This window comes from Streptomyces sp. NPDC051963, assembly GCF_044593495.1.
Classification (GTDB): domain Bacteria; phylum Actinomycetota; class Actinomycetes; order Streptomycetales; family Streptomycetaceae; genus Streptomyces.
On record NZ_JBIUCC010000001.1, the window covers coordinates 461,374 to 517,743 of the forward strand.

54 protein-coding genes (2 of these 54 cut by a window edge) are annotated in these 56,370 nt (G+C 70.1%); 30 read left to right on the top strand and 24 right to left on the bottom strand.

What is annotated here, in order from left to right:
- Together ACIHFB_RS01795 and ACIHFB_RS01800 are read right to left on the bottom strand one after the other, a co-directional pair.
- On the bottom strand, positions 1–1,525 hold the 5' portion of the coding sequence (locus ACIHFB_RS01795) for a glycosyl hydrolase family 28-related protein (RefSeq protein ID WP_400124907.1). 236 nt of this gene lie to the left of the window's left edge; 1,525 of the gene's 1,761 nt are visible here — the first part of the coding sequence; its start codon is at positions 1,523–1,525; the stop codon falls past the left edge of the window.
- Positions 1,526–1,751: 226 nt separating this feature from the next.
- Positions 1,752–2,750 carry a LacI family DNA-binding transcriptional regulator gene (locus ACIHFB_RS01800; protein WP_400124908.1) on the bottom strand — a complete coding sequence of 333 codons (999 nt, stop codon included), beginning with the start codon at positions 2,748–2,750 and terminating at the stop codon, positions 1,752–1,754.
- Between the two features lie 197 nt (positions 2,751–2,947).
- Here ACIHFB_RS01800 and ACIHFB_RS01805 point away from each other — a divergent pair, with 197 nt between their 5' ends.
- Positions 2,948–4,912, top strand: a complete 1,965-nt coding sequence (locus ACIHFB_RS01805) for a hypothetical protein (protein WP_400124909.1) — start codon at positions 2,948–2,950, stop codon at positions 4,910–4,912.
- Positions 4,913–4,971: 59 nt separating this feature from the next.
- Here the strand turns inward: ACIHFB_RS01805 and ACIHFB_RS01810 are convergent, their stop codons facing one another.
- Positions 4,972–5,730, bottom strand: a complete 759-nt coding sequence (locus ACIHFB_RS01810) for a TetR/AcrR family transcriptional regulator (protein ID WP_365268502.1) — start codon at positions 5,728–5,730, stop codon at positions 4,972–4,974.
- 178 nt (positions 5,731–5,908) lie between these two features.
- Here ACIHFB_RS01810 and ACIHFB_RS01815 point away from each other — a divergent pair, with 178 nt between their 5' ends.
- Positions 5,909–8,152 carry an MMPL family transporter gene (locus tag ACIHFB_RS01815; protein WP_400124910.1) on the top strand — a complete coding sequence of 748 codons (2,244 nt, stop codon included), beginning with the start codon at positions 5,909–5,911 and terminating at the stop codon, positions 8,150–8,152.
- Positions 8,153–8,259: 107 nt separating this feature from the next.
- Complete coding sequence (locus ACIHFB_RS01820; RefSeq protein WP_400124911.1) at positions 8,260–8,724, top strand: hypothetical protein; 465 nt, start codon at positions 8,260–8,262, stop codon at positions 8,722–8,724.
- Positions 8,725–8,807: 83 nt separating this feature from the next.
- Here ACIHFB_RS01820 and ACIHFB_RS01825 read toward each other — a convergent pair whose 3' ends face one another.
- Together ACIHFB_RS01825 and ACIHFB_RS01830 are read right to left on the bottom strand one after the other, a co-directional pair.
- Positions 8,808–9,281, bottom strand: coding sequence for an SRPBCC family protein (locus ACIHFB_RS01825; RefSeq protein WP_365268508.1), 474 nt, complete (start codon positions 9,279–9,281; stop codon positions 8,808–8,810).
- Positions 9,282–9,290: 9 nt separating this feature from the next.
- The gene (locus tag ACIHFB_RS01830; protein ID WP_365268510.1) at positions 9,291–10,589 is read right to left on the bottom strand and encodes an MFS transporter; all 1,299 of its coding nucleotides are present in this window, start codon (positions 10,587–10,589) and stop codon (positions 9,291–9,293) included.
- A gap of 149 nt (positions 10,590–10,738) precedes the next feature.
- Between ACIHFB_RS01830 and ACIHFB_RS01835 the strand changes: the two genes are divergently transcribed.
- Positions 10,739–11,287: a YciI family protein gene (locus tag ACIHFB_RS01835; RefSeq protein WP_400124912.1), complete on the top strand. Its 549-nt coding sequence runs from the start codon at positions 10,739–10,741 to the stop codon at positions 11,285–11,287.
- A gap of 82 nt (positions 11,288–11,369) precedes the next feature.
- On the opposite strand, the gene ACIHFB_RS01840 is transcribed toward ACIHFB_RS01835, so the two are convergent.
- The 5 genes from ACIHFB_RS01840 to ACIHFB_RS01860 form a co-directional block, all read right to left on the bottom strand.
- Positions 11,370–12,590, bottom strand: a complete 1,221-nt coding sequence (locus tag ACIHFB_RS01840; protein WP_400124913.1) for a cysteine desulfurase-like protein — start codon at positions 12,588–12,590, stop codon at positions 11,370–11,372.
- A gap of 293 nt (positions 12,591–12,883) precedes the next feature.
- Positions 12,884–13,138: a hypothetical protein gene (locus ACIHFB_RS01845; protein ID WP_365268516.1), complete on the bottom strand. Its 255-nt coding sequence runs from the start codon at positions 13,136–13,138 to the stop codon at positions 12,884–12,886.
- A gap of 324 nt (positions 13,139–13,462) precedes the next feature.
- Positions 13,463–13,726 carry a hypothetical protein gene (locus ACIHFB_RS01850; RefSeq protein WP_365268519.1) on the bottom strand — a complete coding sequence of 88 codons (264 nt, stop codon included), beginning with the start codon at positions 13,724–13,726 and terminating at the stop codon, positions 13,463–13,465.
- 53 nt (positions 13,727–13,779) lie between these two features.
- The gene (locus ACIHFB_RS01855) at positions 13,780–14,457 is read right to left on the bottom strand and encodes a response regulator transcription factor (protein ID WP_400124914.1); all 678 of its coding nucleotides are present in this window, start codon (positions 14,455–14,457) and stop codon (positions 13,780–13,782) included.
- Positions 14,454–15,617 (bottom strand): sensor histidine kinase, encoded by a 1,164-nt coding sequence (locus ACIHFB_RS01860; RefSeq protein ID WP_400124915.1) that lies wholly within the window; start codon positions 15,615–15,617, stop codon positions 14,454–14,456. Before ACIHFB_RS01860 ends, ACIHFB_RS01855 begins: the two co-directional genes overlap by 4 nt.
- 112 nt (positions 15,618–15,729) lie before the next feature.
- Here ACIHFB_RS01860 and ACIHFB_RS01865 point away from each other — a divergent pair, with 112 nt between their 5' ends.
- Positions 15,730–17,259, top strand: coding sequence for a hypothetical protein (locus ACIHFB_RS01865; RefSeq protein ID WP_400124916.1), 1,530 nt, complete (start codon positions 15,730–15,732; stop codon positions 17,257–17,259).
- 59 nt (positions 17,260–17,318) lie between these two features.
- Entirely contained in the window at positions 17,319–17,909 is a 591-nt protein-coding gene (locus ACIHFB_RS01870) for a hypothetical protein (RefSeq protein WP_400124917.1), read from the top strand.
- Positions 17,910–17,959: 50 nt separating this feature from the next.
- Here the strand turns inward: ACIHFB_RS01870 and ACIHFB_RS01875 are convergent, their stop codons facing one another.
- Complete coding sequence (locus tag ACIHFB_RS01875) at positions 17,960–19,216, bottom strand: PP2C family protein-serine/threonine phosphatase (RefSeq protein WP_400124918.1); 1,257 nt, start codon at positions 19,214–19,216, stop codon at positions 17,960–17,962.
- Positions 19,217–19,315: 99 nt separating this feature from the next.
- Positions 19,316–19,687: a MerR family transcriptional regulator gene (locus ACIHFB_RS01880; RefSeq protein WP_400124919.1), complete on the bottom strand. Its 372-nt coding sequence runs from the start codon at positions 19,685–19,687 to the stop codon at positions 19,316–19,318.
- A gap of 104 nt (positions 19,688–19,791) precedes the next feature.
- Here ACIHFB_RS01880 and ACIHFB_RS01885 point away from each other — a divergent pair, with 104 nt between their 5' ends.
- The 9 genes from ACIHFB_RS01885 to ACIHFB_RS01925 all read left to right on the top strand — a co-directional run bounded on the left by ACIHFB_RS01885 (position 19,792) and on the right by ACIHFB_RS01925 (position 27,925).
- The gene (locus tag ACIHFB_RS01885) at positions 19,792–20,736 is read left to right on the top strand and encodes an alpha/beta hydrolase family protein (RefSeq protein WP_400124920.1); all 945 of its coding nucleotides are present in this window, start codon (positions 19,792–19,794) and stop codon (positions 20,734–20,736) included.
- A gap of 387 nt (positions 20,737–21,123) precedes the next feature.
- Positions 21,124–21,804, top strand: a complete 681-nt coding sequence (locus ACIHFB_RS01890) for a hypothetical protein (protein ID WP_400124921.1) — start codon at positions 21,124–21,126, stop codon at positions 21,802–21,804.
- Positions 21,805–21,948: 144 nt separating this feature from the next.
- Positions 21,949–22,239 carry a hypothetical protein gene (locus ACIHFB_RS01895; RefSeq protein ID WP_400124922.1) on the top strand — a complete coding sequence of 97 codons (291 nt, stop codon included), beginning with the start codon at positions 21,949–21,951 and terminating at the stop codon, positions 22,237–22,239.
- A 94-nt stretch (positions 22,240–22,333) separates the two neighbouring features.
- Positions 22,334–22,915 carry a hypothetical protein gene (locus ACIHFB_RS01900; protein ID WP_400124923.1) on the top strand — a complete coding sequence of 194 codons (582 nt, stop codon included), beginning with the start codon at positions 22,334–22,336 and terminating at the stop codon, positions 22,913–22,915.
- A gap of 59 nt (positions 22,916–22,974) precedes the next feature.
- Complete coding sequence (locus ACIHFB_RS01905; RefSeq protein ID WP_400124924.1) at positions 22,975–23,547, top strand: GNAT family N-acetyltransferase; 573 nt, start codon at positions 22,975–22,977, stop codon at positions 23,545–23,547.
- A gap of 138 nt (positions 23,548–23,685) precedes the next feature.
- Positions 23,686–24,405 (top strand): GntR family transcriptional regulator, encoded by a 720-nt coding sequence (locus tag ACIHFB_RS01910; protein WP_400124925.1) that lies wholly within the window; start codon positions 23,686–23,688, stop codon positions 24,403–24,405.
- Positions 24,406–24,458: 53 nt separating this feature from the next.
- Positions 24,459–25,403, top strand: a complete 945-nt coding sequence (locus ACIHFB_RS01915) for an ADP-ribosylglycohydrolase family protein (RefSeq protein ID WP_400125579.1) — start codon at positions 24,459–24,461, stop codon at positions 25,401–25,403.
- 69 nt (positions 25,404–25,472) lie between these two features.
- Positions 25,473–26,960, top strand: a complete 1,488-nt coding sequence (locus ACIHFB_RS01920; protein WP_400124926.1) for a purine-cytosine permease family protein — start codon at positions 25,473–25,475, stop codon at positions 26,958–26,960.
- On the top strand, positions 26,957–27,925 hold the full coding sequence (locus ACIHFB_RS01925; protein WP_365268562.1) for a PfkB family carbohydrate kinase: 969 nt from the start codon (positions 26,957–26,959) through the stop codon (positions 27,923–27,925). Before ACIHFB_RS01920 ends, ACIHFB_RS01925 begins: the two co-directional genes overlap by 4 nt.
- Positions 27,926–27,966: 41 nt before the next feature.
- On the opposite strand, the gene lpdA is transcribed toward ACIHFB_RS01925, so the two are convergent.
- The gene (lpdA, locus tag ACIHFB_RS01930) at positions 27,967–29,367 is read right to left on the bottom strand and encodes a dihydrolipoyl dehydrogenase (RefSeq protein ID WP_365268565.1); all 1,401 of its coding nucleotides are present in this window, start codon (positions 29,365–29,367) and stop codon (positions 27,967–27,969) included.
- An 81-nt stretch (positions 29,368–29,448) separates the two neighbouring features.
- Positions 29,449–30,453, bottom strand: a complete 1,005-nt coding sequence (locus ACIHFB_RS01935; RefSeq protein ID WP_400124927.1) for a LacI family DNA-binding transcriptional regulator — start codon at positions 30,451–30,453, stop codon at positions 29,449–29,451.
- A gap of 156 nt (positions 30,454–30,609) precedes the next feature.
- Here ACIHFB_RS01935 and ACIHFB_RS01940 point away from each other — a divergent pair, with 156 nt between their 5' ends.
- Together ACIHFB_RS01940 and ACIHFB_RS01945 are read left to right on the top strand one after the other, a co-directional pair.
- Complete coding sequence (locus tag ACIHFB_RS01940; protein WP_400124928.1) at positions 30,610–31,539, top strand: amidohydrolase; 930 nt, start codon at positions 30,610–30,612, stop codon at positions 31,537–31,539.
- Positions 31,536–32,036: a cysteine dioxygenase family protein gene (locus tag ACIHFB_RS01945; protein WP_365268574.1), complete on the top strand. Its 501-nt coding sequence runs from the start codon at positions 31,536–31,538 to the stop codon at positions 32,034–32,036. Before ACIHFB_RS01940 ends, ACIHFB_RS01945 begins: the two co-directional genes overlap by 4 nt.
- A 7-nt stretch (positions 32,037–32,043) precedes the next feature.
- Here ACIHFB_RS01945 and ACIHFB_RS01950 read toward each other — a convergent pair whose 3' ends face one another.
- From ACIHFB_RS01950 to ACIHFB_RS01960, 3 genes are all read right to left on the bottom strand, one after another.
- Complete coding sequence (locus tag ACIHFB_RS01950; RefSeq protein ID WP_365268576.1) at positions 32,044–32,613, bottom strand: DinB family protein; 570 nt, start codon at positions 32,611–32,613, stop codon at positions 32,044–32,046.
- 64 nt (positions 32,614–32,677) lie between these two features.
- Entirely contained in the window at positions 32,678–33,682 is a 1,005-nt protein-coding gene (locus ACIHFB_RS01955) for an MASE1 domain-containing protein (RefSeq protein ID WP_400124929.1), read from the bottom strand.
- Positions 33,683–33,730: 48 nt separating this feature from the next.
- Complete coding sequence (locus ACIHFB_RS01960) at positions 33,731–34,561, bottom strand: PP2C family protein-serine/threonine phosphatase (protein ID WP_400124930.1); 831 nt, start codon at positions 34,559–34,561, stop codon at positions 33,731–33,733.
- A gap of 234 nt (positions 34,562–34,795) precedes the next feature.
- On the opposite strand from ACIHFB_RS01960, the gene ACIHFB_RS01965 reads away from it, so the two are divergent.
- Positions 34,796–35,692 carry a S1 family peptidase gene (locus tag ACIHFB_RS01965; protein WP_365268584.1) on the top strand — a complete coding sequence of 299 codons (897 nt, stop codon included), beginning with the start codon at positions 34,796–34,798 and terminating at the stop codon, positions 35,690–35,692.
- Positions 35,693–35,806: 114 nt separating this feature from the next.
- Positions 35,807–37,690 carry a LamG-like jellyroll fold domain-containing protein gene (locus ACIHFB_RS01970; protein ID WP_365268587.1) on the top strand — a complete coding sequence of 628 codons (1,884 nt, stop codon included), beginning with the start codon at positions 35,807–35,809 and terminating at the stop codon, positions 37,688–37,690.
- 24 nt (positions 37,691–37,714) lie between these two features.
- On the opposite strand, the gene ACIHFB_RS01975 is transcribed toward ACIHFB_RS01970, so the two are convergent.
- On the bottom strand, positions 37,715–40,177 hold the full coding sequence (locus ACIHFB_RS01975) for a SpoIIE family protein phosphatase (protein ID WP_365268590.1): 2,463 nt from the start codon (positions 40,175–40,177) through the stop codon (positions 37,715–37,717).
- A 181-nt stretch (positions 40,178–40,358) separates the two neighbouring features.
- On the opposite strand from ACIHFB_RS01975, the gene ACIHFB_RS01980 reads away from it, so the two are divergent.
- Entirely contained in the window at positions 40,359–42,425 is a 2,067-nt protein-coding gene (locus ACIHFB_RS01980; protein ID WP_365268593.1) for a SpoIIE family protein phosphatase, read from the top strand.
- A gap of 26 nt (positions 42,426–42,451) precedes the next feature.
- On the opposite strand, the gene ACIHFB_RS01985 is transcribed toward ACIHFB_RS01980, so the two are convergent.
- The 5 genes from ACIHFB_RS01985 to ACIHFB_RS02005 all read right to left on the bottom strand — a co-directional run bounded on the left by ACIHFB_RS01985 (position 42,452) and on the right by ACIHFB_RS02005 (position 46,292).
- Entirely contained in the window at positions 42,452–42,853 is a 402-nt protein-coding gene (locus ACIHFB_RS01985; protein WP_400125581.1) for a sensor histidine kinase, read from the bottom strand.
- A gap of 23 nt (positions 42,854–42,876) precedes the next feature.
- The gene (locus ACIHFB_RS01990; RefSeq protein ID WP_365268596.1) at positions 42,877–43,917 is read right to left on the bottom strand and encodes a histidine kinase dimerization/phospho-acceptor domain-containing protein; all 1,041 of its coding nucleotides are present in this window, start codon (positions 43,915–43,917) and stop codon (positions 42,877–42,879) included.
- 53 nt (positions 43,918–43,970) lie between these two features.
- Positions 43,971–44,708 (bottom strand): response regulator transcription factor, encoded by a 738-nt coding sequence (locus ACIHFB_RS01995; protein ID WP_365268599.1) that lies wholly within the window; start codon positions 44,706–44,708, stop codon positions 43,971–43,973.
- Positions 44,709–44,760: 52 nt separating this feature from the next.
- Positions 44,761–45,132: a hypothetical protein gene (locus tag ACIHFB_RS02000; RefSeq protein WP_365268602.1), complete on the bottom strand. Its 372-nt coding sequence runs from the start codon at positions 45,130–45,132 to the stop codon at positions 44,761–44,763.
- Between the two features lie 74 nt (positions 45,133–45,206).
- Positions 45,207–46,292, bottom strand: a complete 1,086-nt coding sequence (locus tag ACIHFB_RS02005) for a DMT family transporter (RefSeq protein WP_365268604.1) — start codon at positions 46,290–46,292, stop codon at positions 45,207–45,209.
- 70 nt (positions 46,293–46,362) lie between these two features.
- On the opposite strand from ACIHFB_RS02005, the gene ACIHFB_RS02010 reads away from it, so the two are divergent.
- The 8 genes from ACIHFB_RS02010 to ACIHFB_RS02045 all read left to right on the top strand — a co-directional run bounded on the left by ACIHFB_RS02010 (position 46,363) and on the right by ACIHFB_RS02045 (position 53,651).
- Entirely contained in the window at positions 46,363–47,277 is a 915-nt protein-coding gene (locus ACIHFB_RS02010) for a LysR family transcriptional regulator (protein ID WP_365268607.1), read from the top strand.
- 48 nt (positions 47,278–47,325) lie between these two features.
- Complete coding sequence (locus ACIHFB_RS02015; RefSeq protein WP_365270981.1) at positions 47,326–48,234, top strand: SMP-30/gluconolactonase/LRE family protein; 909 nt, start codon at positions 47,326–47,328, stop codon at positions 48,232–48,234.
- Positions 48,235–48,431: 197 nt separating this feature from the next.
- Complete coding sequence (locus ACIHFB_RS02020) at positions 48,432–49,811, top strand: ATP-binding protein (RefSeq protein ID WP_365270984.1); 1,380 nt, start codon at positions 48,432–48,434, stop codon at positions 49,809–49,811.
- Entirely contained in the window at positions 49,808–50,230 is a 423-nt protein-coding gene (locus tag ACIHFB_RS02025; protein ID WP_365268610.1) for a roadblock/LC7 domain-containing protein, read from the top strand. Before ACIHFB_RS02020 ends, ACIHFB_RS02025 begins: the two co-directional genes overlap by 4 nt.
- Positions 50,227–50,589 (top strand): DUF742 domain-containing protein, encoded by a 363-nt coding sequence (locus ACIHFB_RS02030; protein WP_365268613.1) that lies wholly within the window; start codon positions 50,227–50,229, stop codon positions 50,587–50,589. Before ACIHFB_RS02025 ends, ACIHFB_RS02030 begins: the two co-directional genes overlap by 4 nt.
- Entirely contained in the window at positions 50,561–51,187 is a 627-nt protein-coding gene (locus ACIHFB_RS02035; RefSeq protein ID WP_365268616.1) for an ATP/GTP-binding protein, read from the top strand. The genes ACIHFB_RS02030 and ACIHFB_RS02035 overlap by 29 nt, the downstream gene beginning before the upstream one ends.
- Entirely contained in the window at positions 51,184–52,422 is a 1,239-nt protein-coding gene (locus ACIHFB_RS02040) for a cytochrome P450 (protein WP_365268619.1), read from the top strand. Before ACIHFB_RS02035 ends, ACIHFB_RS02040 begins: the two co-directional genes overlap by 4 nt.
- Positions 52,419–53,651, top strand: a complete 1,233-nt coding sequence (locus tag ACIHFB_RS02045; protein WP_365268622.1) for a cytochrome P450 — start codon at positions 52,419–52,421, stop codon at positions 53,649–53,651. The genes ACIHFB_RS02040 and ACIHFB_RS02045 overlap by 4 nt, the downstream gene beginning before the upstream one ends.
- 74 nt (positions 53,652–53,725) lie before the next feature.
- Here ACIHFB_RS02045 and ACIHFB_RS02050 read toward each other — a convergent pair whose 3' ends face one another.
- Positions 53,726–54,289: a dihydrofolate reductase family protein gene (locus ACIHFB_RS02050; RefSeq protein WP_365268625.1), complete on the bottom strand. Its 564-nt coding sequence runs from the start codon at positions 54,287–54,289 to the stop codon at positions 53,726–53,728.
- A gap of 255 nt (positions 54,290–54,544) precedes the next feature.
- On the opposite strand from ACIHFB_RS02050, the gene ACIHFB_RS02055 reads away from it, so the two are divergent.
- Both ACIHFB_RS02055 and ACIHFB_RS02060 read left to right on the top strand, forming a co-directional pair.
- Positions 54,545–55,726 (top strand): FAD-dependent monooxygenase, encoded by a 1,182-nt coding sequence (locus ACIHFB_RS02055; RefSeq protein ID WP_365268628.1) that lies wholly within the window; start codon positions 54,545–54,547, stop codon positions 55,724–55,726.
- Positions 55,726–56,370, top strand: partial view of a hypothetical protein gene (locus ACIHFB_RS02060; protein ID WP_365268631.1) — the 5' portion only. The gene runs 894 nt beyond the window's last position; 645 of the gene's 1,539 nt are visible here — the first part of the coding sequence; it begins with the start codon at positions 55,726–55,728; the stop codon falls past the right edge of the window. The genes ACIHFB_RS02055 and ACIHFB_RS02060 overlap by 1 nt, the downstream gene beginning before the upstream one ends.

A 56,370-nucleotide genomic window follows, 5' to 3' on the forward strand; every position in this document is an offset into this window, starting at 1 on the left:
GGTTCGCCGGGTCGATGACCTGGTTGGTCGGCTCCACGAAGATGACGGGACCGGTGGGCCGGGTGAAGGAGTTCCCGCGGATCGTGAGGTCGGCGACCGACCCGGACTCGTACCACTGGTAGGCGTCGGCGGAGACGTAGATGCTGGCCATCGACATCGCGTCGAACCGGTTGCCGGTGATCAGGACGGGTTTGCGGGTGGTGACCAGGATGCCGCGGGTCGGCACGTTGCGGAACACGTTGCCGGAGATGACGACCGACGGGGTGGCCGTGATGTTCTCGACGACGGTCTCGCCGATCTCGGCCCCGGCGGGCACGGGCCGGTCGAAGGTGACGGTCATCGTGGTCAGCGGCTTGTCGTGGTCCATCCCGCTCGGCCCGTCGACCGCGGTGACCTTCGCGTGCGCGTCCGGCAGCGGGGTCATCGTGCGCTTGGAGGCGAACTCGACCTCGTCACCCGGGGCGAACTGCGGGAATCCGGCGGTCTGCGGGTGCTTGTAGGCGAGGGTGACGGTGTTCGGTCCGGGCTTCCCCACGACTTCGAGGTAGGTGCCGTGGATGTTGATCGGGTCGTCGTGCGGGCCGTCGAAGAGACTCCGGGTGATCGAGACCTTCCCCTTGACGCCTGACATCTGCACGAAGTCCGCGAAGGAGGACGTCGACCGGCCGGACTTCGGATCGGGTGCGAAGTTCACCTTGTCGATGGAGATGTTCTCGCTGAACTGCCCCACCACGCCGAAGGACTGGAGGTAGTAGGCGTTCATCGAGCGCATCGTGACGTTCTTGGACTCCCAGATGAACGCGCCCGGTTCCGTCCGCTCGATGAGGCGCATCTGGTAGACGAGCCCGGCGTCGGTGGGCGGTGCCGTGGTGCTGTAGTCGATCCGGATCCGGCGATCGCCGAGGTCGGTGACCGAGGCGACGTCGTTGAACAGCGGGTTGTCCGCGCGCCAGGTCTTCTGCGCCTTGGGGTCGTGGATCTGCGTGTACTGGAGTCCGTCGTCGCCCGACCAGTACGGCTGTCCGGTGGCCGGACTGGTCTCGCCGAGCCAGGTGATGTGTGTGCCGTTCACCTGGTACGGGCTGCCGGCCGGGATCTTCAGGACACGGTAGGCGCGCCCGTCGGTGACACCGGCGGTGGCGACGGTCGCGTCGATGACCTGAGGGGCCGCGTAGTCGAAGGAGAAGTTCTGGAACGTCACATTGGTCGAGCGGATCGACGCGAACGCCGTCTGGAGACCGTGGTAGACGAGCTTGGCTCCGCCGCCGTCGATGGTGACGTCGTGCATGTCCTCGACGAGCAACCCGATCTTCTTGTCCCGGTAACGCTGGTCGGCGCCGACCGTGTTGGACACATACAGCTCACGCGTCTCGGCCCGCTCGGGGTAGATCTGGTAGGTGCCCTTCGAGAAGACGATCCTGACCGGCCGATCGACGCTCTTGGCGTGCCGCAGCGCCGCGGCGACGGCCGGCGCCGAGTCGGTCCGGCCGGTGGGGTCGGCTCCGTAGTCGTCCACGTCGACCACGACCGGTCTTGCGCTGGGTACTGCGGCGACGGGACTGGCGGCACCTCCGAACAACGCGAGCGCCAACCCGAGAAACACGAACCGAGACTTTGACATCGCCCCTCCGGAGCGTCCATGAGCCAAGAAACACCCAATGAATAGGCGGAGTTGCCACCCAGTTTCCCGGCCGGATCTCCGAGCAGAGTGTCTATAGATCCGATGTCTAGGTCAATGGTACGGACGAGTCTCACTCCGCCCTCGGAGCCGCAGTACTCGCGCGGATCACCAGTTCCGGGTCGAAGAGGAGTTCACCGACGGGGACGTCGCGGTTGCCGACCAGCGCGAGGATGCTGCGGGCCGCCTCCGAGGCCAGACGGTCGGCCGGCTGACGGACCGTGGTGAGCGGAGGGTCGACGAAGTCCATGATCATGGAGCCGTCGTAGCCGACGACCGACACATCGCCCGGCACGTCGTACCCCTGGCGCCGTGCCCCGCGGATCGCGCCCAGCGCCATGTAGTCGCTGGCGGCGACGATGGCTGTGGCGCCGCGACCGAGGAGCGAGATCGCGGCGGACTGACCGCCCTCGACGGTGTAGGACTGCCGGACCACCCACTGCTCCGGGTTCTCCATCCCGCGCCGGGCGAGCGAGGAGACGAAGCCGCTGACCCGGCGGTCGGCCGGGCGGTTGCCGACCGGACCCGATGCCATACCGATGCGGCGGTGACCGAGCCTGTAGAGGTGGTCGACGGCGAGTTCGGCGGCCAACAGGTCGTCGGTGGAGAAGACCGGCGCCTCGCCCACGCCCTCGAACTGGCCGTTGACCCCGACGAACGGGATCCTGCGGGAGCGAAGGAGTTCGTACGCCGCCGGGTCCGCGCCCTCGATCGTGTTGCTGGCGGAGAGGAAGACGACGCCGGCGATGCCCCGGTCGGCGAGGGAGGTCACGAAGTCCAGCTCCTGCACACCGCCGGGGAAGCAGGGGCACAGGACCGTCTTCAGGCCGTGCGGGGCGAGAGTGGACTCGATCCGTTCGCTGACGTCGGCGAAGAACGGGTTGGAGACCAACTCCGTGATGACCGCGACGAGTTGGCCCCGCGTCTGCCGCTCGTACCCCAGGTCGGCCATGGCCTGCTCGACCGCCTCGCGGGTCTTGCGCGCCACACCCTGACGCCGGTTGATGACGCGGCTGACCGTGGCCTCACTCACCTGCGCCCGGACCGCGACCTCGGTGATGCCGACCTTCATACGGTGCCCTCCGAGCTCAACTTGCAATAGATCGATGAAAACTTTCAGCTTCTTCGTCCACGCAAAATAGCAGTGAGCCTGCGTGTCTTCCATGTTTCTTGCGCATGACCATTGAACCGCCTCTTCGGCCCCTGTTAGCTTTCCGCCACCACTCGGCCGCCCTTCCGCTCGCCGTGACTGAAGACCCGGGAGACACGATGAAGCCCTCAAGGCTCATGCTGCTCACCGCTGTTGCCGTGATCGTGCCGATGGCACCCGCACTGTCGGCCGGCGCGGCGGCAGACGACGCCACCCGTCCCCAACTCGCCATCGAGGACCCGGGCTTCGAGAACGGCGGTACGGGCTGGACCTTCGGCCCCGGCACCGGGGTCGGCACCGGCAACTCCCACGGCGGTGCCCGCTTCCTCTACCTCGACGCCGGAGCCGGCAAGAGCGCCGAGCTGACCGTCGTGGCGCCCCGGAAGGGCAGTTACGACCTCTCCGCGTGGATCGGCAGCGCCGGTACCGGTGGCACGTACACGGTCCGGCGCAACGGCGAGACCGTCGAGACGATCACCCTGCCGGAGCGCCGCTCATACGCCCGGTACACCGTCAGCGGGGTCGAGTTGAAGGGCGGCAACCGGCTGGAGATCGCCTTCGGCTCGGGCAGTGCCTGGGTCAACGTCGACGACCTGATGATCTCCCCCGCCGCGCCCGCCGACCCCAAGGTCACCTCGTCCGACCCCGAGGTCGTCGAGATGTTCGCCTGGGCCAAGAAGAAGGCCAACAGCTGGGTACAGCTGCCCGGCACAGTGGGCCCGATCAACGTAGACGAGTACCAGACCGGCGGCACCGGCACCGCGCAGTACGGGCCCTCCTACTGGGCCGGATACGCCAACCGCAGCGCCTACTACTCCCGCGACATGACCCACCAGCTCGTCGGCGCCCACATCCTCGGCCTCGACACCGAGAACAGGACGATGCTCCGCTCGTACGCGTCGTCGGCCACCGCCGAGCACAAGTACTTCCCGGTGTGGGCCCTCAACTTCGATGCCAAGACCTACCTGAGCATCGACTACAAGAGCCCGGACAATTTCGTGCGCGAAGTGCCCGCCGTCTTCGAACTCATCGAGAAGGCAGGCCAGGCGTACCTCTGGACCGGCGACCGGAGATACGTGGACGACCCGGTGCTGTGGGACTTCTACCGGCACGCCACCGAGGAGTTCATCGACCTCCACAACTCCGCCAAGCCCAACGGCGATGTCGAGGTCGCCGAGGGCACGGGCAACGGCATCTTCGCCGGCGCCGCCAGCTACAACGAGCAGGACGGCGACGGCCTCGCCGAGGCCGGTGACGGCATCGCCGCGCAGTACCAGGCGTATCTGGCGCTGGCCACGCTCGCACGCGGCAAGGGCGACACCGCGCTGGCCAGGACGTACGACAAGCGTGCCGCCGATCTCAAGGCGTACTACAACGACGAGTGGAGCGGCACCGGAAGCGGCGCCGACATGGTCCGCGCGTACTCCACGTCCAACACCCCGGTCACCGGCTGGGGCAAGGAGAACAGCGTGTTCGTGCCGATGAAGCAGATCCTCGATCCCGGCCCGCGCAACGACGCCTACCTCGACTACATCCAGGAGCAGGAACTGGGTCCTGAGGGGTCGCCCAACATCGAGTCGACGACGTACCTGCCCGACATGTTCTTCAAGAACAACCGCAACGACACCGCCTGGACGTGGATGAAGAAGATCTACGAGCAGCGGGAGCTCCAGCACATCAACTCCAGCCAGGGCCCCAACGGCGACTACCCCGAGGTGTCCTTCACGCTCGTCAGCCAGACCGTCGAGGGCCTGATGGGCATCGCACCGGACGCGGCGAACCACAGGGTGACCACGCAGTCCCGACTGCCGGCGGGCATGAAGTGGCTCCAGACCGCGGACGTCCCCATCGGCAAGAACACGATCACCGTGCGGCACGACGGCGCGACGAAGTCCACGCTGACGAACAACGCCCGCAAGGATGCCTACAGCTGGGAGGCCCGCTTCCCCGGGGTCCACAAGAAGATCACCGTCGACGGCGTGCCGCAGCACGTGCGCACCAAGACGGTCGGCGGCGTGACCTACACGTACGCGACGCCGACGGTGCGGGCGGGGAAAACGGCAGTGGTGCAGGTGACCGACTGACGGGAACGCCATCTCCCGGTCCGCGCCGAGCCGTTGGCAGTCCGGCAGTCGGCCGACTGCTAGCGGCTCACGTGTGCGGGGATCCGGCTGTGGATGTCCTTGAGCATGGTCTGCATGCCCATGCGGAAGATCTCGGCCTGATGGTCGCCGATGAAGGACGTGTGCCCGAACACCTCCAGGACGACGAGGCCGTGCATGTGTCCCCATGCGCTCAGCAGGAGAGCGGTTGCGGGGGGCGGCAGAGCACCCGGATCGCCCGGGCCTTCCATGCCTTCCGGTGACAGGTGTGCCAGGTGTGCCTGGAGCGAGGGCGAGAGCGCGGGGGTGTCGGCCGCGGCGAGTTGCTCCGCGCTGAACCCGCCGAAGAGCTCACGCTCGAAGATCGCGCTCATCCGGCGCATCGCCTGGGTGGTCGGGCCCTCGACGGGTGCCGCGTAGTCCCGCAGCGGTGTGCCGTAGAGCAGTTGGAACCGTTCGGGATGGGTGACGGCCCACCGGCGGTAGCCCTCGGCCGCGACGACCAGACGCGGCAGATCCGTGTCGTCCTCCACGGTGTTGAGGGCTGTCTGCACCGCTGCCGCCAGGTCGTCGTACGCCTCGGCGATGAGTTCTGTGACGAGTGCGTCCCGGCTCGGAAAGTAGTGGTAGAGCGCCTGCACGGTCATCCCGAGGCTGCGGGCGACCGCTCGCAGGGACAGCGCCGCGGGACCGTGTCGGGTGATGTGGAGCTCGGCGGCGTCCACGATCTCACGGGTGGCCGCGGCCCGGCGTCGCTGACGCAAGGAGGGCGGGGTCGTCGCGTGTTCGTCCACGGGCATGGGACGACCGTACGACGGCAACTCCGACGGTGTCTCGGGGATTTGAACACTGTTAGGTAAATCTGGCACTGCCAAAGCCTGTGCCCCCTCCCCTAACGTCGTTGCCGCGACGCAAACCGGTCTGCTTCACGTCGTTTTCACCTTCATTTGCACCACAAGGACGTAAGGGAGATCGTGCGTGTTTGAACGCATAGCCGAACTGACGATTCGCCGGTCGCGGCTGGTACTCGTCGTCGCCGTCGTGGCGGTGGCCCTCATGGGCGCCTTGGGCGCCGGCGCGTTCGGCAAGCTGCTCGGCGGCGGCTTCGACGACCCTGCCTCTCAGTCCACCCGCGCCGGGAAGGCCATCGACGAGAAGTTCGGCGGAGAGCCGAACCTGGTCCTGCTGGTCCGCGCCCCTGACAGCCGCGTCGACACCCCGGCCGCACGGCAGAGCGGCCAGGATCTGATGGCCGACCTCAAGGAAGAGAAGAACCTCGCGAACGTCGTCTCGTACTGGGACACGGGCAGCGCCGACCTCCGCTCCCGGGACGGGCGCGAGGCCATCGTCCTCGCCCATGTGAAGGGGGACGAGACAGCGCAGCAGAAGAACGCGCAGGACGTCATCGACGCCTACACCGGGACGTACGAGAACGCACTCACGGTCCGGGCCGGCGGCGGCGCGGCCGTCGGCAGCGACATGTCGACGCAGGTGACCGAAGATCTCGTGCTGGCCGAGACCATCGCCATCCCGCTGACCCTCGTGCTGCTGCTGTTCGTCTTCGGCAGTGTGGTCGCGGCCCTGCTGCCGCTCGCCATCGCGATCATCGCCATCCTGGGCTCCTTCGCCCAGCTCTCTCTCCTCGCCGACGTCACCGACGTCTCCATCTCCGCGACCAACCTCACCACGGCGCTGGGTCTCGGACTCGGCATCGACTACGCCCTGCTGATGATCAGCCGCTTCCGGGAGCAGCTCGCGGCGGGGTTGAGCGTGGACGACGCCGTCCGGCAGACGGTGAACACCGCGGGCCGCACCGTCGCGTTCTCGGCGGCGACGGTGGCCGCCGCGCTCGCGGCGCTCCTGGTGTTCCCGCAGTACTTCCTCAGCTCGTTCGGCTATGCCGGCGTCGGTGTCGTCGCCATCGCTGCCGTCAGCACCCTGTTCGTGATGCCGGCCCTGTTCGTCGTCCTGGGGCACCGGGTCAACAACGGGCGGCTGCCGTGGTTGAGGCGAGGGCGCGCCGACGCGTCCACGTCCATGTGGGGGCGGCTGGCCCGTACCGTCATGCGGCGGCCCGCGCTCACCGCGCTGCCCGTGCTCGCGGTCCTGCTGGTGGCGGCGAGCCCCCTGCTGGGCATCACCTTCGGCACGCCGGACGAACGGGTCCTGCCGGAGGGCGCCGAGAGCCGCCAGGTCTCCACGGCACTGCGGGAGAACTTCAACGGCAACGACGAGGCGGCCCTCCACGTCGTCATCGACCAGACTGTGGCCGAGGGCCCGTTGAGCAAGTACGCCGTCGAACTGTCCGGGCTCCAGGGAGTAGTCCGCGTCGAGACCAGCGGGGGGACCTACGCCGGCGGAGCGGCGACGGCGGCCGGCGCGGACAACGCGAACCTCGGCCGGCCCGACGCACAGCAGATCAGTGTGGTGAGCGACCTGGCACCGCGGTCGGACGAGGCGCAGAGCCTGGTCGACGAGGTGCGGGCGGTCACCCCGCCCGTCGGGTCACAGCCCCTGGTGGGCGGGGTCGACGCCGAACTGGTCGACTCCAAGGACTCCATCAGCAGTCGGCTCCCGATCGCCGTCGCCCTGGTCGCCCTCACCACCTTCGTCCTGCTCTTCCTGTTCACCGGCAGCGTCGTGCAGCCGCTGCGGGCGCTGCTCCTCAACATCATCAGCCTGGGAGCGACCCTCGGCGTCATGACCTGGATGTTCCAGGACGGCAACCTCTCCTCCCTGTTCGGCTTCACCGCGCAGCCGATGGAGGTGTCGATGACCGTGCTGATGTTCTGCATCGCCTTCGGCCTCTCGATGGACTACGAGGTGTTCGTCACCAGCCGGATCAAGGAACTCCACGATCTGGGCGAGGACAACGAGTCCGCCGTGGCCAACGGTCTCGGGCACACCGGACGCATCGTCACCGCGGCGGCCTGTCTGCTCGCCGTGAGCTTCTTCGCCTTCGGCACCTCCAAGATCAGCTTCATGCAGATGTTCGGCCTCGGCAGCGGACTGGCCATCCTCATCGACGCCGTCGCGGTACGCGGCGTTCTCGTCCCCGCCGCGATGCGCCTGCTCGGCCGCTCGGCCTGGTACGCGCCCGGCTTCCTCCGCAAGGTCCACGGCCGGTTCGGCCTCAGCGAAGGCGGCCCGACACCACAGTCCGCGGCCGCATCGGGGCCCACGGCAGAGTCGCCGTACATCAGGGACTCGACGGGAGTCTGACCACGCGAGTCCACGCCCCGCCAAGTGCCCGCCTCCACCCCCAGGAGGCGGGCACAGCCACACTCGTCCATGCGGGTGAAACCGGCACAATCACCAACGGACTCAAGGTGGACCACGACGGTCTGCTGTACCTCTCGTCCGGATCCACCGGGGGTGCCGCACGGATCGTCGACTCCCGCACCGGCAGCCTCGTGGCCACGTACCAACTGAACGACCCGACGGGCCACTTCATCAACGACGTCGCCCTGCTCGGCGACCGCGCCTGGTTCACCGACTCCTACGGCGCCGTCCTCTACGGTGTCAGCGCCAACGGCCTCGTCCCCACCCCCGACGGCACGGGACTGATCGTCGTCAACGGCGGCAAGCTCTACCGCGTGCCGCTGCGGACCGGTGAGGCCACCGAGATCACGCTGAGCGGTACGACCGCGCTCACCTACGGCGACGGCCTCGTGCTCGTCGGCCACACCCTGTACGTCGTCCAGAACCGGCTCAACCAGGTCAGCGTGCTCGACCTCGCCTGTACCTGGCCAACGCACGCTTCACGAGCCCGCAGCTCCCGGAGACGACCTTGACCTGTGTCGCGGTCCCGCTGCACTGACCGAGCCGCGGCGCTCACGTGGATGTTCGGTCGCACCGTCCAGTCAGCCGACGGGAGTCAGCCGGCCCCTGCCCCTTCCACATACGACGCCAGGTTGGCCAGCGAGGACGCGATCCCTTCCTCGTGTACCGCCTGGTCGATGCCGGGTGGTACGCCCGTGGCGGTCACGGTCACCTCGGTCCCGTCACCGGCGGCGGCGACGTGCCAGGTCATCGTCATGGTGCCGGCGTACAACGGATCGTCGGACTCGAACACAGCCCGCTGCACCACCCGCTCCGGTGGCACCAGCTCGGCGAACCCGATGTCGACCACGTCCGTCGCCTCCGACGTCTTGCCCGGACCGTCGGTGGCGTCCAGGTAGGTGAGGACCATCCGGAACCCACCACCAGGCCGGGGATCCCACCTCTCGACCCGCCCGCGCATACCGTCCGGAGGCAACCAGGCCTCGAGGGACTCCCGGTCGAGGAGGGCGCCGTAGACAGTCGCCGGTGGTGCCGCAATCACCCGGCTGGCGCGGTCGGTCCTGTACATGGCCCGAGTCTAGGGCCGCAGAGGTTCCCGAGGCCCACTCCTCCGGTCAGGCGTGACGGAGTCCTGGTTCGGCACGTGGGCGGACGCTCGGTGTGCCGCAACGGCCATGACGATGACGGAGGTCAGGACGAGACCGGCGCCCACATGGAGCGGTGCGGTGTAGCCGAAGCCCGCGGTGATGGCCAGGCCCCCGAGCCAGGCGCCGAGGGCGTTGCCGACGTTGGACGCGGAGACGTTGGCGCTGGCGGCCAGCGCCGCCCCGTGGGCGTAGTCGGTGACGCGAGTGATCATGCCGGGCACGCCGGCGAACCCGGACACCCCCATCAGGAACACCAGAATCACGGACGCGGCGGCGCTCGTGGCCAGCAGACCGAACACGACCAGGGTGACGGTGAGCCCGAGCAGGGCGAGCAACAGCGCCCGGTCACGGTCGCGGTCGGCCGCACGCCCGCCGATCAGGTTCCCGACGACCAGGCCGACGCCGTACACCATCAGCAACCAGGAGACATCCGCCGAGGAGAAGCCGCCGACCTCGGTGAACGTGTAGGCGATGTAGCTGAACGCGCCGAACATGCCGCCATAGCCGAGTGCGGTGGCCGTCAGGGTCAGCCAGACCTGCCAGGAACGGAACGCGCGGAACTCGGCCCGCAAGCCATGGGGTTGCATCGGGCCCGAGAGGCCCGCCCTCGTCCCCGGCTGCGTCCCGCCCGCCCAGCCGGGGACGAGGGCGACGATGCCCGCCAGCGCGAGCACGCCGATGGCGGAGACCGCCCAGAAGGCCGCTCTCCAGCCCCAGCGCTCACCGACCAGCGCGCCGAACGGCACGCCCAGCACGTTCGCCAGCGTCAGACCGGCGAACATGACCGCCACCGCGCGGGACTTCTTCTCGGGCGCGACCAGACTGCGAGCGACCAGCGAGCCGATCCCGAAGAACGAGCCGTGGCACAACGCCGCGACGATCCGTCCGAGCAGCATCACCGGATAGCTCGGTGCGAGAGCGGACAGCAGGTTGCCGATGACGAACAGCGCCATCAGGCCGACCAGGACCCCCTTGCGAGAAAGCCGCGCGGTCGCCGCGGTCAGCGTGATCGCGCCGATCGCGACGCTCAGCGCGTACCCGGAGATCAGCCGGCCCGCCGCCGCCTCGGACACCGCGAAACTCGACGCCACCTGCGGCAGCAGCCCGGCTATGAGGAACTCGGTCAGACCTATGCCGAAACCGCCGAGTGCCAGCGCGACAAGTCCACTCGGTGTTCGTCGCCGTTCCAGTACCCCGAAGTCCTCGTCGCCGGCCCGGAATTCACTCATGGGTCGACCCTCACCCTCTGGCGGCGGACCGTTCCATGGACAAATGTCGACGGTGCTTGGACGGAAGGGCCCGACGCGGCAATTCAGTCAGGCATCGCGGGCGTAAAGCCTGTTGAGATGCTTCCGCATGTGGGACAGGGTCTGTGGCCATGGAGTTCTTCTGTTATCACCGTGACCGGTCCGACTCCGTGGCGTTGCGCGAGGAGTTGCTGGAGGAGCACTGGTCCTACATGGACGGCTACGCGGCGGAGTTGATCGCTCGCGGCCCGACCTTCGCCGAGGACGGCGAGACGCCCACCGGCAGTGTGCACATCGTCGACCTCCCCGATCCCGCCGCCGCCCGCGCGTTTGCCTTCGACGAGCCCAACTACCAGGCCGGTGCGTACCGGGACGTGCTGCTGCGTCGCTGGCGCAACATGCTGGGGCGCACCATGTGGGACTTCCCCGGTGGCCGGACCGGTGGCAACCACTACTTCGTGCTCGGCCTCGGCTCGGGGCAGGCCGTCGACCTCGACGTACCGCCCCACCAGGACGAGCTGATCGCGTACGGACAGCTGCTGTCCGACGACGGCGCCACCTGGCTGGGTACGGCTGCACTGCTCAGAGCACCGGACCCGGACACCGCACGCGCCGTCCTGACACCGGCGCAGTATGCCGACATCGAGGTCCACGACTGGGAGTTCGGCGGACGGCGGTGACAGCCAAGGGTGCGCCACACCGACGGCCCTCTTCTCACCGGCACTCCGACGAACACCGCGCGGGCCCCGAGCGCCGTCGTCGTCACCGCGGCCCGCCCTGGAACCGAAGGAAGTCCGACAGGCCCTCCAGGAGCCGGTCGACGTCGTCCGTGTTGTTGTAGGGCGCCAGGCCGACGCGGAGACCGCCGGTGTCTCCGAGGCCGAGCCGGCGGGACGCTTCGAGGGCGTAGAAGGATCCGGAGGGCGCCTGGACACCGCGTTCGGCCAGAAAGCGGTACGCGTCCGTCGTGCTGTGTCCCTCGAAGGTCATCAGCAGGGTGGGGGTGCGATCGGCGGCCCGGGAGTGCACCGTGACCTGCTCCAGGGCGGACAGTCCCTTGTCGATCCGCGCCCGCAGATTGTCCTCGTGCTCCTCCAGCACCGCCGACGCTGCGGCCAGTCGCTGACGGCGGGTACCCACGGCGCCGGCGTCGAGGCCGGCGAGGAAGTCGACCGCGGCGCGCGTGCCCGCGAGGAACTCGTAGGGCAACGTGCCGAGTTCGAAACGTTCCGGGACCACGTCCGTGGACGGCAGCAGCTTGTCCGGGTCCAGGCTCTCCAGGAGCTCCGGCAGGGCGGCGAGGACGCCGTGGTGCGGGCCAAGGAATTTGTACGGGGAGCAGACGTAGAAGTCCGCGCCGAGCTGCCCGACATCGACCAGGGAGTGGGCGGTGTGGTGCACGCCGTCGACGTAGAGGAGCGCCCCGGCCTCGTGCACCGTACGGGACATCGCGGGGATCGCGGGTCGCGTGCCGATCAGGTTGGAAGCGGCGGTGACAGCGACGAGCCGGGTCCGCTCGGAGAGCACGGCGCGGATGTCGTCGACGGTCAGCTCGCCGGTCGCGGGGTTGAAGTCGGCCCACCGAACGGTGGCGCCGGCCTGCTCGGCGGCCTGGATCCAGGGGCGGATGTTGGAGTCGTGGTCGAGGCGGGTGACGATCACCTCGTCGCCGGGCGACCACGTCTTGGCGAGGGTGCGGGAGAAATCGTAGGTGAGCTGCGTGGCGCTGCGGCCGAAGACTATCCCGGACGGTTCCGCGCCCAGGAGGTCCGCCATGGCACGGCGGCTCTCGGAGACGATGGTCTCGGCATTGCGCTCCCCCGGTGTGGTGCTGCCCCGGTTCGACAGCGGCTGCCCCAGCGCATCGGCGATGGCCTGGATGACAGGGCGGGGGGTCTGCGTGCCGCCGGGCCCGTCGAAATGCGCGATCCCGGCGCTCAGGGCCGGGAACTGCGTACGGAGAGCGGCTACGTCGTACGTCACAGGAAGCTCCTGTCGATGCTCGGGCGGGGGCGGCCAACCGGGGCCTCGTCGAGGCGACTACGACGGTAGTCGACGACGCCAGGGGTACGACGGGACCGCCCGACCCGGCACTACAGCCGTTCCGACGCCAGACCGGAGGAACTCTGCATCAATGTCGTGGAGTTGGCCCACAGGCTGCATCGGACCGTGCCTACAAATCCACGCCGGAGGATCGGAGAAAAGGCCCGGCGCCGGGCTTGTGGCCCGGCGCCGAGATCCATTTTCGGTGAGCTACGTGACGGATTCCCTGCTGCTCAGTAGCCGTGGCCGCAGCTGGAGCCGACGTGGTTGTGTTGCCCGCCCGCGTTACCCTCGCCGTTGATCGCATTGCCCAACAGGCCGTTGAGCAGACCAACCTGACCGAGGATGTCGACATTCAGGTCGTGGGACTTGCAACCCCCGCCGCCATACATGGCGTGCGCGCTCTGGGCGGTGGCGGTGCCGGTGGCTATGAAGCTGAAGCTACCAATAATGGCGGCCGCGACAGCGGCCTTCTGAAGCTTGCGCATTTTTCCTCCTTGGATCCGGTAGAGCGCGCCATCAAAAGATCCACTTAGCGCTCAATTCGGAGGCTAATCCGATATCTCCCACCGCGCTCATCGGGGGTGCCATCCGGGGTCATTTGGCCCATTCGGCCCACCCGTCGACATTGGCCCTCGGACCGGCATGGCGGGCCGTCAGCTCTGCATGCCACGAGGCCCGGGACCGACGTCGGGCGACCGGCCCTGCCCTCGACTGGCGGTGTTACCGACGCAGCCCCACCGCACCAACTGGCCCTGGAACGCGATCCGTCGGGCTCTGCGCCGATCAACTCGCCCTCTCCGACCACCGAATCAGCCGAGCATCGGTATGGACAGAATGAGCAGCGGAACCAATTGAAATGCGGCAGCTCGACGCAGCCGGCCCCACCACAGGACAGCCCCGATGGCTGCCACCACACCGCACGCCGTGCCCAACTCGGCCAGTGGCGCCCGGTACGGCTCACCGTCCCAGTTCGCCGCCCAGTCGGTCATCCCGGCTGCCAGCCATCCGTAGCCCACGAGCATGGCATTGACGGGGAGCAGGGCGAGCACGGCGAAGGTGTTCTTCCACTTCATGTGGGTCATCCTCGTGTCGGATGCGGGCGCGTGCCTGAGCATCCGTACTCAAGTCATCGCTTCCGGATCGGAACCTCGGCGATGCGGTAACCCACTCCGGGTGTCGTCGTGATGACGGCTGGGCTGCCCAGCTTGCGGCGCAACCGGCCGACGGTGACGGTCACCGTGTTGGTGAACGGGTCCGCGTTCTCGTCCCACACCTGTTCCAGGAGGTCCTCGGCGCTCAGGAAACCCGGACTGGCGCGCAGCAGCGCCTCCAGGACGGCGAACTCCTTGACGGACAGTTCCAGCGGACGGCCGTCGCGGACGGTGGTGCGGCGTACCGGGTCGAGTTCGAGGCCGGCGACGTGCAGCGTGCGGGCCAGGGAGGTCGGCTTGCGGCGGGCCAGCGACCGAATGCGCAGGATCAACTCCGGGAAGTGGAAGGGCTTGGCGAGATAGTCGTCGGCTCCGAGGGTGAGACCGCTGACCCGGTCGCCGGGTGAGCCGGCCGCGGTCAGCATCAGCACCATGGCGCGATCGTCCCGCTCAGTGATCATCTGGCAGAGCGTGTCGCCGTGGATGCCCGGCAGGTCGCGGTCGAGGACGACGACGTCGTACGTGTTCCGGTCGAGCTTGGCCGCGGCCGCCAGGCCGTCCAGCGCGACATCGACGGCCATCCCCTGGTCCCGCAGCCCCTCGGCGACGACCTCGGCAAGCGACCGCGCGTCCTCCACGACCAGCACCCTCACCCGATTCCCCCTTCCGCAGCGGCCGCCGCCGGCAAAGCCGCCGCAACCCGCAGACCGCCCTCCGGCCGGGCTCGGAGGGTGAGGTGGCCGCCGTGCGCGGCGACGATCGCCGCGACGATCGACAACCCCAGGCCGGAGTGATCCTCCGACCCGGTCCGGTCGGGGCCGATCCGCTCGAACGGCTGCGCAAGACGGTCCACTTGGGCCTGATCGAGGATGACACCGCCGGTCTCGACGACGAGGTGCGCCTCGGAGCGGTCGTGAGCGGTGGAGATCCGGATCCAGCCGCCCTGCTGGTTGTGCACGATCGCGTTGTCGACGACGTTCTCCACCATCCGGGACAACAGCGCGGGACTCCCCCGCGTCCAGGCCTTCGCCCGCACCTCGTCGTCGACGGTCAGGGTCTTCGCGGCCACGTCGGCGGCCCGGGCGGTCATCGCCTGCCCCGCCAGCTCGCCGAGCGACACGGCAGCCCGGTCGACGAGAGCGCCGTGCTGTGCCCGGGCAAGGACGAGGAAGCCGTCCAACAGGTGATCCACCCGGTCGAGCTCGGTCCGCAAGCGGTCGGCGAGCGCGACGGTCTGCGCCGAGGGCTCCGGTTTGGCTACGGCCACGTCCAGGGACGCGCGCATCGTCGCCAGCGGTGTGCGCAGCTCGTGCGAGGCGTTGCCGACGAACCGGCGCTGTGCGACGAACGAGGCCTCCAGTCGTTCCAGAAGGCCGTCGATCGTGTCCGCGAGCTCCTTGACCTCGTCGACGGGGCCGGTCAGGGCGAGCCGTTGGTGCAGGTTCGCCGCGGAGACCCGGCGCGTCGCCGCGGTGATCAGCCGCAGCGGGCGCAGGACGCGACCGGCGAGGGCCCTGCCGAGCACGAGCGAAACGACCGCCATCACCACCAGCGCGATCAGCGAGCCGACCAGCAGTTGGCGGGACTGCTGCGCATGCACGGTGGACAGCTGCCGCTCGAGCTCGCGGATGTGCTGCTCGGCGGCAGCGAGGCCGGTCCGGCCGGGCGGTTGCTGTCCGGGCGCAACGGTGGTCGCCTCGTTGCCGGACAGCAGGTAGGTCAGGGCGAGCAGAGCGATGCCGGACACCAGGAACACCGAGGCGTACAGGATGGTGAATCGCAGTCCGACGGTCCCGCTGCGCATCTTGCCCATGGTTCCTCTCCCTGCCCCGTTCGGCCGGACTCAGGATGCCCCGCCGCGCCTAACAGCGACATGACAGCAGCGGTTCGGGCCGCGTTATGGGCCGATCCGTAGAACCGGAACCATGCTCACGACCAAAGAACTGCTCCGGCAGGAGTGGACCGGGTTTCGACGTCCGGGCCGGTTGATCGCGATGGCGGTCGCGGCCCTGCTCATCCTCGCCCTCGGCCCGCTCGACGCGTCCGGCGACCATGCGTCCTGCGACGGCTCGTGCCCGACCGACCCGAGGGGGCCGGACGGCTCCCTCGTCAGCGACCAGTTCTACTTCCTGCACAAGGATCTGGGCGAGAACGGCAGCATCACCGTCCGGATGACGTCCATGACGGGCACGATCACCTACCCGCCGCCGGACCACGATCGGATCGTCCCGGGCCTGGCGCCTTGGGCCAAGGCCGGGATCATCGTCAAGGACGGTGTCCGTCAGGGCTCCTCCTACGCGGCGTTGATGGTCACCGGCGGCCACGGAGTGCGGATGCAGTACGACTACCGCCATGACGTCGCCGGCAGCGCCGGCGGGGTTTCGGCAAAGGCGCCGCGGTGGCTGCGGCTGACGCGGTCGGGGGACACCATCACCGGCTACGAGTCCGCCGACGGCAAGCAGTGGGCGAAGGTCGGCACGGCGAAGCCGTCCCGGCTGCCCGAGACCGTACAGGTCGGACTGTTCGCCACCTCCCCCGGCGATCTGACGCTGCGGCGCGTCGGTCTCGGCGGCGCCACCGAGGAAACGCGCTTCACCCAGGCCGGCGCCACGTTCGACAACGTCGACCTGGAGGGCTCGACGTCCGCCGAGGGCTGGAGCGGCGAGGCCGTCGGCGACATGAACCACACCGACTGGGAGAAGTACCACCAGGCGTCGGGGGCCGTGGTCGGGGCGAACGGCACGATGACCGTCACCGGAACCGGCGACATCGGGCCGGCAGGGACCGAGGGGGGCCGTCCCCCGGAGCGCATCCTCGTCGGCCTGATCCTCGGGTTGCTCATCGTGCTGGTGGTCGCGGTGCGGTTCATCACCACCGAGTACCGTCGCGAACCCGGGGGCTCGACGGTCACCGGCCGGGTTCTCGCGGCGAAGGCGATCGTCGTCGGATCCGTCACGTTCGTGACGGGTCTCCTCTCCGTGGGCACCGTCATCCCGGTCGGCCTGGCGATCCTCAAGGCGAACGGGATCCCCCTCATCGGGGTGTCCACGCTCACTGGAGTGCGGGTCGTCGTCGGCGTTGCCGCATTGCTCGCCCTCGCGGCCGTGCTCGCGCTCGCGCTCGGCGCCATGCTGCAGCGCGGGTGGCTCGCGATCCTCGTCGCCGTCTCGGCGATCGCGGTCCCGTACGCCGTGACCGCCGTCCCTCTGCTGGACGACGGCCTGTCACAGTGGCTGCTGCGGGTCACTCCTGCCGCCGGCTTCGCCATCCAGCAGACCCTCGTCGAGTATCCGCAGGTCGTCGCCCACTACGCGCCCTCCGCCGGATACTTTCCGCTTCCGTGGTGGGCCGGGATCGCCGTGCTGTGCGCGTACACGGCGATGGCTCTGGGCGTTGCGGTGAGCCGACTGCCGCGGAGCGACGAACGGGCCGTGCGGCCCAGGGACTGGAGGTGACCCACAGGAGTGCCGGCGTCCACGCACTCGTTCACCCTCACCGAGGGCAGAATCGTCCCATGCCCACCTCAACGTCCGCCCGCCGTACGCCTCTTGCCGGTGCCGGCCTCGTCCTGGCCGCCGCTCTGACCCTCACCGCCTGCGGTGAGCTGCGCGCGGACTCGACGGCCGGCGCCGCGCCCAGCGCCTCCTCCCATGCCTCCGGAGCCTCGCCGTACGTGGAGCCGGGGGCCGGTGACGGCGCGCCGCACTACAACGAGAACAACGCCTACCGCCGCTCGGGCGACATGTCCGCCGCCCACGCGAAGGACGCCGGGCGGGAGGCCGAGCGCATCAGACCGGTGCTCAAACGGCTGTGGGAGCAGGGGAAGTGGGACCCCGCGACGGTGCGGGCGGCCCTGCTGAAGCTCGGCTACGAGGAGGAACGCGTGACGCAGGACGGCAAGCGGCTCGGCGGGACGCTCACCGTCCGGGAGATGTTCTCGCGCTACGAGAACGACGGGTACGTCACCCCCGAGGGCGCCCTCGTCGGTCTGCGCGTTCACGCCGATGCCTGTGTCTCGGCGTTCGTGCAGAAGTCCAACTACGAGGTGGAGACCAACGGCCCGTACCCGGAGACGGGCTGCTTCGAGCCGCCCTACGGGCACTGAGCGAAGGGGCGACGCCGCGGGTGCCGCACGGGCTGCACTTCTCGCACGGCTCAGCGCTGCATGTCGTGTACGTGCGCGGAGCGGTTGTGCAGCCGGGCGGCCAGTACCGCGACATCGTCCTCGGCGTTCCGGGCGTCGAGGCGGGCGAGCACCGTGTCGAGGACGTCCTCGACATCTGCGGCGGCCGAGAAGCTGAGGTCGGCCAGCCGGTCCAGGGACTGGTCGATGTCCTCGCCGCGGCGCTCGACGAGCCCGTCGGTGAACAGCATCAGCGCCTGGGCGGGGTCCAGTCGGTAGGTCGCCGGCTGGTAGCCCCCGAGGCCGGTACCCAGGGGCGGGCCGACCGGCACCGGGAGCAGGGCGACCCGGCCGCTTCCGTCGATCACGGCCGGTGGCAGATGGCCGGCACTGGCGACGGTCACCAGCCCGCGGACCGGGTCCACGCGCGCTATGAGGCAGGTGGCCGGGCGGCGGTCCGGCTCCCGGGAGGCGATGTCGTCGAGCTGGCGCAGCACGCGATGCGGAGGCAGGTCGGCAGAGGCGATGTAGCGCAGGGTCGAACGGTAGGACGCCATGTCGACGGCGGCCTCCAGGCCGTGCCCCATGACATCGCCGACGACGAGGAGCGTACGGCCGAAGTGCAGCCGCACGGTCTCGCACCAGTCACCGCCGACCAGGGCCCGCTGCCCGACGGGCAGATAGCGGATGGCGACATCCAGGTTCGGGTGCGGCCGCCCGGGCTCGGCGAGCAGAGCCCGCTGGAGCTTGCCGACCATGCCGCTCACCGCGTCGTGCTCTCGGGCGTGCCGGATGTGCGAGGAAGCCTGCTCGGCAAGGAACTCCACCAGTTCCGCCTCGGCGCGGGTGAACAGCGCCCCTTCGCGGGCGCACACCAGCACGCCGTAGCAGTGCCCATGGACGGTGAGCGGCACGCACAGCGCGGGCCGGGAGCCGCCAGGGGCCGCTTGCACGGCCCCGTTCTCCCCCAGTCCCACCGTGTCCCGCGCGACAGCCGCCGCCCACTTGACGCCGGGCAGCACCGCCGGATTCCCGCAGACGGCCACATACTCCGAGCCGGCCCCGCCCCGCACACGCAGGACCGCTGCTGCGGCCCCCACCTGCCCGGCGATCTCCCGGGTCAGCTCCTCGCACGTGGTGCCCTCCTCCAGCGTCGTACCGATCCGGGCCGCCGCCGAGCGCAGGGCACCGAGTGGGGACGGCGCACCCGCTTCCCGCGCGGATACACCGCCGAGCCCGTTCGCCTCCACCGCGGCCGGACTCTGAAACGACTCGAACCATTGCGCCACATCCACCACCCTAAAGGCGCATCAATCCGGGCAAGGTAACAGCCATGTTTCGTCATTTCGAACACACATGCGAAATCATACAGGCGCAGACTGTCGGCACTACTGAGGGCGGCAGCGTTGGCCTGTCCGCCAGTTCGCCGTGGCGTTGGTGATGACACTGTCGAGCCGGTCCCGGGTGCTCACCAGATCGCCGATGTGCCGGTCGATACGGTCCCGTTCGACCGCCAGCCGGTCGAGCAGCTCCGGCGTGGCTTCGCCGTTCACGACACACGGCAGCAGATCCAGGATCGACTTGCTCGGCAGCCCGGCGGCGTACAGCTGCTGGATCAGCTGGACCCGGTCGACCGCGCCGTCCGGGTAGTGGCGCTGGCCGCTGGGGCTGCGCTCCGAGGCGAGCAGGTTCTGCTCCTCGTAGTAGCGCAGGGCCCGAACACTGACACCTGTCCTGGCGGCGAGTTCGCCGATGCGCATCGCGCCTCCCCATGTGACCCGGGCGATATCTCTTGCCTCTGACGTCAGCGTCAGGTTTTAGCGTACAAGTCCGACCGTAAAACAGGTGAAAGGGAGAACTCCCCATGCCCGGATCAGACACGGCGACCATGGACGCGGAGATGCCCGCACCCACGCCGATCGTCTCGGTGAAACCGGTATCGCTGTCCGCGCCGGGCCGTGGTGCGGACCTGCAAGTGCGGGTGTCCGCGCCTGCGTTGGGCCACGAACTGCCGATCATTGTCTTCTCGCACGGATTCGGCTCGTCGTCGGACGGCTACGGCCCATTGGTCGACTTCTGGGCCTCTCATGGCTTCGTGGTGATTCAACCCACCCATCTGGACTCAAGGACGCTGAGCCTTTCTGCGGACGATCCCCGCACACCACGAATCTGGCGTTTCCGAGTCGAGGACATGAAACGCATCCTCGACCGGCTCGATCTGCTGGAAGCTGCCGTTCCCGGCCTCAGCGGACGCCTCGACAAAAGCCGCATCGCGGCGGCCGGACACTCCTTCGGCGGCCAGACGGCGGGCAGTCTGCTGGGTCTGCGCGTCCTCGATCCGGAGGGCAAGAAGGGAGAGGACCTGTACGACCCGCGCATCAAAGCCGGCGTGCTGCTCGCCACGGCCGGACAGGGCGGAACCGACCTGACACCGTTCGCAGCCGAGCGCTACCCGTTCATGAACCCGAGTTTCGCGGACATGACCGCGCCGGCCCTGGTGGTCGCCGGGGATCAGGACAACTCCCCACTGACCGTTCGGGGACCGGACTGGCTCACCGACCCGTACTTCCTGAGCCCCGGCGACAAAAGCCTGCTCACTCTGTTCGGGGCAGAACATTCGCTCGGCGGCATCGCCGGCTACGAGGTCAAGGAAACAACGGACGAGAACCCCCGACACGTAGCCCTGATCCAAAGGCTCACCTGGGCCTACCTTCGCGATGCGCTCGACCTCGACGATTCGAGTTGGTCGGCAGCGCGCAAGGCGTTGCGGGACAGCACCGATCCGGTCGGTCGAATCGAATCCAGGTGAAACGCCGACCGGTTGCGGCAAAGAGCGGACCTTCGCTTCAATGGCTCGTCCGCCTTCTCCGAAGGTGCTCCCACCGCCGCCATGACGGCGTGATCATGCCGCCTCCGGGCCGGCCGAGTTGAGGCGCCTCGCGGACCGCGCCGCGGCATGTGCGTCGGCTTCCGTTCCACTCCGTCGACGCGGGGGCGCACGTATGCATACACCTGCGGGTTCGGTGCGCGGGCGCTCGCTCCATACGGGGAATTGGGCCCCGGCCGTCTGTTCGCGGCACCTGCCACCCGATGCACTGGGGCATCCACCGGATATCCACGTCTCTGAGCCAGCCCGACAACCCGACGATCACCTCTGTCACCCCCGAACAGCCCCAGGCGGGGCAAGGAGGCTTTCATGGCATTCGCGCAGTGGACGAGGTCAATGGAGTGGCTGGCCGCGGCATCGGAGGACCCCCGCGCATGCAAGGAGGAATGGCAGAACGGCAGCACCGGGGTCACACTGCTTGCCGCCGGACGGTTCTGGGACGTGCTGGTCGTGCCGGAAGACCTCGGGCTGCGCGTCGCCGAACTCCTGGAGGAGTTGCCGCTGCTCAACCCCGGCCCTTGTCTGCTGGACGCCCGACGCCGTCACGTGGGCTTCCTGCTGCCGCCGGAGCCGCATGCCGTTTGGATCGGCACCGGCCTGCGCCTTCTCGGCAGGGGAACGTGGATCGCCGCTCCCGCGCCGCACTGCCGCTGGGGCGCACTGCGCTGGCTCGTCCCGCCGGACGGCACCGGCACCCTGACCATGCCCGAGGTTCTGGAAGTGGCCCTTCAGCGCTGCGCGAGCGAGTTGTCCCGCCTCCAGGGCAACCCCGCACCCCTGACGGACAGCCAGCTGACGCCGGCCGAATTCCCGGGCGACGGCCCACTCGTGCCCAGCCCCCGGCCGGCCGAATCCGAGACGTTCCGATCACCCCAGCGGGCAGAGATGAGGAGGCTCTACGGCGATCGGAGTCCGGTGGTTCCGCCCCGACGACGCCCCACGATTCGCCAGGACCGCCCGGCGGTGCCGGCGCGGAGTGAACATCAATGACCTTGAGGATCACGTCGTAGAACGGGTTGTGCGGGCGCTTCAGGGCGGAGGGGGCCCGTGCTCCCCGTCCTGGGGAAATCCGAACCACGGCTGCTGGGGATGTCACGAGTGACGCGCCGACGGGGCCTGGACAGGATGGGCGGCATGCCTTCCTTCTCTCTCCGCCGGCGTGAGTTCGTGACAGCAACTGCCCTGGCCATGCTGCCGTTTGCGGGTACGCCCGCCTCCGCACGCACCCCAACGGCCCGGCGCTCCGCCAAGCGCCTGCGTCTTCCGGAGCCGACCGGACCGCTGACGATCGGTACGGTTTCGCTGCGGCTGGTGGACCGTACCCGGCGCGACCCGTGGATGCCGTCGCTTCCGAACCGGGAGCTGATGATCAGCGTCTGGTATCCGGCTCTCGCGCCGGGCCGCGGGCAGCGTCTCGCGCCGTGAACTGGCCGGCCGTGGCTACGTCGTCGTCACCGTCGACCACACCTACGAATCTCCCGGCGCTCAGTTTCCCGACGGCTCGGTCAGGACCAACGAGGTGCTGTTCGAGAAGTTCGCCCGAGCCGAGCACGAGGGCACCGTGCCCGCCCTGCTGGAGAAGGTGCTGCGCACCCGCGTGGCCGACGCACGCTTCGTGGTGGATCGGCTCGGCGCGCTGCCGGACCGGCTGTCGGACGTACTCGATCTGCGCCGGGTCGGCATGGCCGGTCAGTCGGGGGGCGGGTTCACCGCCGCCCAGAGCATGTACGAGGACAGGCGGATCCACGTCGGAATCGACTTGGACGGCATCCTGGAGTTCAACCAGGAGCCGAACGGAACCAACCTGTCACCGGTCGCCCGCCACGGCCTGGACCGCCCGTTCCTCCTGATGGGCCGGGAGGGCAGCGACCACGCGACGACCGAGCCGTCCTGGGCGGAGTTCTGGTCGCACGGCACCGGCTGGCGCCGCGACCTGACCTTGCGCGGTTCCCGGCACCAGACGTACACCGATCCCGCCCGTGCGGTCGCGACGATCCGGGCCTGTGTCACCTCGTGCTTCGACCGCCGGCTCCGAGGACGCGACGACCATCTCCTCGACGGTCCCTCACCGCGGCTGCCCGACGTCTCCTTCGTCCGGTGAGCCGCTGCCCGGCGGTTGCTTGAGGGGCGTCGCCATGCGGGCCGTGACATCGTGGGGGCATGACCATCGAAGTTCGCCCGGCTTCGGTCTTCGAGGACGTCCGTACTCTGCTCGGCCCCAAGTCCCCTGCGTCCAACGTGTGCTGGTGCCTGAGCTACCGGATCCCGTCCAAGCTCAACAACGAGCTGCGCGGGCCGGACCGCGGCGCGTACGTATCCGAACTGTGCCGTGGCGAACCCGCTCCGGGAGTGATCGCCTACGACGGTGACGAGCCGGTCGGCTGGGCCGCCGTGGCACCCCGCTCGGCCACGTCCTTCGCGCGCAACCGGAAGATCCCGCACGTGGACGATCTGCCGGTCTGGTCGCTGTGGTGCATTCGCGTGCGCCCCGGTCACCGGAAGCAGGGCATCTCGCACGCCCTCATCGCCGGCGCGGTGGAGTTCGCCCGCGACCACGGTGCCCCCGTGATCGAGGCCTACCCGCTCGACAACGCAGACGCCAAGGTCGACCTGACGACGGCGTACGCCGGCATCCGGAAGAACTTCGAACGCGCCGGGTTCACCCACGCCTCCGACACCACTTCGGTCCTGGCGGGGCACCCCCGGGTACTGATGCGACTCGACCTGCGCTGACAGCAAAAGGGACACCTCACCGCCGACACCTCACCGCCGACACCTCACCGCCGACACCTCACCGCCGACACGTCACCGCGCGGAACAGATTTCAGCGAGCTATGGACCTGTCCAGGCATGTCCACTACTGTCCTAGACATGCCTGGACAGGTTCACAAGCACCATCGCATCGCCCACGTTCTCGCCGACGAGATCAGAGCCGGGGTGCACAGCACCGGCGAGCGGCTGCCCGGGGAGCACGCGCTCACCAAGCGGTTCGGGGTGAGCCGTACGACGCTCCGGCAAGCACTCCAGGTGCTCGGCGAGGAGGGACTCATCGCGACGCACCCCGGCATCGGTTCGTTCGTCACCTTCGACGGTATGCCCCTGGACAACCGGCTCGGCTGGACGCGCTCCCTTGCGGGCGGGGCGGCCGACCTGGTCACCGAGGTGCTGCGGTTCGAGACCGTCAGCGACCCCTCGCTGGCGGCGGAGCTCGGCACGGAGTCGGACAGGTTCGTCGCGCTCGACCGGGTGCGGCGGCTCGGTGACGGCCGGGGCGTCTCACTGGAGTTCAGCCGTGTCCCCGCCGTGGGGGCGCTCGCCGACCTGCTGGAGACCGGGCTCACCGACGGATCGCTCAACAAGACCCTGCTGGCCGCGGGCCGGATCACCGAGTCCGGTGACGGCCAGGTCTCCGTCCGCGGCCTCGACGAGGCCCAGGCAGCGACCCTGCGCCGTTCCCCCGGCGAGTCCTTCCTGCACCTGGCCCAGGTGTACCGGGCCGCCGACGAGTCCGTCGTCGAACAGGTGACGAGCCTTCTCGACCCCTCCAGGTTCCAACTGCACGTCCACTCGGGGCGAGGAGACCGCCGGTGACCATCGACAGCACCACCCTCGATCGCGCCCTCGGCGCGTTCTACGGCCTTGCGATGGGCGACGCGCTCGGCATGCCCACCCAGGTCATGTCCCGCCGCGACGTCGTACGGGCCTACGGCACCCTCACCGGCTTCGCGCCGGCCGGGCCCGGCAATCCGGTCAGCGCCGGGATGCCCGCGGGGTCCGTCACCGACGACACCGAGCAGGCGGTGATCGTCGGCCGGCTCATCGTGGAGGGCGGCGGCCACATCGACCCGCTGCGGTTCGCGCACGAACTCCTCGACTGGGAGAAGGAGATGAAGGCGAAGGGTTCCTTCGACCTCCTGGGTCCCTCGACGAAGGCCGCCCTGGACGCGGTCGCGAGCGGCGTGCCGCCCGAGGAGGCCGGAAGGTACGGCACCACCAACGGGGCGGCCATGCGGGTCACGCCCGTCGGAATCGCCGTCCGTACCGAGCCCGCCGACACGTTCCTCGACCGGGTCGTGGAGTCGTGCCAGGTCACGCACGACACCACCGTCGGCATCGCCGGGGCCGCGGCCGTCGCCGCCGCCGTCAGCACGGGTGTCGGCGGGGGCACCCTGGAGGACGCCGTGGCCGCCGCGATCGAGGCGGCCAGGGCCGGCGCGGAACGGGGCCACTGGATCGCGGGCGCGGACATCGCGTCGCGGATCGCGTGGGCGTCCGAGCTGGTCAAGGGGGTCCCCGAGGCGGAGGCCCTGGACCTGGTGAGCTCACTCGTCGGCACGAGCGTGGCCAGCCAGGAGTCCGTACCGGCCGCGTTCGCGGTCCTTTCCGTCGCCGACGGCGACCCGTGGCGCAGCTGTCTGCTCGCGGCGAACCTCGGTGGCGACAGCGACACGATCGCCGCGATCGCCGGCGCGGTGGCCGGCTCCGTGGCCGGGCTCGCGGCACTGCCCGCGGACGCCGTCGACACCCTCCGCGCCGTCAACGAACTCGAGCTCGAGCCCCTTACGGAGCGCCTGCTCGCGCCGCGCTGACCGCGCACGCACACCCCCGCGCCGCCGGCGCAGCACCAGTCCCTCCGTACGAGGCAAGGAGGTTCCGTCATGACCGCTTCGACGACGAACGATCACGTCGGCACCAACACGGCAGAAGGCGTCAACGACCAGGTCGGAGCCATCGAGGCGCGCGGCATCGAGCCGGTACCCGACGAGGAGCGGCACGGCCAGGCCATCCAGATGTTCTGGACCTGGTTCGCCGCCAACATCTCCATTCTCGGACTCCCGCTCGGGGCGACGCTCGTCGCGTTCCGCGGCCTGAACATCTGGCAGGCGATCCTGGTCGCCGTGATCGGCTCGGTGGGCTCGTTCGCGCTGGTGGGCATCCTCAGCCTGGCGGGCAAGAAGGGCGGCGCGCCCGCGCTGACCCTGTCACGCGCGGTGTTCGGGCAGCGGGGCAACGCCGGGCCGACGCTGATCAGCTGGCTGAGCCGGATCGGCTGGGAGACGATCTCGACGACCACGGCGGCGTACGCGCTGCTCGCGCTCTTCCAGTGGATCTTCAGCTGGCACCAGAACACGGTGCTCTCGGTCATCTCCCTGCTGATCTTCATCGGGTGCACCCTGCTGATCAGCGGCCTCGGCCACGCCACGATCATGTGGATCAACAAGTGGGCCACGATCGTGTTCGGGGTGCTGAACCTGATCGTGATGGGCTTCCTCGTCGCGACCGTCGACTGGGACAAGGTCCTCGGCGTGGACGCGGGCCCCGCCAGCAGTGTCGTCGCCGGTATCGGCTTCATCGCCGCGGGTACGGGCATCGGCTGGGCGAACGCGGGCGCGGACTACGCCCGTTATCTGCCCCGGAAGATCCCCGCGGGCCGGCTGGTGACGGCCTCGGCGTTCGGCGCCGGCATCCCGCTGGTCCTGCTGATCTCGCTGGGCTCGCTGCTCTCCGCGGGCGACGAGACGCTGGCGAGTGCGGGCGACCCGGTCGCCGCGATCAACGGCATGCTGCCGTCGTGGATGGCCGTCCCGTACCTCATCGCGGCCTTCGGCGGACTGCTGATGTCGAACCACCTGTCGACGTACTCGGCGGGCCTGACGATGCTCACGCTGGGGCTGCGGGTTCCCCGGCATTGGGCGGTGGCCCTCGACGTCGTGCTGATGTTCCTCGGCGGCATCTACTTCATGCTGATCGCAGAGGACTTCTACGGACCGTTCTCGACGTTCCTCACCCTGCTCGCGGTGCCGATCTCGGCCTGGGTGGGCGTGTCCCTCGTCGACTCCGCACGGGGCCGCACATACGACTCGGCCGCTCTGATGGACACGTCCCGCACGAGCCGCTACTGGTACACCGGCGGATTCCGGATCCCCGCGGTGCTCGCCTGGGCGGTGGCCATCGTGATGGGGCTGCTGTTCACGGAGGCGTCGACGAGCGCGGACGACGTGTGGTTCGCGGGCCCGTGGGCCCACACCTGGCTCGGCACGAACGGACTCGGCTGGGCGATCTCCCTGGCCGTGGGCGCCCTGCTGTACGCCGTGCTCGGCGGCCGTCCCGCACCCGCTCCCGAGGCGGAAGGGGCGAACCGGTGAGCGGACGGGTGATCCTGGCGGGCAACGTCATCGCCGACCTGGTGATCGAGGTGCCCGCGCTGCCCGAACGCGGCGGCGACGTCATCGGCACGCGAACGGACCTGACGGCGGGCGGCGGCTTCAACACCCTCGTCGCGGCCGGCAGGCTCGGCGCGCGGACCGTGTTCGCGGGGCTGCACGGCACGGGCCCGTACGGCGACCTGGTCCGCGCGGCACTCGCCTCCGAGGGCGTACGGCTGCTGCTGCCGGCCCGTACGGACGGCGACACCGGCTTCACCGTCGCCCTGGTGGACGCGGGCGGTGAGCGGACGTTCGTGACGAGCTTCGGCATCGAGGCCGAGATGACCGCCGCGGACGTCGATGCCGTCGTGGCGGAGGTGCGCGCCCCAGACCTGGTGCAGCTGTCCGGCTACGGTCTGGTGCTGCCGGTGAACGGCCCCCTGCTGTCCTCCTTCGCGACCCGCCTGCCGCCCGGCGTCACCCTCTGTCTGGACCCCGCGCCGCTGGTGGCGGACATCCCGGCGGCGGTACTGAACCCGGTGCTCGCACGGACCGACTGGCTGAGCGCGAACGCACGCGAGGCACGCCTGATGTCGGGCAACGACGACCCCATGACGGCGGCGTCCGCCCTCCGCGAGCAACTGGCGCCGGGCGCCGGAGTGCTGGTCCGCGCGGACAAGGACGGCTGCTGGCTCGCCCCGCCCGACGGCTCCGCCCCCGTGCACGTACCGGGTTTCCCGGTGGACGCCGTGGACAGCAACGGAGCGGGCGACGCCCATGTGGGCGCCTTCCTCGCCCTGTTGAGCGAGGGGGCGACCCCGGCGGCCGCAGCGCAGACGGCCAACGCGGCGGCGGCCTACGCGGTCACGCGCCGCGGCCCCGCGACAGCACCGACACGCTCGGAACTGACCGCGTTCGCACGGGCGGCCGGCGCCGAGGATGTGGCAGCACTGCTGAGCGGCTAGGTCCGGAACGGAGGTGGGGTACGTCTCGTCCCGCACCTCCGTCACATGTTGATCATGTGCCCGGCCAGCCCGTGGATGGCCTCCTTCACCGCCTCGCCCAGTGTCGGGTGACCGTGCACATTGCGTGCGACTTCGTTGACGGTCAGGTCCCACTGCTGAGCAAGGGTCAGTTCGGGGAGAAGTTCGGTGACTTCGGGGCCGATCAGGTGGGCGCCGAGGAGTTCGCCGTATCGGGCGTCGCTCAGGATTTTCACGAAGCCGGCGGTGTCGCCGAGGCCGTGCGACTTGCCGTTGGCCGTGAACGGGAACTTCGCCACCTTGACGTCGAAGCCCTTCTCGCGGGCCTGCGCCTCGGTCCAGCCGAAGCTGGCGATCTGCGGCTGGCAGTAGGTCGCCCGCGGGATCATGACGTAGTCGAGCTCCATGGTCTCCGCGTCGGCGATCGTCTCGGCCGCCACGATGCCCATCGACTCGGCCGCGTGAGCGAGCATCAGCTTCGCCGTCACATCGCCGATGGCGAAGATGTGCGGGACGCTCGTGCGGCAGCGGGCGTCGATGTCGATCGCCCCGCGGTCGGTGAGCTTGACGCCGGTGTTCTCCAGTCCGTAGCCCTGCACGCGCGGCTGGAAGCCGATCGCCTGAAGCACCTTGCCGGCCTGGAGCGTCTGCCGCTGGCCGCCCGTGGTGACCATGACCTTGACCGAATCGCCCGAGTCGTTGATGGCCTCGACGCGGGTGGAGGTCAGCACATTGATGCCGAGCCGCTTGTAGCGGCGGGTCAGTTCCGCGGACACCTCCTCGTCCTCCAGCGGGACGATGCGGTCGAGGAACTCGACGAGGGTGACCTGGACGCCGTAGTTGTGCAGCACGTACGCGAACTCGACGCCGATGGCACCCGCGCCCGCGATGATGATGCTCGCCGGGAGCGTGTCGGAAAGGATCTGCTCCTCGTACGTCACCACGCGCTCGCTGAGCGAGGTGCCGGGCAGCAGTTTCGTGGTGGCGCCGGCCGCGATGATGCAGTGGCCGAAGGTGACGGTTTCCGAGCCGCCGTCGCTCAGGGCGACCTGGAGGGTGTGGTCGTCGCTGAAGGTGCCGCGGCCGGTGTACTGGGTGATCTTGTTCTTCTTCATCAGGTAGTGGACGCCCTTGACGCGACCGTCCGCCACCTTGCGACTTCGGGTGAAGGCCGCGCCGTAGTCGAAGCTCACCTCGCCGTTCACCTGGATACCGAAGGTCTTGGCCTCCTGGGTGAAGATGTGGGCCAGCTCCGCGTTGCGCAGCAGCGCCTTCGACGGGATGCACCCCACGTTGAGACAGACTCCGCCCCAGTACTTCTCCTCGACGACCGCCGCGCTCAGGCCCAGCTGGGCAGCCCTGATCGCCGCGACATATCCCCCCGGGCCGGCGCCCAGGACCACCACGTCAAAGTGTGCGCTCATGGCGGCCAGCCTAGGTTCTGTCCGTGAATCACGCGCGAAGTCAGGCCGCACGAGGGCCGCATCGGCGGACGGGGCACTCCGTCACACCCGCACCGCCGACCCCCGCTCGCTCATCCGCGGCGCACAGAGGATCCGCTTCCTGCGGACCCGCTTTCCCTCGATCGCCGCGACGGTCAGCCGGGCCGCCTCCACGGCGATCTCGGCCAGCCCCCAGTCCACCGTGGTCAGTGGCGGCGTGAGCACCCGCGACACCGGGTGGTCGTCGAAGCCGACCACGGACACGTCCCGGCCCACTTCGAGCGAGGCCTCGGCCGCCGCCCCGTAGACCCCGTACGCCAGTGAGTCGGAGAAACAGAACACGGCGGTCGCGGACCACGCGCTGTCCAGGACACGCCGGGCCACCGCCGTCGCCTCGCCCAACTCCTGCGGGCACGGCACCAACTCGACCGACAGCCCGAGCCGGTCGGCCGCCTCACGGACGTACACATCGGCGGGCCGGCCGGGGGTACTCGGCTGTGTCGGGGTCAGCACGGTCACCCGGCGGTGGCCGAGGCCATGCAGATACTCCAGTACGGAGTCGATACCGGCCCTGTTGTCGAAGATGACCTGCCCGGCGGTGCGGGCCCGGCTCAGCGAGTCCCCGACGGCCACGACGGGCAGGGCGTCGGCAATCGCGGCCCAGCCCTCCGCCGAGGGGTTCACGGGAGACACGAGCAGCGCGTCGACCCGCTGGTCGCGCAACTGCTTGGCGAGGGCCAGTTCCCGGTCGGGGTCGCCGCCCGCGTCCAGGATCAGCGCGTAGTGGTCGCTGACCAGCAGCTCCCGGCCGATGGCCGCCATCAGCTGCTGCTGCCAGAGGTCCTGGAGGTCGCCGGCGAGGACTCCGACCATGCTGGTGCGGCCACTGGCCAGCGCGCGGGCGATGGGGTCGGCCTCGTAGCCCAGTTCGGCCGCGGCCCTGCGTACCCGCTCCTCGGTCTCCTTCGAGACCTGCTTGCCCCGCAGGGCGTAGGAGACGGCTGCGGTGGAAAGGCCCGTGGCCTCGGCCACCTCACGGAGGGTGGTGCGCTTATTGGGCCTGGCCATGGCGGGAAGCCTACCGGGCCCCGTCCGGACTGTGGGCGCACGCTTGACACGACATCTTGTTAACCGCTTAAGTTAAGCGCATCACTGAAGCGCTTAACAGCGCTGAAACACTGCCACTCCCTGCCCTGTCAGCCTGGTCTTCCCGAGGACCTCAGCGTGCCCATCGACGTCCACCAGCACATCTGGCCGCCTGCCTTCATCGAGCTGCTGCGCGCCCGCACCACGCCGCCGTATCTGGACGGCTGGACCCTGCACATGGCGGGCGAGCCGCCCTTCGTGGTCGACCCGGCCGATCACGACATCGCCGCGCGCGCCCGCCTTGCCGCCACGGACGGCCTCGACCTCGCCCTGGTCTCGCTCTCCAGCCCGCTGGGCATCGAGTACCTGCCGCCCGCCGAGGCCGCCCCGCTCCTGACCGCGTTCCACGACGGCGCCCTCGCGCTCCCGCCTCCCTTCGGCGTCTGGGCCTCGCCCTGTCTGTCCGGGCCGGACCCCGAGGCCGTCGAACGCGAGCTGCGCCGCGGCTGCGTGGGCCTCCAGCTCCCCGCCACGGCACTGCTCGACGCCGCGGGCTGGCACGCGTGCGCTCCGCTGCTGGACGTCCTCACCCGCCTGGACAAACCCCTGTTCATCCACCCCGGAGCCGCCCCGTCCGCCCAGGACACGCCGTCCTGGTGGCCCGCGCTGGTCCCCTACCTCCAGCAGATGCACGCGTCGTGGTTCGCGTTCCGCGCCTTCGGGCGCGCCCGCCATCCCCGGCTGCGTGTCTGCTTCGCCGCGCTCGCCGGTCTGGCCCCGCTGCACGGCGAACGGCTGGCGGCCCGGGGCGGGGGACGCGGCGAGATCGACTTCGACGCCTTCTACGAGACGTCCGCCTACGGAACACGCGCCGTGGACGCGCTCGTCCGGGCCGCCGGCATCGACGTGATCGTCAGCGGCAGCGACCGGCCGTACGCGAGCGCCGTCATCCCCGACATCGGCACGGACGCCGCCGTCCACGCCCTGCGCACCACGAACCCGGCCCGCCTGCTGCACGGCCCGCACCCGAGCCACGCCGGCGGACAGCCAGAAGGGAGCCACCAGTGACATACGAGTCCCTGCCGGACCGCACCATGGACAAGCGCGAACTCCGGGCGCTCGTCGACGAACTCGCCGCCCGCCCCGACCTCTGGCGCGAACAGATCGCCTTCTCGGACGAGCAGCGGCACTACGCCTCCCTGTACCGCGACGAGTACGTCGACGTATGGCTGCTGTGCTGGACCCGGCAGAACGACACCGGCTGGCACGACCACGACCTCTCCTCCGGCGCGGTCCGCGTCGTCCAGGGCGTGCTCAACGAGTCCAACCCGCGCATCGGCGGCAGCCATCTGTCCGTCACCGTCGGCGCCGGCGGATCGTTCTGCTTCGGCCCCGAACACATCCACCGCCTCACCGGCGCCACCGACGACACGGTCTCGATCCACGCGTACTCACCGCCGTTGTGGCGGCTCGGCCAGTACGACATCACCGAGGACGGTGTGATGCGTCGGATCTCCGTCTCCTACGCGGACGAGCTGCGCCCCTTGGACAATCCCGCCGCCTGAATCCGGTTCACTGGCCCACCCTTCCGTCGATGCACTCGCGCAGCAGGTCGGCGTGCCCGCAGTGACGGGCGTACTCCTCGATCCGGTGCACCATCAGCTCGCGAACCGAGGTCCCGTCCTTCCCCAGACGCTCACCCAGGTCGGGGTGCCCGGCCAGCGCGGCGTCGGTCGCGGCCTGTTCTCGCGCCAGATCGGAGTACGCGGCGTCGACCGCGGCCTGTTCGGCGACGACTCCGTTGAAGTCCGCGTCACGCTCGCCGTACAGCTTCGGCAGCGGATCGGCGTCGCTGATCCAGTTGCGCCAGTCCCGTTCGACCTCGGCGAGGTGGCGAACGAGGCCGAGCAGCGACATCGTCGACGGCGGAACCGACCGACGGGCCAGTTGCTCCGCGTCCAGGCCCTCGCACTTCATCCGCAGGGTCAGGCGGTAGCCGGTCAGGAAGTCCAGCAGCGTCGGAAGCTCGCCGTCCGGACTGTTCCCACCGCTGTTGCGGGGGTCGTCGTCCGGGTCGACCCACATGTCGGGGTAGACGGTTGCCCTGCTCCATCGTGCGGTTTCGTCGGTCATGCGGGCCATGTTCGTCCGCGAGGGCCGAAGCTCGCCAGTGATTTGTGCGGGGTGCGGACGTGCCTCACGTGCCTCACCGCCGAGACCGTGGGCGGTCGGTCTCTCGTGGTGTTCGGCTCCGGGGAGCATCACCTGCGGTGAGGTGTTCCAGGACCTCCACCAGGTCCTGGCAGGCCCGTTCGACCGAGTGTCTGGTGTTGTGCTGCTCGGTGATGACGGCTGACAGAAGCAGGGCGGTCAGGGCCATGGAGCCGTTGAAGGCCTGGAGCTTGAGCATCACTTCTACACGGGTGAGCTCTGCGAACGGACCGTCGTGGTCCGTCGCGGCGATGGTGGCCATGGTGGAGGCGACGAGGGCGCACAGGATGCTGCCGGCCAGCTGGAACCGCAGGGCGGCCAGGATCAGCAGTGGATAGACGAGGAACAGCAGGCTGAGGCTGCTGTACGTGGCCAGCGGAATGAGGACGCAGGCGATGAGCGCCAGGCCTGTGGCCTCCTTCCAGCGGGCCAGGCCGGGAGGCCGACGCACGTCGTGGAGCAGGAGCAGGATGGGGGTGACGAGCAGGACCCCCATCGCGTCGCCCACCCACCATGCGAGCCAGACGGGCCAGACGTCGGGCGCGTCGAGTTTCCCGGTGAGGACGAGAAGACCGACCCCTGCGCTCGCACTGATCAGCATGCTGGCCAGCGCTCCGAGGAACACCAGCGCGACGCCGTCCCGCAACCGGCTGAGATCGGTCCGGAACCCCACCCTGCGCAGCAGGAGGTACGCGCAGACGGGAGCCGCGGTGTTCCCGGCCAGCGTCCCGGTCACCGCGGGCTGGAGCGAGGTGATGGACATGACCACGAGCAGGATGCCCAGGGTGATGCCGGGCAGGGCACGGATCCCGAAGATCAGCAGAGACGCGAGCGCGACGCCCGTGGGCGGCCAAATGGGTGTGACGACGGCGCCCTGGACGACGAGCTGCCTCATCAGACCCAGCCGCCCGGCAGCGAAGTAGCCGGCCGCGATCGCCAGCGTCAGAAGAGCGTAGAGGGCCGGTCGACGCAGATCCTGGATACCCACCACAGGAGCCATCAGACAACGACGCCGCCCTGTCGGCGAGCCGAGGAACGTGGTGGTTCCCTACCGCCGCAGGTCGGTTTCGGCATGGCCGACGACCAGTACGGCCGCGTCGTCCTCGTGTCCCACCCGCTCGGCCCCCTTGATCACGGCGGCGGCGAGCGAGCCGGCGTCCATGCCCGCGACGGCGGCGACTCCCGCGAGCCGGACCACCTGGTCGAGCCCTTCGTCGAGGCTCAGCGAGGGCCCCTCCACCACACCGTCCGTCAGCAGGACGAACACTCCGCCCGTGCTGAGCCGGTACCGGGTCACCGGGTAGTCCTGCCCCCCGTCGATGCCCAGAGGTGGTCCTCCTTCGTCCTCGGCGATGCCGGACTTCCCGTCCGCGGTGGCCCACACGCACGGGATGTGCCCGGCCCTGGCGCTCTCCAGGACTCCGGTGGACGGGTCGAGCCGCATGAAAGTGCAGGTCGCGAAGAGGCCGGCGCCCAGCGACAGGAGCAGGTCGTTCGTTCTGGAGAGGAGTTCCCCCGGCTCGCTCGTGACGGAGGCGAGCGCGCGCAGTCCCACCCGGACCTGGCCCATGAAAGCGGCGGCCTCGATGTTGTGGCCCTGCACGTCGCCGATGGACAGTCCGATACGCCCGTCGGGCATCCAGAAGGCGTCGTACCAGTCGCCCCCCACGTTCAGTCCATGAAAGGCAGGTGAGTACTGGACGGCCACGTCGAACCCGGGGGCGTCCGGCATGTCTCCGGGCAGCATGCCGCGCTGAAGGGCGACGGCCAGCTCGACCAGGGAACGCTGGAGCTCGGCTCGCTCACGCACCTGAGCGGTCAGCGTCCTGAGCCTGGCCAGCAGTTCGTCCGCCTCGTCGGTTGAGCGCTTGCGGGACATCGACCACTCCGGTGACTCTGCGTTCCTTTGGGCATTGATAACCATTTACCCCATTGGTGTGATGTCGGCCCGGGTGAGGCGGGACCGCGCCGCCGAGTGCCTCCGTACGAGGGATCGGGTTGCGCCGGTGTTGTGGCCCGAAGACGGCCTACCTCCGCGGTGGACAGCCGGGCAGGATGGGCGCCGATGAGGCACGCCCGAACCTGACCGACCGTCTTCGGGGAGATGTGGTTGATGAGAGCACGGCGTACGACCATCAGACGCTCACGGCTGATCGCCGCGGTGTTCAGCCTGCTCGGTGGGGCCGCCCTCGCGGTGTCCGGCCCCAGCGCAGCGGCGGCGCCCTCGGCCGGCGCGGCGCCGTCCACCGCCTCGGTGGCCGGTGTGACCTCGGCCGTCGAATCGCTGGGGGTCGACGGGACGGCCTGGGCCGTGGACCGGCGCACCGGAAAGCTGCGGGTCCTCGCCGACTCCACGGTCACGGACACCGACCTCGCCCAACTCCGCAGTACCGCGGGGCGTTTCGCCGACGCCATGACCCTCGAACGGGTCGACGGCCGGCTGCGCACCCTCCTGTCGGGCGGCGACGGCATCTACGCCTCCGGCCGGCGCTGCTCGGCGGGGGTCAACGTACAGAGCGGCTCCACGTACTACTTCGTCACGGCCGGTCACTGCACCGACGGCCTGTCCACCTGGTACACCAGTCCCGCCATGGACACGGCCATCGGTCCCACCACCGGCACCAGCTTCCCGGGCAACGACTTCGGTGTCGTCCGGTACGCCAACCCGGCCGTGCCGCACCCCGGCACCATCGGGACCGTCGACATCACCGGGACGGCGACCGCCTATGTCGGTCAGCGCGTCTGCACTCGGGGATCGACCACCGGCGTCCGATGCGGTGTGGTCACCGCCCTGAACGCGAGCGTCAACTACGGTGACGGCTCCGTCGTCACCGGGTTGATCCAGACCAGCATGTGCGCCGAGCCGGGCGACAGCGGCGGTCCGCTCTACGCCGGCGACAAGGTGATCGGCATCCTCTCCGGCGGCTCCGGGAACTGCGCCATGGGAGGGACCACTTACTACCAGCCGATCCAGGAAGTGCTGAGCGCCTACGGACTGTCCGTGTACTGACGCCGTCACATTCGTGCGGCGAAGAGAATTCCGCGTTCAGCTTCCTGCCATCACACGGCCACGGCCGAGCAGCACTGTGCCTTCCCTGACCAACGGTCGTCACAGGGAGGGCACATGAGCACAGAGCAGCACCAACACCGGCTGGACAGACGCGCGCTGTTGCAGGCCGCGGTCGTGGTACCCGCGGCCGGTGCGGTGGGCACGGCCGCGGGGGCGTACCCGGCGCAGGCGGCCGCGGCAGGCGGGAGCCGCGGCCGGTCCCGTTTCGACACCGAGAGCCCGCGCTTCGCACTGGCCGTGCTTCCCGACACGCAGTACCTGTTCGACGCCGACAGTTCCGACCCGGCACCTCTGCGCGCCACGTTCAACTACCTCGCCGCGGAACGGGAGCAGGCGAACATCGCCTTCATGACGCACCTGGGTGACGTCACGGAGCACGGCACCGAGCAGGAGATCGCGCTCGCCGCGGACACCTTCACCGCTATCCACGGCAAGGTGCCCTACAGCGTTCTCGCGGGCAACCACGACATCCGCTCCGCCACGGACGACCAGCGTGGCGACTCCGCCTACCTCGATGCGTTCGGTCCGCAGCGCTACGCGTCGATGCCGACCTTCGGCGGCGCCTCACCCGACGGCTACAACAGCTACCACGTGCTGCGCGCCGCGGGCCGGCAGTGGCTCGTCCTCGCCCTGGACTGGCGGGTCTCGGACAAGGGCCTGGGCTGGGCCCAGGGCGTCCTCGACGCCCACCCCGCCCTCCCCGCCATCCTGACCACGCACGACATCGTCTGGTCGGACGACGACGGCCAGGCCCAGCTGTCGGACAACGGCCGGCGCCTGTGGGACGGCCTCATCCGCGGCAACGACCAGATCTTCCTGGCGTTGGGCGGCCACTACTGGCCGCCGGGGCGAACCGTCCTGGCCAACGACGCCGACAACGATGTCCACCTCCACATCACCAACTACCAGGACCGCTACTACGGCGGCGCCGGCATGATCCGTACATACGCCTTCGACCTCGCCCGCGGTGTCATCGACGTCGAGACCTTCTCGCCGTGGTTCCTCGCCCGGGACCCGGAGAAGCGGTCACCCCTGGAGGCGGAGACGATCGAACTGACCGGTCCCACCGACCGGTTCAGCCTGGACATCGACTTCGACGAGCGCTTCAAGGGCTTTGCCCCGGTCCCGGCGCCGAAGCCGCGTCCGGCGTCCGCCGTCATGCCCCGCGGTACGGTCGCGTACTGGCGCTTCGACGCGTCCGGGACGTCCGCCGCCGGCACCCCGGGCGCCCCCGTGGCCGACGGAGCGGTCGTGCGGGACCTCACGGGCAACGGCAACGATCTCACCGTCAGCCGTCTGCACTCCAGCGGATCGGAGGCGCTCACCTGGTCCGCCGACCACCATCCCGGCCAGCCGGCGCACGCCAGCCTCCGCTTCGACGGCGGCAAGAGCCCGGACCGCGGTGCCGTCCTGACGACCGCCCCGAGCGCTCCCGTCAACAGCGCGAAGTTCACCAGGGGCTACACCATCGAGACGCACGTCATGCTGCCCGAGCCCTTCGAGGGCGACCACAGCTGGATGGGCATCCTGAGCTGGGAGGGCCGCAACGGCGACGCGGGCAAGACCACCGGCTGGTCCCCGCTGGAGCCCACGTGCAGCCTCAACCTGTCTCCGGAGAGATTCCTCCAGTTCGTCGTCTACCCCTCCGAGCAGGACGCCGACCCGACGTCCTGGAGCCACGCCGTGCCGGTCGGCCGCTGGATGCACATCGCCCTCGTCAACGACGGCCGACGGACGGTGATGTACGTGGACGGGTCGAGGATCGCCCGCAATCCGGCACAGCCGTCGACGGGCATCGCCACGCTCGGCAAGCCCTTCGTGATCGGCGCCACCCAGTTCGACGAGCGGTTCGGGCAGGGCTTCTACGGATGGCTCGGCGACACCCGCATCGTGAACCGGGCACTGTCCAAGGGGGACTTCCTGACGCCGTTCGACTGAGCTGCGGAGTCTGCTGCCCCTGAGCTACGGAATCTCCTGCTCCGCCCAGATGATCTTCCCCTCGGCCGTGTACCGGGCACCCCAGCGATGGGCGAGCTGGGCGACCAGGAAGAGACCCCGGCCGCCTTCGTCCATGCTCCGGGCGTGCCTCAACCGCGGGGCGGTACTGCTGGCGTCGGCGACCTCGCACGTCAGACGGGAGTCACGGAGCAGCCGCAGCCGGATGGGCGGTGCGGCGTGCCGGATGGCGTTGGTGACCAGTTCGCTCACGACGAGCTCCGTCGTCATCGCGAGTTCCTCCAGACCCCAGGCTTCCACCCGGCGCGTCGCCTGCGCCCGGACGTCGGCGACGGCGGCCGGGTCCGCGGGCACGTCCCAGGAGGCGACATGGTCGGCGCCCAGGGCGTGGGTGCGCGCCAGCAGAAGGGCGATGTCGTCGGGTTGGGGGACGGGCACGAGTTCCTGCACGGCGGAGGAGCAGAGTGTGTCGAGGTCGGGGGTCTGACGGGCCAGCAGGGCGCCGAGCCGGGACATGCCCAGCTCCATGTCCCGGTCGGCTCCCTCGACGAGACCGTCGGTGTAGAGGCCGATCAGGCTGTTCTCGGGGAGTTCCAGCTCAGTGGTCTCGAAGGCCATCCCTCCCAGCCCGAGCGGAGGGCCGGCGGCGAGCTCCGGGAAGGACACGCGCCCGTCGGGGGCGACCACGACAGGCGGTGGATGCCCGGCCCGGGCCATCGTGCAGCGCCTGGTCACCGGGTCGTAGACGGCGTACAGGCAGGTCGCGCCGAGGAAGGCCGTGGTGCTCCGGCCGGACGACGGGTCGTCGGTCCTCTCCTCGCTCAGCCGGAGCACGAGATCGTCGAGGTGCGCCAGCAGTTCGTCGGGCGGCATCTCCATGTCGGCGAGCGTCTGCACCGCGGTGCGCAGACGGCCCATGGTCGCCGCCGCGGTGATTCCGTGGCCGACCACATCGCCGACGACGAGGCCCACGCGGGCGCCGGACAGCGGGATCACGTCGAACCAGTCGCCACCGACCCCACCGCTCGGGTCCGCCGGCCGATAGGAGGAGGCCACCTCCAGCGCCGTACCGCCCGTCAGTGCCTGGGGCAGCAGACTGCGCTGAAGCGTGACCGCTGCCGTGTGCTCCCGGGTGTAGCGGCGGGCGTTGTCGACACAGAGCGCGGCCCGTGCCACCAGCTCCCGGGCCAGCAGGACGTCGTCGGGCTGGAAGGAGACGGGATTGAGCGACCGTACGAACGTGGTCAGGCCCAGGGCGGTGTTGCGCGCCCGCATCGGCACGGAGATCAGGGAATGCAGCCCGAACTCGCGGATGCTTTCCGCTCGTTCCGGCTGCTCGGAGATCCACAGCTCGTCGGACGGGTCGAGGACCGGGATGAGGACGGGCTCGCCGTCGATGAAGAGATGCGCGTCGTGCGACGGGGGCAGGAAGTTCACCCTGTCCCCGACGCGGGCCACGGCCTCCGGTGAGCCCTCTCGCACCGAGCTCAGTCCGGCGCGCCGCATCTCCGGCCGGGCGGGTGCCGGTCCCGCGTCGGTCAGCCACGCTCCGTGGCCCTCGGTGCTGAGGACGGGCTCCAGCAGATCGACGACGACGAAGTCCGCGAAGCGGGGAACGGCGAAGTCGGCGAGCTCCTGTGCCGTCCGCATCACGTCGAGGGTCGTGCCGATGCGGGTGCCGGCCTCGTTGACCAGCGACAGGAGCTGACGGGCGTTCCACCGCTCGGTGACGTCCGAGACCAGGTAGCAGACTCCGGTGACGGAGTCGTCGGCGTCGACCAGCGGGAAGAAGGACGTCGAATAGGCATGTTGGCGGTGTGGATCGGCCCAGCTCCATCCCACGTACTCGTACTCGGTCACCGGGACTCCGGTCGCCAGGACCTTGCGCATCAGTCCCTCGATGGCCTCCGCCTGGAGACCGGGCAGCAGCTCGCTCAGCCGACGCCCCAGGCGCTGCTCGCGGGGCACTCCGCCGAAGCGCTCCAGGGTGTCGTTCAGCCATACGTAGCGCAGCTGGGTGTCCATGACCGCCATGCCGACGGGCGAGCGGGTGAGGAACCCGTCGAGGACGGACTGGCCCACCGCCCATTGCTGTCGCCGTTCCCGTGCCGAGAGCAGGAAGCACTCGTCCTCGCCGATACGGAGGGAGGCGGAGACCCGCAGGTCGATGTCGAGAGCGCGGCCGTCGCGGTGCCGTACGGGAATGAGGCCGCTCCACCCCATGCCGGCACGGCAGCGCTCCGCTACACCGGCGGCACGTGCCGGGTCCCCGGGCATGGCCAGCAGCCGCGCGGCGGAACCGCCGACCACCTCTCCTGCCGGGTAGCCGAGGAGTTCTTCGGCGCCCCGGGTCCAGCCGACCACGACGCCGTCGGCCGCCAGCACCGCCGCAGCGTCGGTCGACGCGTCGAACAGGTCACGCGGCTCGGTCGGCGTCGGCCCATCTGAACCATTTCGCGCAGAATCCATGGGTCTCTTCCCTCTACACGACTATGTTCCTGCGCGGCCGCCCGATGTGCACGGCCCCGGCGACAGGCACTGCTCGCCAAGGCGGAGGGCCGGAGGGAGCATGGAAGGGCCGGTAGGCGGAACCCGGAGACGGCAGACGGAAGCCGGCACGTCCTGCCGGCCGGTGGAGGAGGGATCGAGGATGGCAGCCGAATCCTTCCCGTCCGAGGGTGACGAGTACCGAACCGAGACCCCCCGGCCGACCGGCCTGCTGGATGTCCTGAGCGTGGCCGCGGTGGTCGTCGACGCCGAAGGGCGCATCGTGTTCTGGACCCCGCAGGCCGAGGACCTCTTCGGTTACACCTCCGAAGAGGTCCTCGGCATGTACGCGACGCGACTGTTCATCCATCCCGAGCATTTGCAGGCCGTGGCGAAGCTGTTCGCGGACGTCATGGAGACCGGCCGGAGCTGGGCAGGCACGTTCCCCATCCGCCACAAGGACGGCAGCACCCGGCTGACGGAGTTCCGCAACATGCGGCTGCTGGACGATCTCGGAGACGTCTACGCGCTGGGCATCGCGGCCGACCACACCCTGCTCCAGCGTGTGGAGACCGATCTGGCGCTGTGCGAGCGGCTGATCAACCAGTCCCCCATCGGCCTGGCCCTCATGGACCCCGACCTGCGGTATCTCCTGGTCAACCCGGCGCTGGAACGCATCGACGGCATTCCCGCGGAGGACCACATCGGCCGTCCCATGCGGGAGACCCTGCCCCTCCCCGACATCGACACCATCGAGTCCGCGCTGCGTCAGGTGCTCACGACCGGCACCCCGCTGCTCGACCAGTACCACGTGGGCCGTCCTCCGGCCGACCCCGAGCACGAGCACGCCTGGTCGCTCTCCTTCTACCGGCTGGAGGACCCCGGAGGCCGGGTCCTGGGCGCGGCCACCTCGGTCGTCGACGTCACGGAACGGCACCGCGCGGCCGGCGAGGCGGACCGCGCAAGGCGACGCCTGGCCCTGATCGCGGATGCCTCCACGCGGGTCGGCACCAGTCTGGAGGTGGACCAGACCGCCCGTGAACTGGCCGAGATCGCCACCGGAGCGCTCGCCGACGTGGTGGCCGTGGACGTCCTGGACTCCGCCCTGGCCTGCCGCCGCAAGCGCCGACCGGACAACAGCCCGGAGTTCTTCCGCGCGCTCGCCCTCAAGGCGACCCACCCCTCGGTGGCCCTGCGCGCCGCCGATCCTCCCGGGGACCTCGCCGCGTACGACGGTGACCGCCTGGTGACCCTGTGCGTGCACACCGCGCGGCCGGTTCTGGTGCGCCATGTCGGCGACCACGATCTGCCGCGTATCGCCCGGGATGCCGAGGCGTGTGCGCTCCTGGCCCAGGCGGGCGTGCACTCCTATCTCGCCGTGCCGTTGATCGCCCACGGCGAGGTGCTCGGCGCCCTCGACCTCAAGCGCACCCGCAACCCGCTGCCCTTCGACGAGGACGACGTCGTCCTCGCCAGTGAGCTGGCCGGCCGCGCGGCCGTGGCCATCGACAACGCCCGCTGGTTCCAGAGTGTGCGCAACACCGCCCTCACCCTCCAGCGCAGCCTGCTGCCCGACCACCCGCCGCACCAGACGGGACTGGAACTCGCCTCCCGCTACCAGCCCGCCCAGGCCACCAGCGAGGTCGGCGGCGACTGGTACGACGTCATCCCCCTGACCGACGACAAGACCGCCCTGGTCGTGGGCGACGTCATGGGCAACGGCATCGACGCCGCCGCCACCATGGGCCGGCTGCGCACGGCCACCTGTGCCTACGCGGACCTCGACATGGCCCCCGGCTCCGTGCTCCAGCACCTCGACAAGATCACCTGCGACCTGGAGCACTACATCGTCACCTGCCTCTACACCGTGTACGACCCCCGGACGAGACAGTGCCGCATGGCCAACGCAGGACACATGCCGCCTGCGCTGGTCCGCTCCGGACAGGCCGCCGAACTCCTCGATCTGCCTCCCGGAGCTCCGCTCGGAGTGGGCGGCATCCCCTTCGAGACGACCACGGTCGAGCTGGGCCCCGGCGACCTGCTGGTCCTGTACACCGACGGTCTCGTCGAGACCAGGCTCCACCCCATCGACGAACGCCTCGATGTCCTCCTCAGCTTCCTCGACGAAGCGCAGCGGCCGCTGGAGGAGACATGCGACCTCCTGCTGTACGGGCTGCGCCACCCCGACGACCACGACGACGTCGCCCTCCTCGTGGCCCGGGCCCTGTGAACGCCCGGCCGCGGCACGGCGCGCTGTCAGCCTGACGGCCCGACGGGCAGGACAAGTCGGAAGACGCAGCCCTCGCCCGGCGCGGTGTCGAGTTCCAGGCGGCCGCCGTGTCCCTCGGCGATGGTGGCCGCGATGGCCAGTCCGAGTCCGCTGCCGCCATGCTCGCGGGAGCGGGACACGTCCGCCCGGTAGAACCGGTCGAACACATGGGAGGCGTCGTACTCGGCCAGTCCCGGCCCTTCGTCCGCCACTTCGACGATGCTGACCGCGGTGCCCTCGGGCAGGGGCGGTGAGACGCCGGTACGGCCGGATCGTTCGGCTCCTCCGGCCGCGCCGACGCGGGCGGTGCCGACCCGGACGTGTACGGCCGTACCCGGCGGAGTGTGGATCTGCGCGTTGGACAGCAGGTTCTCGACGATCTGCCGCAGGCGATGCGGGTCACCGGTGGTCTCTACAGTTCGAGCTCGTCCGTGCCGGTGGAACCGGCCGGGGGACGCAGCGGGCCGAGGTCGACGGGGTGGGTGGTGTCGTGCAGTGCCGCGGTGCTGACGGCGTCCGCCGCGAGCGACAGCAGATCCACCGGTTCCTGCCGGTATGAGGGTTCCCTGTCCAAGGAGGCGAGCAGTTGCAGATCGTTGACGAGCAGGCTCATGCGCTCCGCGCTCTGGGCGATGAACCGGTCGGCCTCCTGGCGTTGAGGCGCCGAGCGTGGTTCGGGGCGCAGTGCGAGCTCCGCGTAGCCCTGGATGGCGGTGAGCGGGGTGCGCAGTTCATGTCCGGCGTCGGCGACGAAGCGCCGCATCCGCGCCTCCGACGCCTCCCGTTCCTGAAGCGCCCGCTGGAGTCGGTCGAGCATGGTGTTGAGCACCCGGCCGAGCCGTCCGATCTCCGTGCGCGCGTCGGTGTCGGGCAGCCGCAGGTCGAGGTCGCCGGCGGTGATGTCCTCGGCGGTGCGCTCCATACGGGTCAGCGGCAGCAGCCCCAGGCGGACCACCCACCGCCCCACCGCGATCAGCGCGGCGACCACGAGGGCCAGCACGACGGCATCGAGCCACAGGAGTCGCGACATGGCACCCTCGACGGTGTCCAGGGGCAACGCGACCACGGCGTTCATGCCGTTCGGTCCGGCATACCGGATCACTCTCCAGTTGTCGTCACCGTCCGCGGCGGGAACGGTCCGGGGGCGCTCGTACTTCATTCCGAGGTCGTCGGCGGATTCGGGCAGCCGGGGCCCCGGGTCCTTCCCCGTGCCCATGGAGCGGTTCAGCCGCCGGCCCGATTCGTCGTGGAAGTAGACGCGGTAGTCCGAGGGCAGCGTGTGCGGGAGTCCCGACGAGTCGGAGAGGTCGTAGCGGAGTACGTCGATGTAGGCGCGCTCCGGCGGATGGAGGTCGACGAGCTGACGGTCGACGCGGTCCATGAGCCACGAGCGCAGGACCACGAAGCCGATCACCTGCGTGGCCAGCACCGCCGTGGCGGCCAGCGCCGTCACCCCAAGGACGAGCCGTCGCCGCAGCGACCTCGCAGGACGCGGGCGAGGCCTTCTCACCGGCCGGCCGTCCCGGCCCGGTCGCGGGGCAGCCGCAGACAGTAGCCGACACCGCGCACGGTGTGGATGAGGGGCGGGTCGACGCGGTCGATCTTCTTGCGCAGGTACTTGATGTACGTCTCGACGATGCGTGCGTCGCCCGCGAAGTCGTAGCCCCACACGTGGGTGAGGATCTGGACCTTGTTCACGACCCTGGTGGCGTTCTCCATCAGGTAGGCGAGCAGCTTGAACTCGGTCGGCGACAGCGGGATGTACTCGCCGGCGCGATGCACTTCATGCGCGTTCTCGTCCAGTTCGAGGTCGGCGTAGTTCAGCACGCATTCCTCGGTGGGCGGCGGAAAAGCGCCGGTGCGGCGCAGGATGGCCTCGATGCGCAGCAGCACCTCCTCGATGCTGAACGGCTTGGGCACATAGTCGTCACCGCCCACGGTCAGGCCGGTGAGTCGGTCGTCGAGGCCGGTGCGGGCGGTCAGGAACAGCACGGGTACGTCGTTTCCCGCCGCCCGCAGTCTCCGGGTCACCTCGAATCCGTCCAGGTCCGGCAGTGTCACGTCCAGGAGCACCAGGTCCGGTGCAACGCACTCGGCCGCTTCGAGGGCCGCCCGGCCCGTGTCGGCGCTGTGCACGTCGTACCCGGTGAGGCGGAGGGTGGACTCCAGCAGGGTGCGGATGCTGGGTTCGTCCTCCACCACGAGAAGCCTGCGCCGGGGATGGTCCGCGGCCCGCTCGGTCATGGCGCCGGTCCGTCCGTTCTGTGAGGGGTGTCGTGCGTTCGGTCGCCTCGGCTCAGTCGGCGGCACAGTCGTACAGCACGTCGGCGCCGAATCCCCCCGCATCACCGCTCGGCTGTGCCGACGTGCCGCCGTACGCGGTGGCGGACACCTTGGTGCAGTTGTCGGAGATCCAGTCGGAGCGCTGCTGCGAGGAGCCGCCGGACCTGCCGCGGAAACCTCCGCCGGCGTCCGAACCCAAGATGTAGCGCAGTTCGCCGTTCTTGGTCCACTTCTCCAGCTGCGCGACGGACGGCGCGTCGTCGCTGCCGGTGAAGCCGCCCATCCCGATGACGGTCTCGTCACTGCCGAGGATGAAGGCGCCGGCGGCCATGGCGCCGTTCTCGACGGCCAGCTTGATCCGTGCATCGGGGGCGTGCTCGACCACGTAGTCCAGGATCTTGCGCTGGTCGCCGGTCAGCTCCGAACTGCCGCCGAACCCACCGGCTCCACGGACGCCCCCTAGACGTCGTCCGTCCGCTCGCCCTCCGCTTGGGACGGCTCGGTCCTGGCCACGTCCGGGTGCTGTTCCGTGGTGCGCTCACCCGCGTCGTCGCGTTCGCCTTCGGCCTGCGAGGGGGTGCGGGCGTACATCCCGGGGTCGTACTCAGAGGCATTGGATGGCATGACGCGCCTCCTTGGCTCGCTACCCCCATGGTCCCTCTTCGCCCATGAGCAGGCGACACCGAACAGGACCAGCGCGGCTCCCGCGAGCTGGTTCACGGTGGCGGTGCCCGATCCGGTGACGTACAGCGCGACCAGGGAGGCGAAGGGGACGAGTCCGTTGAACAGTCCCGTACGCGAGGCGCCGAGGCGCTCGATGGCTCCGTACCACAGGAGGAAGACGGCGGTGGTCACACCGAGGGCCAGAAAGGCCAGTGCCGAGAACTCGACCGCCGTCGGGATGCGCAGTACGGGCGTCCCCTTCACCACCCGTGTGATCGAGGCGGCGGCGAACAGCGTCACCGACGCGAGCCCGCACGCGTACGTGGTGACGGTCAGCGACCCCAGTTCCTGGGTGGGCGGTGCGCCGAGCAGCGTGACCGAGGCGACTCCGGCGAGGGCGAGGAACGACCACACGAACCCCTGCCCGCTCCACTGCACTCCGCCCTGCGTGGACAGTTGGGCCAGGGCGGAGCCGAGGGCCACGCACAGCGCACCGCCGATCAGTGTCCGCGAGGGACGGGTGCGGGTGAGCAGCGACCGGACCAGGACGATGACCAGCGGTGCGGCGCCGATGGCGATGCCGACATTGCCCGGCGCCGTCAGTGATGTGGCGTACACGAGGACGACGCCGTATCCGGCCATGCCCATGACGGCCAGCAGAACGATCCACACCAGCTGGGTTCGGGTCGGACGGACGAAGGTGTGCCTGCGTATGCGCGCCCAGCCGAGCAGGAACAACGTCGCCAGCGTGTAGCGCACGGCCTGTCCGCCGATGAGCGGGAAGTCGTGGAGCCGGCCCGCGGCTGCGACGGACGCTCCCACGAGGCCCGCGGCTCCCAGAGCCAGTCCGGCCCCGGAGCGCTCTTGTCCGGTCATGGTCATTCAGCCAGGCTGACAGCGCGGCGGCATAAGCAGAAGTAGGGTAATACTGACCGCGTCGTAAGGAGAGCTGATGATCGAGGCGCATCGGCTGGCCCTGTTCCGCGAGGTCGCTCATCGGGGGAGTTTCGCGCAGGCGGCACAGGCCCTGCGCCTGACTCCCTCGGCGGTCTCGCAGCAGATGGCCGCGCTCGAACGGGCCGCCCGGACCCGGCTGTTCGAGCGCAGTACCCGGGGTGTCACGCTCACCGTGGCCGGCCAGGTGCTGCTCCGCACGGCGGACGCCGTCCACGGCGAACTGCACCGGGCCGAGCGGACACTCGCACAGCTACGGGAAGAGGGGCCGCCCTCCCTCACCGTCGCCACCTTCTCCAGTGCGGGCGCATTCCTGCTCGCGCCCGCACTGGCGGCGCTCCGACAGGACCTGCACGTCGAAACGACCGTGATCGAGTCCGAGCCCGCCCAGGCGCTCGCCGCGCTCATGGACGGCAGCGCCGATGTGGCGCTGGTCTATCACTTCAACAGTGAGCAGCCACCGGCGGATTGGGATCACGTCGCCGCGCGGTGCGAGTACCACCCGCTGCTGCGGGACGAGTTGCGCGTGGTCGTGCCCACCGGTCACGCCCTCGCCCGGCGTGCCACGGCACGGCTCGATGCCGTGGCCGACGATCCATGGATCCACGGCTGGGATCTGCCGGGGAACGCCCTGGACGCGCTGGCCTCCGCACAGGGGATCAGGCCCAACGTGGTGTGCCGGTCAAGTGACTTCCGTTTCATGCAGGCGCTTGTCGCGGCGGGCATCGGGATCGCGTTCATTCCCGCCCTCGCGGTCGAGGACCGCGAGGGCACCCGCGCGCTGACCCTGGTCCCTACGGCGAACAGGTACATCGGCGCCTGCACGGCTCCCGGCACGGCGGCCAACCGGGTAACTCGCGCGCTGCTCACGGCACTCGAGGAACGCGCCGCATGCTCGGTTCGGGGAAGTTGACGCTACGTTGAATCACATCCTGATCAACGCATGCGAGAGGACGCCCCGATGTCCGTCGACGGCCTGTACGAGATCCTGGACGACCGCTTCCGTACCGGACATTGCACGAACGGCGACAGCAGGCTGGAGGTCCTGCACGACGGCTGCCGCTGGGCCGAGGGCCCGCTGTACGTTCCCGCCTGGCGCCAGTTGGTCTGGAGCGACATCCCCAACGACCGCATCCTGCGCTGGGACGAGGCCACCGGTACGGTCGGCGTCTTCCGCACGCCGGCCGGCCACGGCAACGGCAACACCCTCGACCGACAGGGCCGTCTGGTCACCTGCGAACAGGGCAACCGCCGGGTCACGCGCACCGAGCCCGACGGGACGGTGACCGTCCTCGCCGACCGGTACGCCGGCAAGCGGCTCAACAGCCCGAACGACTCCGTCGTACGCTCGGACGGCACGATCTGGTTCTCCGACCCGGACTTCGGCATCATCAGCGACTACGAGGGCCATCGCGCCGAGTCCGAGATCGGCGCGTGCAACGTGTATCGGATCGACCCGGCGACGGGGGACGTGCGGCTCGCCGCCGACGGGTTCGAGGGACCCAATGGCGTCATCCTGTCCCCCGACGAGAAGCGGCTCTACGTCTCCGACTCGCGGGCCGCCAGGATCCACATGTTCGACATCCGCGAGGACGGCACGCTGTCCGACGGGAAGGTCTTCACCGAGGCCCGGCGCGGCGTCCACTTCGACAACATCCGCTTCGACGACGAGGGCCGCCTGTGGGCCGCGGCCCTGGCCGACGGGGTCCACTGCTACGACCCCGACGGCACCCTCATCGGCCGGCTGCGCGTACCCGAACCCGTCTCCAACATCGCCTTCGGCGGCCCGAAGAACAACCGCCTCTTCATCACAGCCACCACCTCGCTGTACTCACTGATGATGTCGGTGACCGGAGCACCACGCCTCTAGGGCCGCTGCGACCTGGTGTGCGCACACGGCAATTCAGAACGTCGGTACAGATACGAACAGAAACTGTCGCGTTTCGGATCGATGTTTCGTTCTACCGTGCGAGATCGGTCGATGACGGTGTGTACTGTGCAGCGGGCCCTTCGCGCGTGGGCCTCGGACCCTGCCCTGTCCGCTTTCGCATGGAAACCGATTCGATGATGATCGAATTACCGGACCTGGTGGCCGGCGGTCTCGCCGCCGGCACACTGTCCGCGCTCGCCGCCCTCGGCGGCGGGCTGCTGCGGTCCCGGCGTCAACAGGCCGTGCAGCGTGGGGAGATCGCCCGATTACGCGCCCAACTCGACGGCGCGCCCCTGGCGTTCACCACCGAGGTCGAGCATCTCGCGGTACGCCGTGTGCCTGCCGCCGCGCGGCAACTGGCGCATCCCCACGTCGTGGTGCCGGGTCCGCTGAATCCGCGAAACGCCGGTACACCCCTCGGTGTCGCGCTGGAGCACGTACTGAACGGGCTGCGCACGGAGCTGGCCACGCAGCGGACCCGGATCGACGCGGCCGCACAAGCGGGAATGCGTGGCGCCACCCGGGAGATCCAGGCCGCCCTGTACCGGCTCCAGGACGCGCTGCGGCGGATGCAGGAGCAGTACGACGACCCGGAGTTGACGCAGACGCTGTTCCAACTGGACCACGAGAACGAGCAGTCGCTCCGGCGCGCTCAGGTCGCCGCCGTCGTGTGCGGGGCCTGGGTGGGGCTGGCCCGCGAGGAGTCGCATCTGGTGGAGGCGGTGACCGGCGGCCAGGCCCGGCTGGCGGGCTACCACCGGGTCCGGATCCACAACCACCTGGAGGCGGGCACCGCCCTGGTGTCCCATGCGGTCGAACCGGTCGCGATCATCGTCGCCGAACTCCTCGACAACTCCCTACGGCACTCCGCGCCCGACACCGACGTCACGGTCAACCTGGAGCAGGTCCATCACGGCGTCTGCGTCACCGTCGACGACGCGGGCCTCGGTATGACGCAGGACGAACGGGCCCGCGCCCAGTGGATGGTGGCCGGTACCGAGCCGATCCTGCTCACCGACCTCGGTGACCCGCCGCGCATGGGGCTCGCCGCGATCGGCCGGCTGACCCGGCAGTTCGATCTGAGCGTGGACCTCTCCTCGCCCTCCCCGTACGGCGGCGTACGCGCGGTCCTGCTCGTCGACAGCCATCTACTGACCCGTATCGACCCCGCCGAACAGCCGCCGGCGGCCGGCACCCCGCGCTCGACGCGCAAGAGCATGCCCGCCGCGGTCCACAGCTACGGGAGCGAACGGGACAAGGTCACCGCCCCGGCGGGGTCCGGGCATCACAGGCCGCGCGGTGCCGGAGGCCTGCCACAGCGCAGACGCCGCACCCCGGTCACCGCACCGGCCGACACCGCACCGCGGCCTCCCGGGCGCCGACCTGAGGAGGCCGCCGCCGCGCTCGGCGCACTCCAGTCCGGCACGGCGGCCGCACGCGCGCGGGACGAAGACGCCGTACCCGCCACGTCGCACGAGACCGAACAGACGGACCACGAGGGGAGATCGGCGCGATGACGAGCCGCGATGCAGGCGAGACGGCCTGGGTGCTGGAACCGATCCTCCAGGTACCACATGTCGTGGCCGCCGTTCTGCTGACGCGGGACGGGCTGGTGACGGGGTACACGGACGCGCTGGCCCGGCCGTCCGCCGAACGGGTGGCCGCCATCACCAGCGCCGTGCAGGGCGCGTCCCGGACGGCGGCGGCCGCGTTCGCCGACCGGGACCAGGCGGACGTACGGCAGGTCGTCATCGAGTCCGACCACGGATACGTCCTGATCGTCCCGACGGATCACGGCACGTGCGTGGCCGCGTACGGGGACGGCGAGGTGCGTCTGGACCTGCTCGCGCACCGCGTCCACTCGCAGGTGGCGCGGCTGGGCGAGAAGGCGATGGCGACCGCGCCCCGGGGAGTCGACGGCGACGCACCGGCATGACCGGCCGCCGTGGCGGCCGTCCGCTGGTGCCCGCGTACCTGTCGACCGGCGGCGTGGCCCGGCCGAGCCGCCCCGAGCTGGAGCGGCTGACGGTGCTCAGCGGCAGCGGAGCGTCACTGCCCACGGCTCTGCCCGCCGCTCAACTGGCCCTGCTGGACGCCTTGGACGGCGGTTCCCTGACGGTGGTGGAGGCCGCGGCCCTGCTGGAGCTCCCGGTGTCCGCGCTGCGGGTGCTGGCCGCCGATCTCGTCGACCGGGGCCTGGTGCTGGCCCGCGCGCCGATCCCGCCCGCCGAAGCGTTCGCCCCCGACCTGCTGAAGAGAGTGGCCGATGGCCTCCGCGCCCTCAAGCACGACTAGCCCGTCGGCTTCCCCGACCGGCGGAATCCATTTGCCCGACACCGCACGGGAGTTGGTGAAGATCCTCGTCGCCGGACCCTTCGGGGTGGGCAAGACGACCCTCATCGGCTCCGTCTCCGAGATCCGGTCGCTGCACACCGAGGAGCAGCTCAGCGAGGCGTCCGCGCAGGTGGACGAACTCGCCGAAGTGCGGGAGAAGTCGACGACGACCGTCGCCGTGGACTTCGGGCGCATCAGCCTGCCGGACGGCATCGTGCTGTATCTGTTCGGCACGCCCGGGCAGGCACGGTTCCGTTCACTCTGGGACGACATCTCCTACGGGGCTCTCGGCGCGCTCGTCCTGGTGGACAGCCGCCGGATCGACGCGTCGTTCGACGTACTGGGGCTGGTCGAGGAGAGCGGACTGCCGTACGCGGTCGCCTTCAACGCCTTCCCCGACGCGCCCCACCACACCGACGAACAGCTGCGCGCCGCCCTCGACCTGGCGCCGACGACCTCGATGGTCAGATGCGACGCGCGGGACGCGGACTCCTCGATCGACGCACTGCTCGCGCTGGTCCAGCACCTGATCGACCGCCGCCCCCCGGAGCACAGGTGACCACCTATCCCCCCGCCCAGCAGGCCTTCTCCCTCTCCGCGCCGGTACGGCTGTGGGAGGACGGCTTCGCGCTGAATCCGTACGGCTACTACGACGCGCTGCGCGCCCAGGGTCCGGTCGGCTGGGCCGAACTCGCGCCGGGTGTACCGGCGTACGTCGTCACGGACCGGCGGGCCGCACTGGCGCTGCTGCACGACACCGACACCTTCTCGCACGACCCGCGGCCGTGGGAGTCCACCGTCGCGGACGACTCGCCGGTGCTCGGGATGATGCGCTGGCGGCCCAACTCCCTGTTCGCGGACGGCGCCGCGCATCTCCGCTACCGCACCACGCTGATCGACACCTTCGCCGGTGTCGAACCGCACGACCTGCGGGCGCGGGTGCACCGGGCGGTGCATGTGCTGGTGAGCCGGTTCGGGCCGAAGGGCGAGGCCGATCTCGTCGGCGACTTCGCACGGCCGCTGATGGCGCTGGTCTTCAACAGCCTCTTCGGCCTGCCGGACAGCCGCAGCGACCGGCTGAACGCGGCGCTGGGCAAGATGATGGAGGGCGGCGCCGAAGCGGCTGAGGGCGAGGCGGAGTTCGGCGGGTACGTCCTCGAACTGATCGCCACCAAGGCCGAACAGCGCGGCGACGACCTGCCGAGCAGGCTCCTCGACCATCCCGCCGGGCTGACCCCGGAGGAGGTCACCTGGCAGGTGTTCCTCACCCTCGGCGCCGGACACGAACCGACGGCGAACCTGGTGTCCAACGCGCTGTCCCGGATCCTCGGCAACCCGCTCTACTACTCGACCCTCACCAGCGGCGCCCGCCCCGTGACGGACGCGGTCGTGGAGGTGCTGCACCACGAGACGCCCCTGGCCAACTACGGCATCCACTACGCTCGCAGGCCCGTCACCTTCCACGGAGTGTGGATCAGGGCCGCGGTGCCGGTGGTGATCTCGTACGGGGCGCTCGCCTATTTCGCCGAGGAGGACGTCACCAGTGGCCGCCACCCCAAGGACGCCTCGCACCTGTCCTGGTCGGCGGGCCCGCACGCCTGCCCGGTCAAGCAGCACACGCTGCTCATCGTCACCGAGGCGATCGAACGGCTCACCCAGTGGCTGCCCGATCTGGAGCCGGTCCTGCCGCGCGAACGCCTCAGCTGGCGGCCCGGTCCCTTCCACCGCTCGCTGATGGCGTTGCCCGTCCGCTTCCGCCCTCGCTCCCCCGACCAGCCAGGAGAACCGTCGTGACCGTGACCGACCGCATCGCCCTCGACCCCTTCGGCGCCGACATCGCCGCCGAGAGTGCCAGGCTGCGCGCGCTCGGGCCGATCGTGCCCGTGGAGCTGCCCGGCTCCATCCCCGCCTGGGCGCCCACCGGTTACGACACTCTCAAGGAGTTGATCCTCGACCCGCAGGTCAGCAAGGATCCCCGGCTGCACTGGAAGTTGTGGCCGGAGATCGGTGAACACCCCTCCTGGGGCTGGGTCCTGGGCTGGGTCGGCGTGGTCAACATGCTCTCCACGTACGGCCCCGACCACGCGCGGCTGCGCAAGTTGGTGGCGCCGAGCTTCACGCACCGGCGCACCGAGGCGATGCGCTCTCGGGTGGAGGCGATCACCGCGGAGCTGCTCGACGGCCTTGCGACGGCGGGTGCGGACGGTTCCGTGGTCGATCTGAAGGCGGGACTGGCGCAACCGCTGCCGATGCGGATGATCTGCGAACTGTTCGGTGTCCCGGACGAGTTGCGCGACGACACCGCGGCGATGATCGCGGCCATCATGGACACCTCCGACCCGAGCCCCGAACACGCCGCCTCGGTTCAGCGGCAGATCGGCACGGTGCTGCCCGCCCTGATCGCCCACGGCGCCGAGCACCCCGGGGACGACCTCACCACCGAACTGATCCGGGTGCGGGACGAGGACGGCGACCGGCTCAGCGACGAGGAACTGCTCTACACGCTGCTGCTGGTCATCGGCGCCGGCTTCGAGACGACCGTCAACCTCATCGGCAACGCGGTCGTCGCCCTGCTGACGCACCCCGAGCAGCTGGCCGACGTACGGTCGGGGAAGCTCGGCTGGGAGGCGGTCGTCGAGGAGACCCTGCGCGTCCACCCGTCCATCGCCTCACTGCCCCTGCGGTTCGCCGTCACCGACCTCACCGTCGGCGACGTCACCATCCCGGCCGGGGACGCCATCATCACGACGTACGCCGCCGCCGGGGTCGATCCCGCGCACTACGGTCCGGACGCCGACGCCTTCGACGCCGGGCGCGGAGCCGACGACCATCTGGCGTTCGGGGTCGGGGTGCACCGGTGCATCGGTGCTCCGCTGGCCCGCATGGAGGCCCTCACCGCACTGCCCGCGCTCCTCGCCCGCTTCCCCGAGCTGGAACTGGCCGTGGACGAGGGCGAGTTGCGGCAGGTGCCGTCGTTCATCGCCTTCGGCTGGCAGGAGATTCCGGTGCGGCTGGGCCTGTGAGCGATACCGCGGGCCGCGACCTCGACCGCCGGGAGGATCGGGTGCGCGCCCCACTCGTTCGGCGGACGAGCCGGCTACCGCACCACGCGGTGGCGGAGGTAGACGACTCGCGAGTTGAAGGTGCGGGTCTCGACGAGTTCGAGATCCACCCGGCGCTCGCCCCGGGGAAAGTACGGAATGCCACCGCCGACCAGCACCGGGTAGACCCTGGCCCGGTACTCGTCGATGAGTCCCAACGCGGCCGCCTCGGCGGCGAGAGTCGCGCCGCCGATCGCGATGTGGCCCTCTCCCGGCTCGGCTCGCAACCGCGCGATCTCCTCCGCCAGGCCGCCGGAGGCCAGGCGGGTGTTGCCCTGCGCCGCTGACAGCGTGGTGGAGAACACCACCTTCGGGAGCCGCTTCCAGAGCGCGGCGAACTCGAGCGTCGAGAAGTCGAGTGACGGATGCTGGTCGGCGGTCTCCCAATACAGCATCGACTCGTACAGCCGTCGCCCCAGCAGGTGCACGCCGACCTCCCGCACCTCGTCGGTGGCGAGGCGAAAGACCTCCTCGTCGGGTTCCGTCCAGTCGAAGCCGCCGTCCGGTCCGACGATGTAGCCGTCGAGCGAGATGGACATCGAGTAGGTCACGCTGCGCATCAGTAGTCCTCCTCGGTAGCGGTTTCGACAGTAGAGAAGGCCTCAGTGGTTGGCGAGCCAGGGAGCTCCGGCGTACGCAGAGAGGCATGGTCGCGTCTCGTTTCGTTGGCGCCTCGGCACGTTGACAGGCGTCTGTCGAGATGTTGCTATAAGGCGCTGTTCAGCCTGATCTTCGCCGTGTCGCATGCCGAAAGGGCGCCGGATCAACGGCCGATTGACCGGGGCGCTGCCCCCCGAATCCCAGAGCGAGGCCTCATGCCGCAGCGCGCCGCGACCATCGTCGGCGGCGGGATCGGCGGCCTCGCGGCGGCCGTCGCGCTGCACCGGCGGGGCTGGCGTGTCGAGGTGCTGGAACGGGCCCCCGAGTTCACCGAGATCGGTGCCGGTATCTCCCTGTGGCCGAACGCGCTGCATGCACTCGATGTGCTCGGCATGGCCGACACCGTCCGGGCACTCGGCGCCGTCGAGGCCTCGGGCGGCGTACGCGACCGCCGGGGCCGCTGGCTGTCCCGCACGGACAACGCGGAGTTGGCGCGCCGCTTCGGCCACCCCCTGGTGGTCCTGCACCGCGCGGACCTGTTGCGGGCGCTCACCGAGGCGCTGCCCGCGGACAGCCTGGTGCCGGGCAGTGAGGTGTCCGCGGTCCGCGACGACGGAGACTGCCCGGTCGTCGATCACCGCGGGGGCGAGTCCCGGGCCGACCTCGTCGTCGGCGCCGACGGGCTGCACAGTGCGGTGCGCCGCGCCCTGTGGCCCGACGCGGCCGGCCCCCGCTACGCCGGGTACACCGCCTGGCGCATGGTCACCGAGCCCCTCACCCGGCAGCCCGCGGAGGGCGCGGCGACCTGGGGGCGCGGATCGAGGTTCGGCTACACGGCGCTGCCGGGCGGGCGGATGTACTGCTTCGCGACCGCGTCGCTGCCGGCGGGAGCCGCCTCCGGCTCGTCCGAGTACGCCCAACTGCTGCGCCGGTTCGGCTCCTGGCCGGATCCCATTCCCGCTCTGCTGGCCGCTGTCCCCGCGGACACGGTGCTCAGACACGACTTGTACGACCTGCCGCCGCTGGCCTCCTTCGTCCGCGGCCGGGTCGCGCTCCTCGGTGACGCGGCCCATGCCATGACCCCAAATCTGGGCCAGGGCGCGTGCCAGGCGCTGGAGGACGCGGTCACCCTCGCCCACTGCCTCGACGGCACCCCGGACGTGGCCGCCGCGCTCCGCTCGTACGATCTGCTGCGCCGCCCGAGGACCCAGGCCATCACGCGCCGCTCGGCCCGGCTCGGCGCGGTCGGCCAGCTTTCGTGGCCGCCCGCGGTGCTGCTGCGCGACGCGGCGGCCCGGCTGACGCCGACACGGGCGACGCTGCGTTCGATGACACCGGTGCTCAGCTGGACAGCGCCCGGTGCCACGGTGACAGGGACGGAGAGCGAGAACCGCTGATGCCGGACTGGACGTATCACCCGCTGCGCGGGGCTGCCGCTGCCGTCCTCGGCCTGCGGCGTTCGCAGCGAACCGCACTGCGGCTGCTGGCCACGATCGGCTCCCGCCCCGCCGGCGCCCGGCTGATCGCCCGGGGGTTCGGCCACCGCCATCCGCCGGAGCGGCTCGCCGGCGAGATCGCCGGCGTTCCCGTGACCGTCCGCATCGGCATATCCGTCCCGCCCTCACTCGCCCGCGAGGCGGTACGCGCCATGCGCCCGCTCGGGGCCGGCGTCGTCGAGGTGGCGCCGGTGTCGGCGGATGACGTGGAGACCGTGCGCGAGGCCGCGGCCGACCGCTCGCTCCCCCTGGTCGTCCGCGCCTGCGACCAGGAGGCCGAGGCCGCACTCAAGCCGCACGTCGACGGCTTCACCAACGGCGACGACCCGCACGTGCTCCATGTGTCCGACCCGTCGGTCACCGCAGCGGCCGACGCGCTGGAGGAGCCCGGCACCGTCGTGCTCGCCCGGCCCGGGGTGCTCGTCGCGGCCGGACCGGGCTGGTTCGCACGGGTCACCGAGGCGGCCACGCCCACCGCACCCGCTCCCGGACTGCGTGACGTCGGCCGCGACCCCCGCCGCTGGCCCGCCTGGTGGTGGGCACTG

Excerpts from the sequence above, each read along its gene's own strand:
- ACIHFB_RS01905 (WP_400124924.1), top strand. The coding sequence starts at position 22,975 with ATGACCATCGAAGTTCGCCCGGCTTCGGTCTTCGAGGACGTCCGTACT.
- ACIHFB_RS02010 (WP_365268607.1), top strand. The coding sequence starts at position 46,363 with ATGATCGAGGCGCATCGGCTGGCCCTGTTCCGCGAGGTCGCTCATCGG.
- ACIHFB_RS02020 (WP_365270984.1), top strand. The coding sequence starts at position 48,432 with ATGATCGAATTACCGGACCTGGTGGCCGGCGGTCTCGCCGCCGGCACA.
- ACIHFB_RS02035 (WP_365268616.1), top strand. The coding sequence starts at position 50,561 with ATGGCCTCCGCGCCCTCAAGCACGACTAGCCCGTCGGCTTCCCCGACC.
- ACIHFB_RS01830 (WP_365268510.1), bottom strand. The coding sequence starts at position 10,589 with ATGAGTGAATTCCGGGCCGGCGACGAGGACTTCGGGGTACTGGAACGG.
- ACIHFB_RS01835 (WP_400124912.1), top strand. The coding sequence starts at position 10,739 with ATGGAGTTCTTCTGTTATCACCGTGACCGGTCCGACTCCGTGGCGTTG.
- ACIHFB_RS01880 (WP_400124919.1), bottom strand. The coding sequence starts at position 19,687 with ATGCGCATCGGCGAACTCGCCGCCAGGACAGGTGTCAGTGTTCGGGCC.
- ACIHFB_RS01960 (WP_400124930.1), bottom strand. The coding sequence starts at position 34,561 with ATGTCCCGCAAGCGCTCAACCGACGAGGCGGACGAACTGCTGGCCAGG.
- ACIHFB_RS02050 (WP_365268625.1), bottom strand. The coding sequence starts at position 54,289 with ATGCGCAGCGTGACCTACTCGATGTCCATCTCGCTCGACGGCTACATC.
- ACIHFB_RS01890 (WP_400124921.1), top strand. The coding sequence starts at position 21,124 with ATGGCATTCGCGCAGTGGACGAGGTCAATGGAGTGGCTGGCCGCGGCA.
- ACIHFB_RS01950 (WP_365268576.1), bottom strand. The coding sequence starts at position 32,613 with ATGGCCCGCATGACCGACGAAACCGCACGATGGAGCAGGGCAACCGTC.
- ACIHFB_RS01805 (WP_400124909.1), top strand. The coding sequence starts at position 2,948 with ATGAAGCCCTCAAGGCTCATGCTGCTCACCGCTGTTGCCGTGATCGTG.
- ACIHFB_RS01995 (WP_365268599.1), bottom strand. The coding sequence starts at position 44,708 with ATGACCGAGCGGGCCGCGGACCATCCCCGGCGCAGGCTTCTCGTGGTG.
- lpdA (WP_365268565.1), bottom strand. The coding sequence starts at position 29,367 with ATGAGCGCACACTTTGACGTGGTGGTCCTGGGCGCCGGCCCGGGGGGA.
- ACIHFB_RS02030 (WP_365268613.1), top strand. The coding sequence starts at position 50,227 with ATGACCGGCCGCCGTGGCGGCCGTCCGCTGGTGCCCGCGTACCTGTCG.
- ACIHFB_RS01895 (WP_400124922.1), top strand. The coding sequence starts at position 21,949 with ATGCCTTCCTTCTCTCTCCGCCGGCGTGAGTTCGTGACAGCAACTGCC.
- ACIHFB_RS01915 (WP_400125579.1), top strand. The coding sequence starts at position 24,459 with ATGGGCGACGCGCTCGGCATGCCCACCCAGGTCATGTCCCGCCGCGAC.
- ACIHFB_RS01965 (WP_365268584.1), top strand. The coding sequence starts at position 34,796 with ATGAGAGCACGGCGTACGACCATCAGACGCTCACGGCTGATCGCCGCG.
- ACIHFB_RS01810 (WP_365268502.1), bottom strand. The coding sequence starts at position 5,730 with ATGCCCGTGGACGAACACGCGACGACCCCGCCCTCCTTGCGTCAGCGA.
- ACIHFB_RS02005 (WP_365268604.1), bottom strand. The coding sequence starts at position 46,292 with ATGACCATGACCGGACAAGAGCGCTCCGGGGCCGGACTGGCTCTGGGA.
- ACIHFB_RS01885 (WP_400124920.1), top strand. The coding sequence starts at position 19,792 with ATGCCCGGATCAGACACGGCGACCATGGACGCGGAGATGCCCGCACCC.
- ACIHFB_RS01825 (WP_365268508.1), bottom strand. The coding sequence starts at position 9,281 with ATGTACAGGACCGACCGCGCCAGCCGGGTGATTGCGGCACCACCGGCG.
- ACIHFB_RS01845 (WP_365268516.1), bottom strand. The coding sequence starts at position 13,138 with ATGCGCAAGCTTCAGAAGGCCGCTGTCGCGGCCGCCATTATTGGTAGC.
- ACIHFB_RS01850 (WP_365268519.1), bottom strand. The coding sequence starts at position 13,726 with ATGAAGTGGAAGAACACCTTCGCCGTGCTCGCCCTGCTCCCCGTCAAT.
- ACIHFB_RS01975 (WP_365268590.1), bottom strand. The coding sequence starts at position 40,177 with ATGGATTCTGCGCGAAATGGTTCAGATGGGCCGACGCCGACCGAGCCG.
- ACIHFB_RS01935 (WP_400124927.1), bottom strand. The coding sequence starts at position 30,453 with ATGGCCAGGCCCAATAAGCGCACCACCCTCCGTGAGGTGGCCGAGGCC.
- ACIHFB_RS01980 (WP_365268593.1), top strand. The coding sequence starts at position 40,359 with ATGGCAGCCGAATCCTTCCCGTCCGAGGGTGACGAGTACCGAACCGAG.
- ACIHFB_RS01955 (WP_400124929.1), bottom strand. The coding sequence starts at position 33,682 with ATGGCTCCTGTGGTGGGTATCCAGGATCTGCGTCGACCGGCCCTCTAC.
- ACIHFB_RS01865 (WP_400124916.1), top strand. The coding sequence starts at position 15,730 with ATGCTCACGACCAAAGAACTGCTCCGGCAGGAGTGGACCGGGTTTCGA.
- ACIHFB_RS02055 (WP_365268628.1), top strand. The coding sequence starts at position 54,545 with ATGCCGCAGCGCGCCGCGACCATCGTCGGCGGCGGGATCGGCGGCCTC.
- ACIHFB_RS01870 (WP_400124917.1), top strand. The coding sequence starts at position 17,319 with ATGCCCACCTCAACGTCCGCCCGCCGTACGCCTCTTGCCGGTGCCGGC.
- ACIHFB_RS01920 (WP_400124926.1), top strand. The coding sequence starts at position 25,473 with ATGACCGCTTCGACGACGAACGATCACGTCGGCACCAACACGGCAGAA.
- ACIHFB_RS01910 (WP_400124925.1), top strand. The coding sequence starts at position 23,686 with ATGCCTGGACAGGTTCACAAGCACCATCGCATCGCCCACGTTCTCGCC.
- ACIHFB_RS01970 (WP_365268587.1), top strand. The coding sequence starts at position 35,807 with ATGAGCACAGAGCAGCACCAACACCGGCTGGACAGACGCGCGCTGTTG.
- ACIHFB_RS01800 (WP_400124908.1), bottom strand. The coding sequence starts at position 2,750 with ATGAAGGTCGGCATCACCGAGGTCGCGGTCCGGGCGCAGGTGAGTGAG.
- ACIHFB_RS02025 (WP_365268610.1), top strand. The coding sequence starts at position 49,808 with ATGACGAGCCGCGATGCAGGCGAGACGGCCTGGGTGCTGGAACCGATC.
- ACIHFB_RS01860 (WP_400124915.1), bottom strand. The coding sequence starts at position 15,617 with ATGGGCAAGATGCGCAGCGGGACCGTCGGACTGCGATTCACCATCCTG.
- ACIHFB_RS02015 (WP_365270981.1), top strand. The coding sequence starts at position 47,326 with ATGTCCGTCGACGGCCTGTACGAGATCCTGGACGACCGCTTCCGTACC.